The sequence below is a fragment of the Streptomyces sp. NPDC056373 genome (assembly GCF_042262425.1).
Taxonomy (GTDB): domain Bacteria; phylum Actinomycetota; class Actinomycetes; order Streptomycetales; family Streptomycetaceae; genus Streptomyces.
The window spans coordinates 16,263-71,603 of record NZ_JBHJPX010000007.1 but is presented as its reverse complement, the minus strand read 5'-3'; the positions used below and the strand labels follow the sequence as shown (position 1 = coordinate 71,603).

Below are 55,341 nucleotides of genomic sequence, written 5' to 3'. Positions count from 1 at the left end.
GTCCGGCGTCCGGGCCAGCCGGCGTGCCCGCAACCGGCCCGCCGCGGCCCGGAGCGCCGGCCCGTACAGAGGGTGGGCGAGACGGACGGCACCTTCGTCGTCGACCTCGATCAGGTCGTCGGACTCCAGCACTTCGAGGGCCCCGAGATCCGGCTCGCCCAGCTCGTCCAGGCCGGGCGGCAAGGGCTCGGCGAAGGCGAGGCGGTCGAGGACGTCGCGTTCGAACGGGTCGGCCCTGCCGAGGACGCAAGCGGTGCGTTCACGGACGGCCGGGGTCAGCGGGACCGGGCCCCGCCACGCCCGTTCGCCGGTGCCCGGTACGGGGGTCAGCAGCCCGCGCACCGACCCCAGCAGGCCTCGCAGCAGACGCAGGTCGCCCCGGCACAGGCGGCGCAGCCGGTTCGCGGTGAGCGCGTCGAGAGGGCCGGCACCGGAGTTGAGCAGGGCGGCGGTCTCCTCCTCCGGCAGCGGCTGCAGCACGAGACGCGGCAGGAGTTCCCCGGTCCACAGCCGGGAGATCGCGCCGGGCACCGGGGAGCCGTCCGTGGCGACGACCAGCAGCCGGGTGCGCCCGTGCACGGCGAGCTGATGGACCAGGGCGGCGGAGGCGCCGTCGAGGAGGTGCGCGTCGTCCACGAGCAGCGTGCGGACACCGGCCAGTACCTGGACCGCGCGGGGCAACGTGACCGATTCGGGCAGCAGATGGGCGAACGCCGCGAAGGGGATGCTGCGGCTCTCGGGCGTGCCGGCCGCCCGGGCGCAGTCGGTTCCGCGGATCGCCTCGGTGACGAGGCGGGTCTTGCCGAAGCCCGCCGGGCCCGTCACCACGATGCCGCGCCGGGCGCCGGTCGCGGACCGGCGGACCAGCTCCAGTTCGTCCTCCCGCCCGGTGAACGGCCAGGGCGGCTCCGGCGTCCTCGCGTCCCTCTCGTAAGTCGTCACACAGACATGAGCGCGGCTACTCACCTTTGATACAGGGTGACTTGAGTAGCCCCCGACTCAAGCGCCGTGGACGGGCCGCGGGGCAGGCTGTGGCCCATGACCGCCCGCTACCGCCCGCCGGCTCAGGGCCGTGCCGCCGGGGACGCCACTGCGCCCGGGGTTGCGGCGGGACGGCGGTGATGTGCCGGTGACGGCACGGATCCGCCGCGCGGGCACCTGAACCACAGTCCGGCGCCGGGGGAACGGTCGAGGACGTCGCCCATGGGGGTGGGTGACGTCCTCGGCCACGTCATGTGGGTGGGGCCACCGGCCGTGCTGCCCCGGAGCCCGACTCGTGGGTGCCCAGGGCCACCGGCTCGTGCACGCCGGGTGCGGCCGACCGGCGCGTGCGCCGCCATCCGCTCGTTCACGCCGATGTCCGGCCGGGGCCGGGGGCGCACGCTCCACGGAAGTGACGGCGCCCCGGGTCCCGCCGAGGGCGGCGGGGCGGACGCGGGGCGCACCGGCCGAGGCGCCGTGGATCCGCCCCAGGGGTGAAGAGCGTTCAGCGGCGGTCGTCACCGGGCATCGTGCAGAGGAACGGCCTGCAATGGTGTTACGCCGTCCGAGTGCTCACATCTACGCTTGATTGCTCTCGCGGTTGCACGTCCGTATCGATAAGCGCACGAGGTGCCAACGGCCCGACTACGCTCGCGGCGTGACACCGGGGGATGGGGGGAGCAGGTGGAGAGGTCCCGACGCGACCGTGGCCGGCGGCGGAAGCTGCCGGCGGTTCCGGCCGTTCTGCTCGGAGCGCTGGGCGCGCTGATGGTGGGGACGTCGATCGGCCTGGCGGCGGACCCGACGCGCCTCGCCTGCACCACCGGGTACGTGGTCGCCACCGGGCTGCTGCTGGCCGTGGGGCTGTACGGCAGCACGTACGGCATCGATCTCGCGGATCTGCGTCGTGACCTGCGGGGCGTGGTGGCGGCCGTGACGCTGGGCGTCGTCCTCAAAGCGGCGATGATCTCGGGCGTCATGGTCTGGGCCTTCGACCGCCCCGAGTACCTGGTCCTCGGCATCGTCGTCGCGCAGATCGACCCGCTGTCGGTGACCGCGCTCAGCAAAGACGGGTACATGTCGCAGCGCGCCCGCTCCCTGCTCACGGCGTGGGCCTCCTTCGACGACCCGATGACGGTGCTGCTGACGCTGTACGTCGCCGGGTACGCCTACACGGCGGCCGGGCACACGGGCGCCCCCTCGGTGGTGGGCGGCGGGGCCCAGGGCTACGCCCTCGGGCTGGCGCTGAACGCGCTGTTGCTGGGCGGCGCCCTGCTGGCGTGGTGGGCGGGCGGCAGGGTGTGGCCGGCCCGGGAGTCCGAGCAGCGGCTCGCGCGCCCCCGGAGGCCGGCGACTGTGCTCGCCGTCCTCATCGTCGTGGTCATGCTGGTGCTCGCCGCCGCGAACATGCTCATGCTGGCCGTGGCGGTGGCGGGACTGTTTCTGCGGACGCGGGCGTTCGCCCGGCCTCTCGCGCGTGCGGTGACCAGTGCCTTCCTGCTCGCCACCGTGCTGCTGGGCCTGTTCGTCGCCCAAGGGGTGTCGATCAAACCCGGGCTGCTGCTGGGGGGTTCGGCGTTCCTCGCGCAGGCGGTGGTGGCCGTGCTGCTGATGCCGCTCTTCGTCCGCGGCCTGTCCGGAAGGGACCGGGTGCTGCTCGGAATCGGCCAGCAGAACGGGCTCACGGCCGTGCTGCTCGCCCTCACCCTGGAACGCGACTTCCCCAAGACGGTCGGCATCGTCGCCCCGGCCGTGGTGACGGTGAATCTGCTGCACTACGGGGCGCAGATCGCGTTCGGCTGCTGGTCGCGCCATCGGGCCGGAAAGAGCCGGCAACCCGCGGCCGGACAGAAGCGTCTCCCCCGGCATCCGGCGCCCGGCGACGGCACGCCGGGCGGGGCACCGGCCGCGGCCGACGGACTGCGGTCCTCCGCATAACCGAAGGGTGTGCGGCGTCCCGAACGGGTCGCGGCCAGGGGAACGGGGAGGCCGGATGGGTGAGCGGGGAGTGAGCGGCGGGGGACGTCCCCGCCGCGGCGGACGCTTCCGCGGCGCCCCGAGCCGCGACGGCGCCCCGACCCGCTCTGGCGCCCCGTACCACTACGGCGTCCCGTACCGCCACGGCGTCGCGAGCGCCCTCAGCGACGTCCCGAAGCGCTGCGGCGTCCTGCGCCTCCTCCGCGGCTTTCCGGGCCGCCGCGACGGCTTCCCCGACCCTGACCGCTGCCCGAGTCGCTCCCGCGTGCTGAGCCCCCTGATCAGCCGCACTCTCCAGGGCTGCGCGCACCTCTCCCCTGGCCCGCGCAGCGAGGCCGTTGCCCGCGGGAAGGCCCCTTCGCGCTGGAAGCCGGTCCTGCTCGGCGTCCTGCTGCTCCTGTCCGTCACCGCCGGGCAGGCCGTCGCCGACACCGGCAGGGGTGATGTCCGCCTGGTGTACTGCCTGGCCGACGAGCACCGGGACGAACTCCGGGACGCCGCGCTACAACTGGATGTGGTGCGGCGCCCGTTGGGACCGGCGGGCGGTGGAGACGCCGTCCGGGTGCCCGGCCCCGAGGGCGGCGTGATGTCGCTCGACGACTGGGCCGACAAGCACCGGGGCGACTTCGAGCGGGTCTGCGACGCGGTCCTGGCCGCGGCGGGTGATCCGCCGGGGGCGTCCGCGGACAAGGGCGGCTCCGGCGGACTGGGCGCTTTCCTCGACGGGGTGTACCTGCTGGCGGCCGGCGCGGCCCTGACGCTGGTCGGACAAATGACGGAACGGATCTCGGCCGAGCGGCGCACGCGCGACCGGCAACTGGCGGCGGCCGTGCAGGAATTCCGGAGGATCGCATGGCTGTATCTCACGGCGTACGAACAGGATCCCGAGACGGACCACGCCGAGGCGTCACGGGCCCGGGAGGCGCTCTCCGGTCTCCTCGCCCAGGTGCCCGGTCCTGCCCCGCGCCGCGAGGCGGCCCGGCGGCTGGCCGATTCCCTTCCCCTGACGAACAGACTGCCGGGCAGCAGGGACGGGCAACCCCTGCTGCCGCGCCAGAGAAAGAGCGAGGCGGACGCCGTGCGCACGACCCTGGACCTGCAGACCCGCGAGGTGGCGGATCTGCGACGCCCGGCGCCCCTGTGGTGGCTGCCCGGAGCACGCGGCAGCGACCGTCCCACCAGCGCCGGAGGACCGCACGCATGACCGGCTCCGACTGGGCCAACCCCTACGGTGTGCGCAAACCGTACGGAGCGAACGGCGCGGACCCCGGCGGCCCCGAGGGCAAGGCCCGCGCGGCGCTCAGCGCGGACCATCCCCTCGTACCGTGGAAGCAACCGGACCACCTGCACCAGTGGGTGGACGTGGACCACTCACGCGAGGAACTGGACCGCTTCGGCAGCAGCTGGCCCCCTCTCGGCGAACTCCTCGACGGGAGCTCGGGGCACGGCCGCGTGGTGATCGTCAGCGGACCTCCCGGCATGGGCAAGACCAGTCTCATCCACCGGTGCATCCACGAGGTGAAGCAGCGGGTGGCAGCGGGGGCGGCCTGGGCGGGCGACCCGCTCCCCGTCTGCGTGCCGACCGCGGGTCTGGCGAACGACGGCCGTCGCATCAGCGTCGACCCGGACGGGGCATTCGCCCCGACCAGTCTGATCAACGCCCGCATACGGCGGGAGATCGCGAAGAGTCTTCGACTGCACGACTTCCCCGAAGCCCGTGTGCAGTCGATCGTCGCGGAAGAGGATCCCTTCCAGGCCTACAGCGACATGAGCGAACTGCTGGTGCAGCACAACGCGCTGCTCCTGGCGGTGATCCCGCACATACGGTGGAACGACGCCGATCTCCGGGCGAGGTTCCTGAGCACCTGCCTGAGCAATGCGCACACCCGGATCGTACTGTTCGTCGAAGTGAGCCACGGTGCGGCGGAGACGGCGAGGGAAGTGGCCGCCACGCTGAGCGACTCCGCGGCGGTCACCCATCTCGCGCTGCGCGAACTGAACTCCGAGGACATCTGGCGGTTCAGCCACAGCGCCCGGGCGTCGGACGACGGCGCGAACGGCCTGGTCGAGCCGGACAGGAGCTCCCTGATGGCGGCACACTCCGAATGGCGGCCGTCCGACGTACGCGAACTGCGGACGGTGTTCCACTCAGCGGCGGACGCGTTGCGCAGCGCGCCGCACCCCTGGCCGATCGACGCCGACGCGCTCAGACCCCACTGGCAGCGGCGGCGAGCCGGCCGCGACGCCCTGCTCCGTGCTCCCGTCCCGCCCCGCTCCGGCGGCTGACGCCCACCCCCGACCGCGCCCTCACAGGACCCGCAAGGAGTGCCATCGTGGCCGCAAGCAGCGCAGACACCTGGTACAGCAACCCCTTTCCCCTGGTGCCGGTCGTGCGGCTCGGCCCGTCGGCGGACCTCGGTGATGCCCCGGTCGAGGCCGCGGACTCGGGCAACGCCCATGTCCCGACGCGGATCCTCGACGAGCTCCAGGGCCTGGTGCGCGACTATCTCCGGGACCGGCCCCGGGGCGGGCGGCGCGGCCGGGCGATCGCCGTGGTGGGCGAGTTCGGTCTCGGCAAGTCCCATGCGGCCCGGGAGGTCTGCAACGCGCTGGCCCGCCCGGACGGCCCGGCCCTGTGGATCGTCGACGAGCCGGCGCAGGACTTCGGCCGGATGTACCGCGACCGGCTGCGGGGCCCGGCGGACAGCCCGGAGGGGCGTGCCGCGTTCGAGGAACTCGTCCGGGACTACTACGCGTATGTGACGGCGGTGCGGGTCGGCGAGCAGAGCTCCGATCCGCGCCCCGGCCGGCCGGACGACATCCCGCTGGGCGACATCGCCCTCGACGACATCGCCAGCGGGCTGCGCGACCGGGTCCTCGACCCGGACAAGGTGGTCTCCGCCCTGCGCTACGACCCCGAGGTGATGCACGCCGATCTGCGCGTCACCCTCGGCGAGGTGACGGAGCACCGGCGTTTCGCCACCGCGCTCGCCCTGCTCCAGGACCCCCGGTTCACCTCGATGGTGTGGGCGTGGCTGAGCGGCGACGAGCCCGCGCAGCAGTTGCGGGAACGCGGCATCAAGGACGCGGTCTCGGGCATCGACCCGGTCTTCGACGCGCTCGCCGTCCAGGGCTTCCTGCACGGCCGGGTGGGCAAACCGTACGTCCTGCTGATCGACTCCCTGGAGAAGGTCCTGGACTGGCCCGAGGATTCCCGGCGTACGTTCGTGGACGCCTTCGAACGGCTGGTCAACGTGTATGTGAGCCGGGGTGGTCTGCTGGTGTTCTGCACCTCGCCGCGCGGCCTGAACGCGTTCCGGCCGAGCCTGCACGAGCGGGTGGTGCAGCTGTGGCCGACCCGGTTCGGCGCGGAGCTGACCGCGCGGCTGGTCGCCGAGTACGCCGGTTCGGGTGCCCCGCCGGACGTGTCCGAGGGGGCGGACCCCATCGAGCGCTGGCCCGCGCCGTTCGGCTCCGAGTCGGTCGGGATCCTCCAGGAGCTCACCGGCGGGGTGCCCCGGGAGATCCTCAAGACCTGCCACCACGCCTGGCAGTTGAGCGAGGACAGCGGCGGCGCGGTCCGGGAGGTGAGTGCCGCGACGGTGCTGCGGGCCGTGCGGGAGCTGCACGACAACGTCTCCGAGGACCAGGTGGTGTCCACGGTCCACGACGCGCTGGCCGAGGGCCAGTGGCGCATCGCGTCGCACGACCCGGTCCCGGGGCGGGGCTCCGACGCCGACGGGCCGCTGGCGGTGGCGTACTGGCTGGAGCCGGTCCCGAACGCCTACATCGCCGTCGTGGTGACCCCGTCGGTGCTCGTCGCCGACGACGAGGAACGCATCACCGCGCGGGTCAGGGCGCTGCGCGGTGCCCTGCACCCGGCGCAGGCCGAGGTGCTGCTCGTGGTCAACGGCCTTGTGTCGCGGACCATGCGGGACCGGCTGGCGCGCTCGCTGGGCTCACAGCCCCTGGTGTACCGTCCGGGCGACTTCACGCAGGCCGTGAACCAGGCCCTGGACCGGCTGCGCGCCCGTCTCACGCAGCTGCGCCAGGAGGCCGATCTCGCCGAGCTGACCACCGAGTTGCGCAGTGCCCTCGGTGAGCACGGTGCCCAACTGGGTCAGCTGCGGCGGACGGTGAGCGATCTGGCCCGGCGTGACCTGGTCGCCGCGGCGCCCGGTCCGGCGCGTTCGGCGCTGCCGGAGCCCGTCGAGGGCCGGTTCGAGGAGGTGTTCGCGCTGCTGGACGCGTCCGTGGAGCGGCTGGCCGGGCGCCCGCCGGGCGGTGCCGCGGCCGGTGGCCCGGTCCTGCGGGCGGGTCCGTCCGATCTGGCGGCGCTGGGCTGCGCCACGTTGGTCCGGCAGTTGACGGAGACCTTCCGTACGGGGGCGGACACCTGGTTCCGCGCCGCCTCGGCCGGCGTACCGAGCGAGGAGCAGTGGGCGCGGCTGCGCGAGGTCTGCCGGGGGTACGAGACGGCGGTGGAGGTGCTGCCCGTGCAGGCCCTCGGCGGGGCGGGCCCGGTGCACCGGCCGACCGTCGCTCGCGCGGTGGAGGCACTCGCCGACGAGGTGTGGGGCGCCCTGGTCAGTGCGGTGCGGTCCGCATGACGGCGCCCACGGCGTCCGCGAGGCGGCGCAGCCGGCTCTCGGCGTGGGCGACCTGCCGCTGGTCCAGCGTCACCCCGAGGACGTAGTCCCGCGGCGACAGCCAGATCACGTACACGGCGCCCTCCTGGACGTCCAGGACGAGGCGGTCGGCGGGTGGTGACACGACCAGCCGCAACGCGTCGGTCAGCCGGGCGAGATGGCCGCGCAGGCTCTGGGCGAGATCGCGGTAGGACGTGCGGCGGGAGCGCACGCTGGTCTCCAGGAAGCGCGGGCCGAGTTCGGGACTCTCGAAGACGTCGCCCGCGCAGACGAGCTTCCAGTCCCGGTAGTAGGCGGCGTACTGCAGGTCCAGGGTGTTGACGTGCGCGCCCCACAGGGCCCGCAGCCGCATCTCGGAGGGGCCGTCGTGCTCGGCCGCCGCCGTCCCGAAGTCGATCCGCAGCCGCCCCTTGTCCTCCGGCAGGGGTTCCATCATGTCCGTGAGACCGCCGGGCAGCTCGTCGGGCAGGTGGTGCACCTGGGTGCGGATGGCGGAGACGAGGGCGTTCATGGCCTCGTCGACGGCGGGCATCCCGCCGTGCGTGTCGGTGTGTGCTGACAGGTATTCCCCCGCCTTGACGCGGCCGCCCCACAGACCGCCGTGCGGGTTGGCCACCACGACGCGCATCAGCTCACCCGTGCCCAGCGGCCGCATCAGCGCGCCCAGATCCTGGGTGCACAGCAGCAGCCGGCTGCCGGGCAGCGCCTCGTTGGCGATGTCCTCGCCGCCCACGGTGACCAGGCTGCTCAGCGGCGGGCAGTCGCCCCGGCGGACCACGAAGTCGATGATTCCGTTGCTGTAGTGGGACACCGATCTGAGGGCGGGGACACCTGCGAAGGCCCTCTGGCACAGCGCTGTTATCCGGCCGTGGCCCTCAGGGGACCAGTGGGACTCCGTGAAGAGCTCGGTCTCCGGGTGCGGGACTGTCGCCACCTGCGCTCACCTTCCGTCGGGGAACCGCCCGGGCGCGCGCCGGGCCTGGGGCCTGTCGTCCTGCGGCCTGATCCAAACGACAGGCCCTAGATGCCGGGCAGTTCCAGATCGATGTCGAAGTCCCTGGCCGGTACGGTGGCACCGGTGGCCCGGGAGGTGAGCCAGGCGTGGTGCGCCCCCACGCGCCGCCCGTCGGGGCGATGCCCCATGTCCAGGTCCCGCAAACGGCGCAGGGCGCTCTCGACGAGCCGGGTCGCCTCCCCCGGCCGTCCGGCCGCCGCGAGGGTGGCGGCGAGGGAGTTCTCGGCGGCGGACACCCAGGCGTGGCTGTCGCCGAGCCGGTCGGTCAGGAGGTTCAGCGCGGCCCGGCCGATCGCCTCCGCGTCCTCGACGGCACCGGAGGCCCGCAGGTACACCGCGTGCCGGACCCCGGCCAGGGCGGCGTAGGGGTGCCAGGCGCCGAGGGTGCTCTCCAGGGCCCGGCCGCACAGGCGGGCCTCGTGTTCGGCCTCGTCGTGCTTGCCGAGTGCGTGCAGGTCGGCGGCGAGGCTGAAGCGGCAGCGCAGGGTGTCCAGATGCCCGGCGCCGAACCGGCCGGTGGACTCGGCGAGCACCCGCCGGTCCCGTTCGAGGGCCTTCTCGTAGCCGTAGACCCTCTCGTGGGAGCGGGCGGAGTTGTAGGTGATGCGACGTTCGCTGACGGCCAGGCCGAGTTCGATGTTCAGCCGGGTGCCGGTGGCGATGTCGCCGTGCCGGTGCAGCCACTGCCGCAGCAGGTCCTGGGACTCGGCGTCGCGGCCCAGGGACCGGTAGACCCAGGCGAGCAGGTCGGCGGACCGCCAGACGGCCGGGTCGTCCTCGCCGCCGACGGACTGGCGGTAGCGGAACCGGGCGAGGAGCCGGGCGAGGGCGTCGGGGGCCCGGCCGCTCAGGGCCTCGGTGAAGGCCAGGTTGTGCTCGGCCTGCACGGTCGCGGCGTGCTGCGGACCGAGCAGCAGTGTCAGGCCCTCCAGGACCGGCCGGGCCTGGAACAACGCGTCGGAGAACCTGCCGAGGGAGCGCAGGTTGGCGCCGTAGGAGTCGGCGGACAGCAGGGTCCTCGGGTGCAGGGGGCCGAGCAGCCGGCGGTGGCCGCGCAGGGCCTGTTCGGACAGCCGACGGGCCGGTTCGTAGGCGCCGGTGAGGCGGTGGGCGCGGGCGGTGAGGTTGAGCAGGCGCAGGTACTCGGGTGACGGGTCGTCGTCGTCCGCCGGGGCCCAGTGGGCCTGCGCGCGCTCGGAGATGTCGAGCAGGCGGGCGAGGTCGGCGGTCTCGCCGCGCTGGCTGAGTGCGTTGAGGTGGCGCAGCAGTGAGCGCCGGACACGGGGGCGGGTGTCCTCCCACAGACGCAGGGAGTACACCTCGCGGGCCCAGTCGGCGCTCAGGCCGCGGTTCTCGTCCGGGGTGTACTCGGCGAGGGTGCCGCGCAGCACCTGCTCGATGTGGGCGCGCTCGTCCGGTTCCATGCCGGTGCGCAGGGCGTCCCGTACCGCATGGTGCTGGCCGAGGGGCTGGTCGGGCCGGTCGAAGTCGACCTCCAGGAGCCCGACCCGGGACAGGGCCCACAGGGCGACGCTCACCATGTGTTCGTCGGGCATCCGCGTGTCGGCGGGGATCCGGCGGACCGGCACACCGTCCGCGCTGTCGTCGCGGGCGAGCTCGGAGAGGATGCGCCGCGAGCGCAGCAGCTCCAGGCCCATGCCCCGGCCGGTGAGCAGGGATGCGGCGTTCAGCAGCCAGCCCAGGGCGTCGCTCGTGCGGCTCTCGGCACGCCAGGCGGCGGCGCCCGGGGTGTGCAGCACGGTCTGCCGGGCCACCCGCACCATGACCGTCACCGGCGGGGCGGTGCCCTGCTGTTCGAGCAGGGCCTGCTGGGCGGTGCGGTACTCGGCGAGGAGGTGGGCGACGGCGGCCCGGGCCGCTGCCTGGTCGCCCATGCTGTCGTCGCGCCGGTGGGCCGCGGCGCGCTCGGCGAGGCAGAGGGCGGCGATGCGCAGGGCGAGCGGGACGAAGCCCAGGACCTGGCCGACCCGCTGGGCCTGCTCCTCGTCGATCTCGGCGAGCCGTTCGCCGAGGACGGCCCGGCATTCGGCCGGTGACATGGGCGGCAGGGAGAAGGCTGCCATGCCGGGCGTGGCCGGGGCGCTGCGGCTGGTGATCAGCACATGCCCGCGGGAGTGCGGGGTGGGCAGCAACTCCTGCAGTCCGTCGGGTGAGTCGGCCCCGTCGTAGACGAGCAGCCAGCTCTGCGTGTCGGTGCGGGAGAGGTGCTCGAACAGGGCCGGGGAGGCGCCGTCGCCGGTCGTGACCAGGTCGAGCCGGCCGGCGAGCCGGGTCAGGCCCCGGCGGGCGCGCGGGATCTCCCAGGAGCGCACCCACCACACGACGTCGTAGGCGGAGCCGAAGCGGTGGCACAGTTCCCGGACGATCTCGCTCTTGCCCCAGCCGCTCGCGGCGTGCACGACCAGCGGGGTGCGGTCCCGGCCTGCCGCGTGCAGTTCCTCCAGGAGACCGCCGAGGACGTCGTCCCGGCCGACGAAACCGCTGTAGCGGGGGGCCACGTTGGTGACGGCGGGCAGCCGGGGGAAGCGGGCGCCGGGCGTGCCGTCCGTAGGGGGCGGCGCGCCGAGGCCGAGCCCGGCGTACAGCCGCCGCACGGCCTCGTCCTCGTCGGTGCCGCGCAGGTCGATGCGCTCGTGGTGGGCGGCGCCCGGGTCGGGGAAGGGCTCGTCGGCCAGGACGATCCGGACGTCGGGATGGGACAGCGCGGCGAGCTGGGCGAGGGCGGCGTGGTCCATGTCCGCCGGGGAGAGGAAGAGCAGTGCGGTGCCGGGGGCCGGCCGGTCACCGGAGTAGGCGTCCAGGGCGCGCAGTTCGGTGCGGATGCCGCCGCGCCGGAAGCGGTCCTCCAGCCAGGCCGCCCAGGGCGCGTGGCGCTGGGAGTGGACGAGGGTGACCCGGCTCAGCGGCAGCGGGCGCCGGTTGCGGAGCCAGTCGGCGAGCCGCTCGTAGTAGGGGCGCAGCCCGGTCACGGAGCCTTCCGGCTCGCTCTCGACGGCGAGTTGCCGGGTGTCGAGGTAGAGCGGGTGGTAGGGGACCTCCAGGAAGGCCACCTCGGAGGTGCGGGAGGCCCGCGAGAGGGGACCGAACTTGCGGCGTACCCGTTCACGCGCGCCGCGCAGCCGGTCGTGCGACTCGACGTTGCTCTTCAGGCCCAGGGCCAGCAGCCGCACGGGCCGGTCGGAGCGGCCGCCGCTCATCTGCTCGGCCAGGGCGGCGGCGCCGTCGATCGACCAGGCGGTCATGGCGAAGCAGAGCACGAGCGAGTCGGCCAGGGAGCCGAGCCTGCCCTCGGCCGGGGCGCCGATGGCGTCGGGCAGGGGGGCTTCGACGAGGACGTGGTCGTAGGCGAGGGCCCGCGGGTCGGAGGTGAGGGCGAGGAGGGAGGCGGCGTCCGGGCGGGCGGCGGAGTCGATGCGCCCGGGTTCCGGGCCGGGCAGCGGGGCACCGCCCGGCGTGCCGGTCGCCCGGCCGTCCACGATCAGGACGCTGCGGTTGCCGGCGGCCAGCAGGTCCGCGACGTTGCGCACCGTCGTGCTGACGCCGAGGTTCTCCGCGGTGGAGCAGAAGAGGGCGAACCGTCCCGAGCGGTCGGCTGCGTGGATGTCGGGCATGGCCACTCCGCTTCGGACGGCAGGTGCTGGACGGTGGGGCACGACAGTCAGGGACGGTCAGTATAGGACGGGTTGCCCCTGATCAGACGGTTTCGCGTGAGGGCCGCGTCGGCGCCGGGGCCCGGTCATTGGCTCTCGTTGTGGCCGGTGACGAAGGGTTCGTCCGGGTCGCCGCCGCTGCGCAGCCGGCGCAGGGTCTCGCCCAGCGCGGAGGGCGGCAGCGCGGCGAGGTCGTCGAGCGGCACACCGGTGAGGTCCAGCACGACGGACTCCAGTGCGGCCTGATCCCTCTCGGCACCCGCTTCCTCGAGCTCTGCCATGGCCCATCCTCCGCGGTGCCCGACGGACCGCCGTCGTGGCGGCTCTCCACGCCCGGCGCCTGCGTGTCCCGGGACTCGGTGTCCAGTGTTGACGTCCCCACGGGGTGCCGCGGGAAAACGGCGACTTTCGGGCGGTGGCGGCCCGGACGACGGATTCTCGATGTTGACGGTCTGTCACCGGCCCCGAATACTGGGCCCGATGGCGTGGACCGGCCGGGCGGGCACGGGCCGGTCGGCATGCGAACCGGGGGGTGCGTATGAATCGGCTGCGCCAGGTGGAGCCGCCGTGGCCGGTCGCGGCCGACGTCGTGGCCAGGGAGGCGGCCGGCTGGGTGCCCGCGCCGCTGCACTCCTTCGTCCTGAAGGTGCACAGCCGCTGTGACCTGGCCTGCAAGTACTGCTACATGTACCGCGCGCAGGACCAGAGTTGGCGCGAGCAGCCGCGCACCATGGCGCCGGAGACGGTGGAGCGCACGGCCGGGCGCATCGCCGAGCACCTCGCGGCGCACGGGCTGCGCGAGGCCGGTGTGGTCCTGCACGGAGGTGAGCCGCTGCTGGCGGGTGAGGCCGCTCTGGGGCGCGCGGCCTCGGTCCTGCGTGCCGCGGCCGGCCCCGGTGTACGGCTGCATCTCACGCTCCAGACCAACGGTGCACGGCTGACCGAGCGCTGGCTCGACCTGTGCGCCGAGCACGGCATCCGCGTCTCGGTGAGCCTGGACGGGGACCGCGCGGCACACGACCGGCACCGCCGTGGCGCGGACGGCCGCGGCAGCCACGCCCGGGTCGCCGAGGCGGTGCGCCGGCTGTCCGAGGGGCCCCGTCGCGAGCTGTTCGCGGGCCTGTTGTGCACCATCGACCTGCGCAACGATCCGGTGCGCGCTTACGAGCACCTGCTGACGTACCGCCCACCCGCCGTGGACTTCCTGCTGCCGCAGGGCAATTGGCAGACTCCCCCGCCCGGGCTGCGCCCGGGCACGCCGTACGCGGACTGGCTGTGGCGGGTGTTCGAGCGCTGGTACGGGGCGGGACGGCGGGAGACCCGGGTGCGGCTGCTCGAGGACATGATGGCGCTGCTGCTCGGTGGGGCCCCGGAGACGGAGGCGCTGGGCATGGCCCCGGTGCGGTACGCGGTGGTCGAGACGGACGGTTCGCTCGCCCAGGACGACACGCTGCGCACCGCCTACCACGGCGCCGCCCGGACGGGCCTGCACGTACGGCGCGACTCCTTCGACGCGCTGCTGCGCCATCCCGGCGTGGCGGCCCGGCAGTGGGGCGTCGACGGCCTGTCCGCGCAGTGCCGTGGCTGCCGGCTGCGGCGGGTGTGCGGGGGCGGGCACTACGCCCACCGCTACCGCGCGGCCACCGGGTTCGCGAACCCCAGTGTCTACTGCGCGGACCTGGCCGCTCTGATCACGCGGGTCAGGGGGCGGCTGGCCGTCGACCTGGACCGGTTGCGCACCGCCGCGGCGGAAGCGGCATGAGGGGGCCGGTGCCGCTGCGTGTGCCCGGCAGGCTCTTCACCGCGCTCGCGACGGGCGGCGGCGGGTCCGACGCCCTGCGTCTGCTGGCCCGCGCGGAGCACAGCCGACGGCTGGCCTGTGCCCTGGCCGTGACGCGGGCCGCCGATGAGTCGGGCGGGGAGGTGGCCGACGCGGCCACGCGGGCATGGGAACTGCTCGCGGCCGCCCATCGGGCCGATCCGGACGCCGTGGCCGTGGTGCTGTCCCACCCCTCGGCGGGTACCGCCCTGACGGGCCTGCTGGCCCGGCTGGACCGGTTCGCCGAGGCCGGGACGGGCGTCGCGTGCGCGCCACCGGTCCACTGGTTCAGTGCCCTGGCCGCGGCCGCCGCGGTCCGCGCGGGCGTGCCCGGGCGGGTGCGGTGGCCGATGACGACCGACCAGGTGTTCCTGCCCTCGCTCGGCGGGGCACGCTTCCCGGGTGCCCGGGCCGGTGACCTTGCCGAGGTGGTGGTCGACGCCGGGGGCGCGGCCCGCATCGGGGTGGCGGGGCCCGGTTCCCCGCCCGGTCCGGTCGAGGTTCCTCAGGTCCCGTCCGGGCCGTCCGGCCGGTGGCGGGCGGCGCACCGGCTCGTGGTGCCGGACACCGGCGCGCCGCTGCTGCTGGACGACGCCGACCCGCTGCGCTTCCCCGGCGTCCCGGAACGGCCGCTGGGATTGACCCCGGGTGACCTGCGCTGGTGGGAGGCCACGGCCCGGGAGGCCTGCCGCCTGCTGCGGGACCACCATCCGGGTACGTACGCCGAACTCGTCGCCGGTGCGCGCACGCTGGTCCCGGTCGACCGCCCGGGCAGCTTCAGCGGCAGCAGCGCGGAGGCGTTCGGCGCCATGGCACTGTCCCGGCCGCGCTCCGCGCGGGGTCTCGCCCTGTCCATGGCCCACGAGATGCAGCACGGCAAGTTCGCCGCGGTGCTGCATCTGTTCGACCTCTTCGAGCCGGGCGGCGAGGAGCTGTACTACGCGCCCTGGCGTCCCGATCCGCGGCCCCTGCTCGGCCTCTTCCACGGGGCGTACGCGCATCTGGGCGTGGCGGAGTTCTGGAACCGGCGCCGGGACGTGGAGCAGAGCCCCAAGGAACTCGCCCTGGCCGAGGCGCAGTTCGCCCGCTGGCGGACGGGCGCCCGGGAGGCCACGGAGGTCCTGCTGGCCTCCGGCCGTCTCACCGCCCTCGGTCAGCACTTCGCGCAGACGATGCTGGGCACGCTCGACGCCCTGTGCCGGCTCCCGGTGCCGGGCGAGGCCCGCCGCCGCGGCATGGCGCTGGCCGCCGAGCACCGCGCGGAGTGGGTCCGCAGGAACGGGGTGCCGGAGGCGCAGCTGATCTGACCCACTCCGGGCCCGCCCCTCGACACACCTGCGAACGCAAACGGGTGAGTGGCATGTGCCACTCACCCGGTTGCGTCGGGGCGCGCCCGCAGGACCTCTCAGGACTGCGGACGGCTGCCGTGGTTCGCGCCGTTCTTGCGGCGGGCCTTCTTCTTGCGACGTCGCTTCGAGGACATCGAACCTCCTCATTCCGGCTTTCGGTCACGGCCCACCGGACTGCCGCGTCCGGTGATACAGAGCCACTTTCCAGCCGACGCGAACGCAAACGCATACGACGCGGATGCAGGCAGGTGGCCTATGTCACGACTGCCGGAGCGGCGGCACTGTCCGGGCACCGGCTCAGGAAAATGGGCACGTGCACACGGAAATGAGCAAGGGCTGTTCCCGGATGCCTCCGAAAACAGCCCTGACCTGCGACTTCGTAAAGTCGGGACGACAGGATTTGAACCTGCGACCCCTTGACCCCCAGTCAAGTGCGCTACCAAGCTGCGCCACGTCCCGATGCGTCCCGCGCGGGTGAAACCGCGTGATCACGCAGGTCAACCCTACCGCATGGGAACCCGTACGCCGACCCGCTCCCCGGTCCGTACCCCGGCCCACTCCCCCGCCGATTCCGCGGCCGGTCTCCCGTCTCGGCCCCCGGCCCGTTCCCCGGCACACGCACCGACCCGCCCTCCTGCCCGTGCCGCCGGCCGGTCCGGGCGCCGGGTCCACCCCGCGAGACCCACCGTCGAGACGGCGACGGCGAGAACGGCCCACCAGGGGAGTCCCGCCGTGGTGGCAAGGCCCGCGAAGGCCGCGACGGCCAGGAGGGGCGTGACCACGCCTCCGGTCAGTTCGGCTCGCCGGGCGGATCGCCGCCGCACCTCGTCCACGTCCTGCTCCCCCTTCGCTCGCACGCCCGCACGCTCACACGCCCTGACCATCGCAACGGCAGGGCATATGCCGCAAACAATACGCGAATCGGCGGGAACTCCCGACCAGGGCATAGGGGTTGAGACGGACAGCGGGGACCGGGACGGGCGGGTCCGCCCGGTGACCCGTGGTGAGCCCCCGAAGGCGCGAGCCGGAGCGACGAAGTGTCCGCCCGGCCCGGTCGGCACCCCACACACTGTCGAGGCCGTTCCCCCGCTGATCGGGGCTAGGGTCGCCGCATGACGTACAGCTTCGCACTGCACATCCCCGACGCCGAGCTCGAACCCGAGCCCCTCGCGTCCGAACAGATCGTGTCCGGGACGCCCGAGGTGACCGGAAAGGTGGTCTGGGAGTCGGAGGACGGCCGTCAGGTGCGGGGCGTCTGGCAGATCACGCCCGGCGTGGTCACCGACACCGAGGCCGACGAACTGTTCGTCGTGATCAGCGGGTCGGCGACGATCGAGGTCGAGAACGGGCCGACGCTCACGGTCGGGCCGGGCGACATGGCCGTACTGCGCGAGGGCGACCGTACGACGTGGACGGTGCACGAGACCCTGCGCAAGGCGTACGCGATCAACCTGTGAGCCAGGTGCGCGATCAGGGCACCCGCGCCGTCGTCCCCCTGACCTCCAGGGTCGGTGTGGTGAGTCGGACCCGGCCCTCGCCGCCCGCGCCCTCGAAGCGCTCCAGGACGCAGCGGGCCGCGCGCCGGCCGATGTCGTGGCTCGTGTTGTCGACCGTCGTCAGCCACACGTGCCGCAGGCGGGCGATGCTCGTGTTGTCGTAGCCGGCGACGGACAGGTCGTGCGGGACGCGCAGGCCCAACTCCTCGGCCGCCGAGAGCGCGCCGATGGCGGCGATGTCGTTGACGGCGAAGACGGCCGTAGGGCGGTCGGGGCGGCTGAGCAGCCGGACGGTCGTGCGGTAGCCGCCCTCCTCGGTCATGTCGCTCGGCTCGACCACCGCCTCGTCCGCAAGGCCGTGCCGGCGCATCGTCGCCTCGAAGCTGCGGCGCCGCAGCTCGCCGACCGCGCCGTATCCGGCGATGTGCGCGATGCGGCGGTGCCCGAGGCCGACCAGGTGCTCGGCAGCCAGCCGGGCCCCTCGTTCGTCGTCTCCCGCCACGACGTCGACGCCCGCCGGCGCCGGTTCGCGGGAGCCGGCCATGACGACAGGAATCCGGCCGGCCACGTCGCCGAGGGCCGCCGGGTCGGGCAGCGTGCCCACCACGACCAGGCCGTCGACGCGCAGATCCAGCAGCGGGTCGGCCGGGTCCTGGCCGGTACGGCGGTTGAGACGGGCGTCGGCCAGCAGCATGCGCAGGCCGTTGGCGTGCAGCAGGGAGTTGAGGCCGTCCAGGAGGTCCACGAACCAGGGGTTGCGCAGGTCGTTGAGGAGGACACCGACGGTGCGGGTGCGCTGCTCGCTGAGGCTGCGGGCGGCGGCGTTGGGCCGGTAACCGAGCTCCTGGACGGCCCGGAGCACGGCGTCCCGCTTCTCCGGGCGGACCTGGTCCGAGCCGCGCAGCACGAGGGAGACCAGCGACTTGGAGACACCGGCCCGCTCGGCCACGTCCCGGATCGTCGGCGGTCTCATGGGATGGACCGTTCCATGAGGCGGCGCCACTTGTCAAAGGGTTGACACCGTCGCCAAACCCCGCTCAAGGTGACCTGGACATCTTCTGGAACGGTCCAAAGAGGGGCTCTCATGGTGGACACGCTCGGCGTCGCCGTCATCGGATTCGGCTGGATGGGGCGGGTTCACACCCAGGCGTACGCGCGCGTGCGGCACCACTATCCGCAGCTGCCTCTCGTCCCGCAGCTGGTCACGGTCGCGGAGGAGGTACCGGGCCGGGCGGAGGAGGCAGCCGCGCAGTTCGGGTTCGCCTCGACGACCCGGGACTGGCGCGAGGTGGCGGCCGATCCCCGGGTGCGGGCGGTCAGCATCACCGCGCCCAACTTCCTGCACCGCGAGATCGGCGTCGCCATGGCCGAGGCGGGCAAGCACATCTGGATCGAGAAGCCGGTGGGTCTGACCGCCGAGGACGCCGGCGCGGTGGCGGACGCGGTCGCCGGGGCGGGTGTACAGGGCACGGTGGGCTTCAACTACCGCAACGCGCCCGCCGTCGAAACGGCCCGCGAGCTGATCGCCGCCGGGGAGATCGGCGCGGTCACGCACGTGCGCATCCGGCTGTTCAGCGATTACGCGGCACACCCCGAAGGCGCGCTGACGTGGCGCTACGAGCGTGAGCGTGGCGGCAGCGGGGTGCTGGGCGACCTGGCCTCGCACGGCGTGGACCTGGCCCGGCATCTGCTCGGTGACATCACGTCCCTGACGGCCGACACGGCGATCTTCCTCCCGGAGCGGGCCCGCCCGTCCGCCGCCACGGCCGGCCACAGCCGCGCCGTGGGCGGTGAGGTCGGCCCGGTCGAGAACGAGGACTACGTCAGCTGTCTGCTGCGCTTCGCCTCGGGGGCGCGTGGTGTCCTGGAGGCCTGCCGCGTCTCGGTCGGCGAGCAGAACAACTACGGCTTCGAGGTGCACGGCACGAAGGGCGCGGTGTTCTGGGACTTCCGCCGCATGAACGAGCTGGGGGTCAGCCGCGGTACGACGTACCAGGACCAGTCGGTCACCACGGTGTACGCCGGCCCCGGCGACGGGGAGTTCGCGGCGTTCCAGCCGGGCGCGGCGAACGCCATGGGGTACGACGACCTGAAGGTCGTGGAGGCGTACCGCTTCCTGCGGTCGGTGGCCGAAGGCGTCCCGTACGGGGCGACGCTCACCGATGCCGTGCACAGTGCGGCGGCGCTGGACGCCATGGCGCGCTCGGCGCAGAGCGGGAGCTGGGCGGAGGTGGCCGGGCGGGCCTGACCCCCCGCCCGCGGAGGCGGCCCCGGGCGGGCCTGCCCCCGGCCCGCGGGACGGGCTGTGGCCGTCCGCAAGCCCCCCGGGCACGAGCTCGGGCCCCCGTAGGCCCTTCCCCCGGGGGCCGCCGTCCGGGCGCGAGGTCCACATGGGCCCGACGGCAGGGGCCGGGCGCGGCACCTACCGGACCCGCGCCCGGCGCCGCCCACGGATCACACGGCCGCCTGCGGGGGCATGTTGTACGGCGTCACCACCTGGATCGCCGAGGGCAGGGTCGGTCCCGCCGGGGGCAGCGCGTCCTGGGCGCGCATGACGGTGTGGCAGGCCTCGCGTACGTCCTGGCGCAGATCGTGGTGGAGCACGGCGGACAGGCGGTGCTCGCGCAGCAGACGCGTGTTGTCGTGGTCGAGGTCGTGCGCGACGAACACCGCGCAGTCGCGGCCGAGGTCGTCGAAGGCCCGCAGCGTGGCGATGTTGCCGCCGCCGATCGAGTACACCGCGCGGATGTCGGGGTCGCGTTCCAGGGCGGCCCGGACGAGGTCGTACTGGGTGGCGTCCAGCCCCTGCCCCTCGGCGATCTCGATCAGTGTGCGCTCGGGGTGCCGGGCGCGCATGGCACTGCGGAAGCCCATCTCGCGTTCCTCCTCGTTGCGGAAGAAGCCGCTGCTGAGGCTGGTGAGGATGTTGCCCGGGCGCTCCCCCAGCCACTGGCCCATCAGGTAGGCGGCCGTCGCGCCGGCCGCCCGGTCGTCTATGCCGACGTAGGCGAGGCGGGCGCTGGCGGGCAGGTCGGTCACGAGCGTGACGACCGGGACGCCGGCGGCTTCGAGCCGGCCGACCGCGGCGGTCACCTCGGGGACGTCCGGGGCCTTGAGGATCACGCCCTGAGAGCCGCGCCGGGCGATCCGGTCCAGGGTGCGCACCAGCTCCGCGGCCGGACCGGTCTCGCGGAAGTGGAAGCGGGAGCGCAGCACCGCCGGGCGCAGGGACGGCAGCTCGGCCTCCAGGGCGGCTCGGACCGCCGTGGTGAAGCGCTCGGGCGCCTGCATCACGATGTCGACCATGAACGTCCGGCCGACGAGCCGCACCTGGGTGCGCTGCCGGTCGAGATCGGCGATGGCCTGGCGGACCTCCCGGGCGGTGCTCTCGCGCACCCCGCCCCTGCCGTTCAGCACCCGGTCGACGGTCGCCTCGCTCAGGCCCGCCTGACGTGCGATCTCCCGGATCGGGAACGGGTGGCCCATGCGCCGGCTCCTTGAGGGGTTTTTGATGGCTTGCTGCTGGTTGTTCGAGGGGTTTGTACTGACAAGAATGACAGGGCTGCGTCGCTCCGTGACCCCGAAGGGACGACGATGTCCTTCACTTCCGTCCACCGCCGTGCCTGGCTGTCCGAACAGGACTGCGATCTCGACGCGTTCCGCGCGCTGGTCGAGCAGGCCACCGACCCCGCCGACTATCCGCACGCCTGCGCGATCGAGCACGACGTGCCCGTCTACGACTGCGGGCTGCTGGAAGGCGACCGGGTGGTGCAGGCCGAGCTGGTGCGGGCGCTCGCCGACGGGCCCGGCATCGTGGTCTTCCGCGGCGCCTTTCCCGACCCCCGGATCGTGGACCGGGTCACCGACGTGTTCGAGGCGCTGATCGCCGAGCAGCGGGCCTCGGGCGCGGCGGCCGGTGACCACTTCGCCGCGCCGGGGGCCAACGACCGGGTGTGGAACGCGCTGGAGAAGGCGGCCCTGTACGACCCGGAGGCGTTCGCCGACTACTACGCCAACGACATCCTGGCCCTGGTGGCCGGCGCCTGGCTCGGCCCCGGCTACCAGGTGACCTCCCAGCTCAACGTGGTCAACCCGGGTGGCGCCGCCCAGACCGCGCACCGGGACTACCACCTGGGCTTCCTGCCGAACGAGGTCGCCGCCGCCTATCCGGCGCACGTGCACCGCCTCTCCCCCGTGCTGACGCTGCAGGGCGCGGTCGCGCACTGCGACATGCCCGTGGAGTCCGGGCCGACGATGTACCTGCCGCACTCGCAGAAGTACGAACCGGGGTACCTCGCCTGGCGGCTGCCGGAATTCCGGGCGTACTTCGAGGCGCAGCAGGTGCAGCTGCCGCTAGCCAAGGGCGACGCGGTGTTCTTCAACCCGGCCCTCTTCCACGCGGCCGGCACCAACCGCTCCGCGGACATCCGGCGCATGGCCAACCTGCTCCAGGTGTCGTCCGCGTTCGGGCGTGCGATGGAGACGGTGGACCGGGAGGCGGTGGCCAACGCGGTGTACCCGGTGCTCCTCGCTCGGCAGGCCGAAGGCGCCGACCGGGCATGGCTGGACCAGGTGATCGCGGCGAGCGCCGAGGGCTACCCCTTCCCCACCGACCTCGACAGCGACCCTCCGGTCGACGGCCTGGCTCCGCCCTCGCAGGCGGACCTGGTGCGGCGGGCACTGCACGAGGCGTGGACACCCGAGGTGCTCCGGGCGCAGCTGCGGGCCGCTGCCGAACGGCGAGAGAGCTGAGGAACTCGATGGGACTTCTCGACGACAAGGTCGTCCTGGTCAACGGCGGCAGCCAGGGGGTCGGCGCGGCCATCGCGCGGGCCGCGGTGCGCGAGGGTGCGGTGGTGGCCGTCACCGGGCGGCGCCCGGAGCCCGGCGAGGCACTGGTGGAGGAGCTGACCGCCGCCGGTGGCAAGGCCCTGTACCTCCGGGCCGACCTGTCGGATGCCGGGCAGGCGAAGGCGTCCGTGATCCGGGTCGTGGAGACGTACGGCCGCGTGGACTGCCTCGTGAACTCCGCCGGTCTGACGTCCCGGGGGACGCTGCTGGACACCACGCCCGAGCTGTTCGACCAGCACATCGGGATCAACCTCAAGGGCCCGTTCTTCGCGATGCAGGCGGCGGTGGCGGACATGGTGGGGCGTGCGGCACCCGGCACGATCGTCAACATCATCACGTCGTCGGCGCACGGCGGGCAGCCGTTCCTCGCGCCGTACGTCGCCGCCAAGGCCGGGCTGATCGGGCTGACCCGCAACGCCGCGCACGCCCACCGCTGGGACCGGGTCCGGATCAACGGCCTGAACATCGGCTGGACGGCGACGGAGGGCGAGGACGCGACACAGAAGACCTTCCATGGCGCAGCGGACGACTGGCGCGAGGAGGCCGCCGCGAAGCTGCCGATGGGCAAGCTGGGGCAGCCGGACGAGATCGCCGACTTCGTCGTGTTCCTGCTGTCGGACCGGTCCGGGGTGGTGACCGGGTCGGTCATCGACTGGGATCAGAACGTGTTGGGGGGACTCGACTAGGGATTTGCCGCGCGTTGTTGTCCCGTCGTGTGCGGCGCCTTCGTGGCTTGTCGCGCAGTTCCCCGCGCCCCTGACCGGGCGCCTCCCCCACTCTGCAACAAGGAGCAACACCCCATGCGTATCGGAATCCTCGGCCTCGGCCGTATCGGCGCCTTCCACGCCGAGACCCTCTCCGGACTCGACGCCGTCGACTCCCTCGTCCTGACCGACCCGTTCGCGGAGGCCGCCAAGTCCGCCGCCGAGCGGTTCGGGGCCGATGTCGTGGACTCGCCGGAGGCGCTGCTGGCCGCCGGTGTGGACGGCATCGTCGTCGCCGCCGCGACGGACGCCCACCCGGCGCTGATCCTGGCCGGGGTCGAGGCGGGTGTCCCCGTCTTCTGCGAGAAGCCCGTCGCCAGGACCATGGCCGAGGGGGTCGAGGTGCTCAAGGCCGTGGCCGGCCGGGACGTGCCCATCCAGATCGGCTACAACCGGCGATTCGACACCGGGTTCGTCAACGCCCGCGCCGCCGTGCAGAGCGGTGAGCTCGGGAAGCTGCACACCGTCCGCTCGACGACGCTGGACCCGGCGCCCCCGCCGGCCGCGTACATCGCCGCCTCCGGCGGCATCTTCCGCGACTGCTCGGTGCACGACTTCGACATCATCCGCTGGGTGACGGGGCGCGAGGTGAGGGAGGTGTACGCCGTCGGCGGCAACCGGGGCGCCGAGTACATCAAGGGGGCCGGTGACGCCGACACCACCGGCGCGATCCTCACCCTCGACGACGGCACGATCGCGGTCGTGTCCAACTCCCGCCACAACGCCCGCGGTTACGACGTCCGCATGGAGATCCACGGCTTCGACGACTCCATCGCGGTCGGCCTGGAGGACAAGCTGCCGCTGCGCTCGGTCGAGCCCGGGGTGACCTTCCCCGCGGGCACGCCGCACGACTTCTTCATGGACCGCTTCACCGCGGCCTACCGCGCCGAACTGACCGCGTTCACCGAGGTCGTGGCGGGCACGCGCCCGTCGCCCTGCACGATCGAGGACGCTCTGGAGGCGGGCTGGATCGCCGACGCGTGCACGCTGTCGCTGCGCGAGCACCGCCCCGTGACCATCGAGGAGGTCCGGACGGCCTGACGTTCCGACCCGGACGGGCGGCCTGCCGGGCCGTCCCCGTCCTCGCCCCGGCGTGCCGGTGCTCAGCTCACGCACCGCGCCAGATGTTGGCGAACGCCGCGTCCTCGACGGCCCGACGGCGACGGACGGCGTCGAGTTCCGTCACGGCGCCGACCACGGCCGTCAGCACGGCCTGCGGCTCGTCGCCGGGCGCGGGAAGGTCGTCGGGCACCTCGTCGCGCGCACCGACGGCCGCCGCGAGCGTGGCCAGCAGCGGCTCGTCGGTCGCCCAGCGGTGCCTGGCCCGCTGCCGGGCCGGGGACTCGACCGGCGCCGGCCAGACGCGCCGCCGGGGGATCCAGGCGGAACGGGGCAGCGAGACGAGCCCCTCCTCCTCGAAGACGGTCAGGTACTCCCCGGCCAGTCCACGGCCCCTGCGCCACAGCCAGTCGTCGACCGACATGTACGGCTTGTCGCGCACAAGCGCCGTCGCGGCCTGCTCGAGCAGAGGATCCTCGAAGGGCGGCGCCAGGCGCGGCACGACAAGGTCGCCGTCCAGCGCCACCGCCTCGGCAGCGAGAAAGTCGATCATCTCGGCCCCGGCCAGTCCGAGTGACAGCTCGCCCTGCGGCACCGGCCGGCTCGACCCCAGGTCCAAGGCCGCGATCATCAGGTCGCGTGCTGTGCCCATCGCTGCTCCCCTCGAAGGCACTGGTCACGCTACGCCGCCACCGCCCGCGGGGCGACCAGAACAGAACCCTGTCGCCGAGGGATACCCGTCCCCGGGCGCCCGGCGCACAGTGTGACCGGACGCCGTCAGGAGTCGTACAGCGCGGGCCGCTCCACCAGATCGACCTCCACCCGGCCGCCGTTCTCCAGCGCCCGCACCCCCGCCTCGCACACCGCCGCCGCGGCGTAGCCGTCCCAGGTGCTCGGGCCGGTGACCTCGCCGCGGCGGGTGGCGTCGACCCAGGCCTGGATCTGCTGGTCGTAGGCCGTCTCGAAGCGTTCGGTGAAGTCCTGGGTGATGGTGCCGCCCCAGCGGCCGGCCATGTTGGTGACCAGGGCGTGGCCCTCGCCGATGCGCGCCGTGCCGCGTTCGCAGACCACCTCGGCCTGCACCTGGTAGCCGAACCCGCAGTTGACGAAGATCTCCACGTCGCTGAGGGCGCCGCCGTCGGTCTCGAGGACGACGAACTGGGGGTCCTGCAGGGCGTCCGGGGCGTTGGCCGAGGGGGTGGGGCGCAGCACCGTGACGGCGGTGATCTCGTGGCCCAGCAGCCAGCGGGTCGCGTCGGCCTCGTGGGCGACGGAGTCGCTGATGAGCATGGAGCTGGTGAAGAAGGGCGGGCTGGCCGCGTTGCGGTGCCGGTTGTGCAGCATGAGCGGACGGCCCAGCTGGCCCGTGGCCAGCAGGGCCTTCAGCTTCGCGTACTCGGGGTCGTAGCGGCGCATGAAGCCGACCTGGACCCGGCGGTGGCCGAGGCGCAGTTCGGCGTCGAGGACGCGCAGGGCGGAGGCCGCGTCGGGGGTGAGCGGCTTCTCGCACAGGACGGGCAGATCGTGCTCGAAGGCGGCGAGGAGGGTGGCTTCGTGGGCCGGGCCCGGGGAGGCGATCAGGACGGCGTCGACGTCGGACGCGGCCATCGCCGCGGCCGGATCGGTGTGGGCGGTGCAGCCGTCGACACGGGCGGCGACGGCCTTCGCTCGCTCCGCGTCGACGTCCACGACGGCGGTCACCCGTGCTCCGCTGGTGACGTCGTGGATGCGGCGCACATGGTCGGCGCCCATCCTTCCGGTACCGATGACTGCGATTCCCAGCGGGGCACGCTCCGTCATGGCCGTCCTTTCGGGTCGTCAGGCGCCGCAGGACCTCAGGAACTTGCGGGTCCGCACCGCGATCGGCAGCGGCTTGTCCGGCTCGCAGGGGTACATGTCCTGCTCGACGATGGCGAACAGGTCCACGCCCAGCTTCTGGGCGGCCGTGAGGACCGGACCCAGCTCGGGGACGCCCGCGGGCGGTTCGCACATCACACCGCGCGCGACGGCCGGGCCGAAGGGCACCTCGTTCTTCACCACGTCGGCCAGGATGTCCGGGTCGACCTGCTTGAGGTGGAGGTAGCCGATGCGCTCGCCGTACGTCTCGATCAGCTTGACGCTGTCGCCGCCGCAGTAGGCGTAGTGCCCGGTGTCCAGGCACAGGTTGACGGCATCGGAGTCGGTCGAGTCGAGGAACTGCTCGACGTGCTCCTCGGTGTCGATGTGGGTGTCGGCGTGCGGGTGGACGACGATGTCCAGGCCGTAACGGTCCTTCACCTCACGGCCGAGGCGCTCCATGCCCGTGGTGAGGTTGCGCCACTGCTCGGTGGTCAGCTCCGGCGCCTCCAGGATCTCGGCGGTCTTGTCGTCGCGCCAGAAGGAGGGGATGACGACCAGATGCCCCGCGTCCATGGCCTGGGTGAGGGCGGCGACCCGGCTGACCTGCTCCCAGGTGGAGTCCCACTCGGAGGGGCCGCGGTGCAGGCCGCAGAAGATGGTTCCGGCGGAGACCTTGAGGTTCCGCTTGGTCACCTCGTCGGTGAGCCGGGCCGGGTCGGTGGGCAGGTAGCCGTACGGGCCGAGTTCGATCCAGGAGTAGCCGGCCTCGGTGACCTCGTCGAGGAAGCGTTCCCAGGGCACCTGCTGGGGGTCGTCGGGGAACCAGACTCCCCAGGAGTCGGGGGCGGAGCCGACACGGATGCGGTCGAGCGCGAGGGCCATGTCAGGACTTTCCTTCCGAAGAGGCTGCTACGGGCGCGGTGAGGTCTCCCTCTTCGGGGAGCTCTTCGACGTCGACGCCGTGGACCTGGGACAACTCATGCTTGAGAGAGGCCAGTTCGGCGCCGCCGGCCATGTGGTTGGTCAGTTCCTCGAGGGAGACGTCGCTGCGGGAGGCGGACAGTTCCAGGGTCCCGAGGCGCAGCACGCTGAAGTGGTCGCCGACCATGTAGGCGTGGTGCGGGTTGTGGGTGATGAAGATGACGCCCAGGCCCTTCTCGCGGGCGGCGGCGATGTACTTCAGCACCACGCCGGACTGCTTGACGCCGAGGGCGGCGGTCGGCTCGTCCAGGATGAGGACGCGGGCGCCGAAGTAGACCGCGCGGGCGATGGCGACGCACTGGCGCTGGCCGCCGGAGAGCGTGCCGATGGGCTGCTCCAGGTCGTCCAGGACGATGCCCATGTTGCGCAGCTCTTCGTCCGCGGTCTTCTTCATCTTCTCGATGTCGAGACGGCGCAGCGGCCAGGGGCCCTTGGTCATCTCGGAGCCGAGGAAGAAGTTGCGCCACACCGGCATCAGCGGGACGACCGCGAGGTCCTGGTAGACCGTGGCGATGCCCTTGTCGAGGGCCTCACGCGGGGTGGAGAAGCGCACCGGTTCGCCGTCGACGAGGAACTCGCCCTCGGTGTGCTGGTGCAGCCCCGAGATGATCTTGATGAGGGTGGACTTGCCGGCGCCGTTGTCGCCGAGGACGCAGGTCACCCTGCCGGGGTGGACTTCGAGGCTCACGCCGTGCAGGGCGCGGACGTTGCCGTAGGACTTGCCGGCGCCGCGCAGTGCGACGAGGGGACGCTCGTCGGCGGGCGGGGTGTCCTTCAGGACGGCACCGTGGGTGCCCGTTTCTTTGCTGGTCATCGCGGTCACCTCCGGGTCGCCGTGCGCTGGACCCACAGATTGATGAGGACGGCGCCGAGGAGCATCACGCCGAGGAAGGCCTTGAACCAGTCGGGGTTCCAGCCGGCGTAGACGATGCCCTGCTGCACCATGCCGAACATGAAGGCGCCGAAGACCGGGCCGATCGCGGAGCCGGAACCGCCGGTGAGCAGACAGCCGCCGATCACGGCCGCGGCGATGTAGATGAGCTCTGGGCCCACGCCCTCGCCGGACTGCACGGTGTTGAAGGAGAACAGCTGGTGCATGCCGACGAACCAGGCGCCGAAGCCGACCAGCATGAACAGGGAGATCTTGGTGAAGGTCACCGGGACACCGACGGCCCGCGCCGACTCCTTGTTGCCGCCGACCGCGAAGATCCAGTTGCCGTACTTGGTGCGCAGCAGCACCCAGGTCGCCAGGGCCGCGAAGACCAGCCACCACACCACGGTGATCTTGACGTTGACCCCGCCGACCTCGAACGTCGAGGCGAAGAGCTTCTGTGCCTGGGTGAAGCCGTCCATGTCGCTGATGTCGTCGGTGGCGACATTGCCGGTGACCAGCTTGGTCACCGCGAGGTTCACACCTTGCAGGATCAGGAAGGTGCCCAGGGTGACCAGGAAGCTCGGCAGCCCGGTCTTCACCAGCAGCCAGCCGTTGAATGCGGCGATGCCGAGCGAGACCAGCAGAGCGACGATCACACCTACCCAGACGTTCAGCGTGAGCTGGTAGCTGAGCATCGACGCGGTCAGCGCCGAGGTGATCACGGCGACACCGGCCGAGAGGTCGAACTCGCCGCCGATCATCAGCAGGGCCACGGGCAGCGCCATGATCCCGATGGTCGACGACGCGTACAGGATGTTGGCCATCGAGCTGCCGTCGCGCACCGGCGGTGCCGCGAACAGGAAGAACACGAGCACGGCCACGGCACCGAGGAACACGCCGACCTCGGGCCGGGCGAGCAGCCGCAGCGCCAGGGGTCGCTGCCGGGTCCGGCCGTCGGTCTGCTTGGGGCCGGGGGCCGGCGGTGTGTCCACCGCCGGCTCAGCCTGCTGGGTCATGCTCATCACCGGGTGCCCTTCGCGGCGAACTCCCCGATCTTGTCGACGTTGGACTTGTCGACGAAGGCCGGACCGGTCAGCACGGGCTGCTCACCGCCGCCGCTGTAGTTGCCGTTGTTCTTGTAGAGCCACAGGCCGTCGACGGCCAGGTAGCCCTGCAGGTACGGCTGCTGGTCGACGGCGAACTGGATGTCACCGGCCTTGACGGCCTTGATGAGGTCCTTGTTGAGGTCGAAGGTGGCGACCTTCGCCTTGCTGCCGGCGTCCGAGACCGACTGCACAGCGGTCAGCGCGAAGGGGGCGCCGAGGGTCACGACGTAGTCGATGGAAGGGTCCTGCTTCAGCTTGGCCGTGATCGTCGACTTCACGGACGGCATGTCGGTGCCGTTGACGTTCTGCGGATCGACCTTGCCGTCGAAGGTCTTCGCGACACCGTCGCAGCGCTGGGTGAGACCGACGTTGCCCTGCTCCTGCATGACGCAGAGGACCTTCTTGGCGCCGACCTCGTTGAGCTTCTTGCCGAAGGCCTCGCCGGCGACGGACTCGTCCTGGCCGAAGAACTCCAGCATGTTGAGCTTCTTCCAGTCGCTCAGGCCGGAGTTGAGGCCGACGACGGGAATGCCGGACTTCTCGGCCTTGCCTATGACGCCCTTGAGCGCGTCGGGCTTGGCGAGCGTGACGGCGATCCCGTCGACCTTCTGGTCGATCGCGTTCTGGACCAGGTTGGCCTGGTTGCCCGCGTTCGGGTCGGCGGAGTAGACGAGCTTGATGTTGTCCTTGGCGGCCGCGGCCTCGGCGCCCTTGCGGACGGTGTCCCAGAAGGTGTCACCGGGAGCCTGGTGGGTGACGAGGGCGACGGTCATGCGCGGCGTGGTCGCCTTGCCGGCCGAGGCGCCGGCGGCACCTTCCTCGGACTTCTTGCCTCCGGAACTGCTGGAGCAGCCGGCGAGGGTCAGGGCCGCTGCCGCGGCCACGGCGACGACGGGCGCGAGCCTGCGAGAGCGGGGGTGGGAAGAGCGGTCCATCTTTCCTGGCACCTCACTGTGCTACTGCGGGGGAAAGGAAGGGATCACGAAGGGATCCGTGGTCCCGGAGCCTTACGGAGTCCGGATCATGATGCCGCAAGCGGACTGTCGTGATGCCACGGGATACAAGTCCCTGCCGCGCTCGCTGTCAATACTTTGTTAAGACATCATTTCACGAGCAGGTCCGAATGTAAGTACAAACTATTGACAGTGGCGCCCTCCGGGACCTACACCTGGGGGGCAGCAGGTCCCGTGGATCCCCGCCCCACCGTGCCAGGACGCCCCAGGACCCGCATCCCCAGCTCCCCGAGGAGGTCGCGCATGGCCGAGCCAGCCCAGTATTTCGATGTGATCACGATGGGCCGCATCGGGGTCGACCTCTACCCCCTGCAGACCGGCGTCCCCTTGGAGAAAGTGGAGACGTTCGGGAAGTTCCTGGGAGGTTCCGCGGCCAATGTGGCGGTCGCCGCCGCCCGTCTCGGACGCCGTACGGCGGTGATCACGCGCACCGGCGACGACCCGTTCGGCACGTATCTGCACGAGGAGCTGAAGGGTTTCGGCGTCGACGACCGCTGGGTCACCCCGGTCGCGGCGTACCCGACGCCGGTCACGTTCTGCGAGATCTTCCCGCCGGACGACTTCCCGCTGTACTTCTACCGCCGCCCCAAGGCGCCGGACCTGGAGATCCACACCGACGAGCTGGACTTCTTCGCCGTCCGCGACGCCCGCATCTTCTGGATCACCGGCACCGGCCTGAGCGAGGAGCCGAGCCGCTCCGCGACGCTCGCCGCCCTCAAGGCCCGCGACAAGGCCGGCACCACCGTCTTCGACCTCGACTGGCGCCCGATGTTCTGGCGCGACCCCGAGGAGGCCCGCCCCTACTACCGCGAGGCCCTGCGGCACGCCACCGTCGCGGTCGGCAACCTCGACGAGTGCGAGATCGCCACCGGCGTGCGCGAGCCGCAGGCCTGCGCGGACGCGCTGCTGGAGGCGGGCGTGGAGCTGGCCGTCGTCAAGCAGGGGCCCAAGGGCGTCCTGGCCGTGCACCGCGACGGCACCCGGGCCGAGGTCCCGCCGGTGCCGGTCGAGGTGGTCAACGGCCTGGGAGCGGGTGACGCCTTCGGCGGCTCGCTCTGTCACGGTCTGCTCGCCGGCTGGGACCTGGAGCGGACCATGCGCCACGCCAACGCCGCCGGCGCCCTCGTCGCCTCCCGCCTCGCCTGCTCCTCGGCGATGCCCACCGAGTCCGAGGTCGCCGACCTCCTCGCCGGGGTGCCGTCGCCGGGCACGAGCCACTGAAACGGAGCCTTCCTTGAACATCGGCATCCCCGACCTCACCACGGTCAGAGCCCGCAACCCCGAGGCGGTCGCGGAAGCGGCCGCCCGCCGGGTGCGCCGCCCGCTGCTCGGTACGAGCGGTCGCCTGATGATCGTGGCCGCCGACCACCCGGCCCGCGGCGCCCTCGGGGTCGGAGACCGGCGCCTGGCCATGGCCAACCGCGCGGACCTGCTGCGGCGGCTGTGCACCGCGCTGTCGCGGCCCGGCGTCGACGGGGTGCTCGCCACCGCCGACATCCTGGAGGACCTGCTGCTCCTCGGCGTCCTCGACGACAAGGTTGTCATGGGCTCCATGAACCGCGGCGGCCTGGCCGGAGCCTCGTTCGAGATGGACGACCGCTTCACCGGCCACCGCGCCGAGGACATCGCCCGGCTCCGCTTCGACGCGGGCAAGCTGCTGGTCCGCATCGACTACGACGACCCGGGCTCGCTGACCACCCTGGAGTCGACCGCGCGGGCGATCGACGCCATGGCGGCTGAACGCCTCCCTCTGTTCGTCGAGCCGTTCATGTCCCGGCGGGTCGACGGCAGGGTCCGCAACGACCTGTCCGCCGAAGCCGTCACCAGGTCGATCGCCATCGCCTCGGGACTGGGCGGCACTTCGGCCTACACCTGGCTGAAGCTGCCCGTCACCGACGACCCGGACGACATGGCCGAGGTCCTGGAGACCTCCACCCTGCCGGTCGTGCTGCTCGGCGGCGAGGTGGGCGAGGACCAGGAAGGGGCCTACGAACGCTGGCGCAAGGCCCTGCGGCTGCCCACCGTCCAGGGCATGGTGGTCGGACGGTCGCTGCTCTACCCGGCCGGGGGCAGCGTGGAAGAGGCCGTGGACACGGCCGTCGGTCTGCTGTGATCCGGAGGATGCAATGACGTACCACCTTCCCGCCGGCAAGGCCCTCGGCGGCCCCTACGCCGTCGACGTCACGCCCGAGAAGGCCGGCTGGGGCCACTCCAGCCTGCGGGTCCTGGAACTGCCGCCCGGCGGCACGCACTCCTTCGACACCGGTGACAGCGAGTGGATCGTCGTCCCGCTGAGCGGCGGCTGCACGGTCGCCGCGGCGGACGACTTCGGCCAGGACACCTTCGAACTCCAGGGCCGCGCCGACGTGTTCAGCGGAGTCAGCGACTTCGCGTACGTGCCGCGCGACGCCCGTGCGACCGTGACGTCCGCGGGCGGCGGCCGGTTCGCGCTGACCGGCGCGCGCTGCACCCGCCGGCTGCCCGCCCGCTACGGCCCGGCCTCCGAGGTGCCCGTGGAGCTGCGGGGCACCGGGAACTGCTCCCGGCAGGTGAACAACTTCGGCACGGCCGGGGTCTTCGAGTGCGACAAGCTCATCGCGGTCGAGGTGATCACCCCGGGCGGCAACTGGTCGTCGTTCCCGCCGCACAAGCACGACGAGCACCGGCCCGGCGAGGAGTCCGTGCTGGAGGAGATCTACTACTTCGAGTTCGCCGGGCACGACGGCATCCCCGGCCTCGGCTACCAGCGTGTCTCCCCGTCCGGCCCGGGCCGGGACACCGACGTGCTGGCCGAGGTCCGTGACGGCGACGTCGTCCTCATCCCGGACGGCTGGCACGGGCCGTCGATGGCCACGCCCGGCCACCACATGTACTACCTGAACGTCATGGCGGGCCCGGAGGCCGAGCGCGCCTGGCTGATCTGCGACCACCCCGACCACGCCTGGGTCCGCGACACCTGGCCGGCCCAGCCGGTCGACCCCCGGCTCCCCCTCTACACCGCCCCGGAGACCTCCGTATGAGCGCCCCCACCCGCCGACTGACGACCGCCCAGGCGCTGGTGCGGTTCCTGTCCGCCCAGTACACCGAGCGGGACGGCGTGCGCCGCCGGCTGATCGCCGGGACCTGGGGCATCTTCGGCCATGGCAACGTTGCCGGCATCGGCCAGGCGCTGGTCGAGTACGCCGATGTGATGCCCTACCACCAGGGCCGCAACGAACAGTCCATGGTGCACGCGGCGGTCGGATACGCCCGGCAGCTGGACCGTCTGTCCGCGCAGGCGGTGACCACCTCGATCGGCCCGGGCGCCACCAACCTGGTCACGGGCGCGGCCCTGGCGACGATCAACCGGCTGCCGGTGCTGCTCCTGCCCGGTGACTACTTCGCCTCGCACGCCCCCGACCCGCTGCTCCAGCAGCTGGAGCACCCCGTCGAGGCCGACGTGTCGGTCAACGACACGCTGCGCCCGGTGTCGAGGTACTTCGACCGGATCACCCGCCCCGAGGCGCTGATCCCCTCGGCGCTGCAGGCGATGCGCGTGCTCGCCGACCCGGTCGAGACCGGCGCCGTCACCCTCGCCCTGCCCCAGGACGTGCAGGCGGAGGCGTACGACTGGCCGGAGGAGTTCTTCGCCGAGCGTGTCTGGTACGTACGGCGTCCCGCGCCGGACCCGGTGGAACTCACGGCTGCCGTCGAGGCGATCCGGTCGGCCGGGCGGCCGCTGATCGTGGCGGGCGGCGGCGTGCACCACAGTGAGGCGGAAGCGGCACTGAAGGCGTTCGTGGAGGCCACCGGTATCCCCGTCGCCTCCACCCAGGCAGGCAAGGGCTCGCTGCGCCACGACCACCCCGCCGACCTCGGCGGCATCGGCCACACCGGCACCGCCGTCAGCGACGAACTCGCCCGCACCGCCGACCTGGTGATCGGCGTCGGCACCCGCTACACCGACTTCACCACCGCCTCGGGCACCCTGTTCCAGAACCCGGACGTACGGTTCCTCAACCTCAACATCACCGGCTTCGACGCGCACAAGCTGGCCGCGCGGACGCTGGTGTGCGACGCGCGGTCGGGCCTGGAGAGGCTGGCCGAGGGGCTGGCCGGGCACCGGGTGCCGGAGGCGTACGAGGCGGAGTACCGCGCCGGCAAGGAGCGGTGGGACGAGGTCGTCGAGGCCGCCTACCGGGCCGACGACGACAGCGCGGTGCCGACCCAGACGCAGGTGCTCGGCGCTCTGGACGCGACCGTCGGCGACGACGACGTGGTGATCAACGCAGCCGGTTCGCTCCCCGGCGACCTGCACAAGCTGTGGCGCTCGCGCAGCCCGCGCCAGTACCACCTGGAATACGGCTACTCCTGCATGGGCTACGAGATCCCGGCCGGCATCGGCGTCCAGCAGGCCGCCCCGGGCACCCCGGTCTGGGCGCTGGTCGGCGACGGAACCTACCTGATGATGCCGACGGAGATCGTCACCGCCGTCCAGGAGGGCCTGCCGGTCAACATCGTCCTGCTCCAGAACCACGGCTACGCCTCCATCGGCGGACTGTCGCAGGAGACGGGCGGCGAGCGGTTCGGCACCGCCTACCGCTTCCGGGCCGCCGACGGCACCTTCACCGGCGCACCGCTGCCCGTCGACCTCGCCGCCAACGCGGCCAGCCTCGGCATGGACGTGCTGCGCGCCAAGACGGTGCGCGAGCTGCGCGAGGCACTGGCCGCGGCCCGCGTCTCCGACCGCCCGACGTGTGTGTACGTCGAGACCGACCCGACCCCGACAGCTCCCCCGGCCGAGGCCTGGTGGGACGTGCCGGTGGCCGAGACCGCCTCCCGCGAGGCGGCCGTCGAGGCCCGCGAGCGCTACGACCGCCAGGTCGCGGACCGCCGCCGTCACCTCTGAAAACCTCTGAACCCAGGCTCCACGAAAGGCCCTTGCGCACCATGAAGACCATCACCCACTGGATCGACGGCAAGCCCGTCGAGGGCACCTCCGGCCGGTTCGGCCCCGTCTACAACCCGGCGACCGGCGCCCAGGAGAAGCAGGTCGCGTTCGCGTCCGTCGACGAGGTCGACGCCGCGGTCGCCTCCGCCAAGGCCGCCTTCACGAGCTGGGGTGAGTCCTCCCTGGCCAAGCGCACGGCGATCCTCTTCAAGTACCGCGAGCTGCTCGACGCCCACCGCGACGAGATCGCCCGGCTGATCACCGCCGAGCACGGCAAGGTGCACTCCGACGCGCTCGGCGAGGTCGCGCGCGGCATGGAGATCGTGGAGCTGGCGTGCGGGATCTCCGTCCAGCTCAAGGGCGAGCTGTCCACCCAGGTCTCCACCCGGGTCGACGTCGCCTCGATCCGCCAGCCGCTGGGCGTGGTCGCCGGCATCACGCCGTTCAACTTCCCGGCGATGGTGCCGATGTGGATGTTCCCGCTGGCGATCGCCTGCGGCAACACCTTCGTGCTGAAGCCTTCGGAGAAGGACCCGTCGGCGTCCCTCAGGCTGGCCGAGCTGGCCACCGAGGCGGGGCTGCCGGAGGGTGTCCTGAACGTCGTGCAGGGCGACAAGACGGCCGTGGACCGCATCCTGGAGCACCCGGACGTCGAGGCGGTGTCCTTCGTCGGCTCGACGCCGATCGCCAAGTACATCCAGCGAGCGGCCGTCGAGCACGGCAAGCGGGTGCAGGCCCTGGGCGGCGCCAAGAACCACATGCTGGTGCTGCCCGACGCCGATCTGGAACTGGCCGCCGACCAGGCGATCAACGCCGCTTACGGCTCGGCGGGCGAGCGCTGCATGGCCGTGTCGGTGGTCGTGGCCGTGGGCGACATCGGTGACGAGCTGGTCGGCAAGATCGCCGAGCGGGCGAAGAAGCTGAGGATCGGCCCCGGCGACGACCCGGCGTCCGAGATGGGTCCGCTCATCACGCGCGAGCACCGCGACAAGGTGGCGTCGTACGTGGCGTCGGCCGCCGAGCAGGGCGCCGAGGTCGTCGTCGACGGCACGGGCTTCTCGGTCGACGGCCATGAGGACGGCTTCTTCCTCGGTGTCTCCCTGCTGGACCGGGTGCCGCTGACGGCGGACGCGTACAAGGACGAGATCTTCGGCCCGGTGCTGGCGGTCGTCCGGGCGGAGACGTACGAAGAGGCCATCCAGCTGATCAACTCCTCGCGCTGGGGCAACGGCACCGCGATCTTCACCCGGGACGGCGGCGCGGCCCGCCGCTTCCAGCTGGAGGTCAAGGCGGGCATGGTCGGCGTCAACGTGCCGATCCCGGTCCCCGTCGGCTACCACTCCTTCGGCGGCTGGAAGGACTCCCTCTTCGGCGACCTGCACATCTACGGCAACGACGGCATCGCCTTCTACACCCAGGGCAAGGTCATCACCACCCGCTGGCCCGACCCGTCCGACGGCGGCATCAACCTCGGCTTCCCGAGCAACTCCTGACACCCGTAAGGGGGTTCGTCCATGGCGAAGTCCGGTGACCGGGCCCGCACCACGGCCGCTGAGGCACTCGGCGCACTGGACTTCGCCCTGGACCGGAGCAGCCCCGTACCGCTCTACCACCAGCTCGCGCAGCAGTTGGAGGCGGCGATCGAGCGCGGGATCCTCGCCCCGGGGAACCTCCTGGGCAACGAGGTGGACCTGTCGGTCCGCCTCGGCCTGTCCCGCCCCACCGTCCGCCAGGCCATCCAGTCCCTCGTCGACAAGGGACTGCTGGTCCGGCGACGAGGCGTGGGCACGCAGGTGGTGCACAGCCAGGTCAGACGCCCGCTGGAGCTGAGCAGCCTCTACGACGACCTGGAGGCGGCCGGGCAGGGGCCGACCACCGAGGTGGTGCGCAACGAGATCGTCCCGGCCGCCTGCGACGTGGCCGCAGCCCTCGGTGTGCCGGAGGGCGGCGAGGTGACCGTCCTGGACCGGCTGCGCCGCACCCACGGCCGGCCGGTGGCACTGCTGCGCAACTACCTTCCGGCGTCCCTGCTGGACCTCGACGGCGCCCGCCTGGAGTCGACCGGCCTGTACCGCGTGATGCGCTCGGCGGGCATCACCCTGCACAGCGCCCGCCAGACCGTCGGCGCCCGCGCGGCCACGGCGGACGAGGCGTCCCGTCTGGACGAGGAGGAGGGGGCGGCGCTGCTCACGATGCAGCGCACGGCGTACGACGACACCGGGCGCCCGGTCGAGTACGGGACGCACATCTACCGGGCCTCGCACTACTCGTTCGACTTCCAGTTGCTGGTGCGGCCCTGACCCGGCCCCGAAGCCGGGTGCGGGGCGTCGCGGCCGGGCTGGATGCCCTGCTCGACAACTTCACGAGCGGCGCCCCCTGCGCAGCATCCGGCTGAACGGTGTGTCCGGCCGCTCCAGGCGCTCGCCGTCCACCGTGATGTCGACGACCTCGTTGAAGAAGGCGACGCGCCCCCGGATCGCCGCCACGGCGGGCAGCGGCTCGGGATAGGTCCACACGAGGTCGGGCGGCACGTCGGCCCCGCCGCGCCAGGACCAGTAGGAGGCGGTGCCCTTGTAGGGGCATCCGGTGTGGTGGTCGGTGGCGTCGAACAGGTCGAGGCGGACGTCCTCGCGAGGGAGGTAGTACCGGGTCGGCAGGGACGTCTCGAAGAGCAGGACGGGGGCGTGGCTGTCGGCGACGGCCTGCCCGTCGATCTCGACCTGCACGTGCCGGCTGCTCGGCAGTGCGTCGACCCGTTTGTGCGGGTCACGGGGGTGGATGAAGATCTCCTCGTCCTCCTCGTACCAGTGGTCGAGGCCCGTGTCGGTGCGCAGGAACCATTCGAAGGCGATGTGGCCGGCCAGGTCGTCGACGGGGAACGTCCAGGCCGCGTTCTCGCGCACCTCGCCGCCCGCGTCGAGGTCGTAGAAGACCCGGGAGCCGGTGTGGGCGCCCGTGGGCGGGCTCACGGCCGGGCGGAGCAGGTCGGTGCGGACGTCCTCCTTCGGGAAGGCGTACTGCGGCACGGGCAGGTGGGGCTCCCAGACGAGCACCGGGTGCCGGCTGTCGACGACGGTGACGTCGCCCTTGCGGCCGCGCACCCAGCGCTCGCTGGGCTCCCACATGAGGCCTTCCGGGGTGGTCCTGATCGAGCGGGCGGCGGGGTGGGCCGGGTGGGTGGTCATGGCCGGTGCTCCTTCCGGAGGTCCGGATGCCGTTCCCCTCCACGGTCCCACGGTGCCGGTGCACCGCGTCCGGCCGGGCGCGGTGCCCGCCCCTTCCCGCAGCGCAGCGAGCCGTCCCATCCCGGGCCGGGCAAGGCCAGGCCGGGATGGTCATACACGCGGTGAAGGGCCCCGCAGGCTTCGGCCTGCGAGACCCTTCGCGCTCAGCGCCTTCGTGGATCAGGCCGGGTCGAGGTAGGGGATGCTGACCCATCCCCATGTGCCGGCGTTGGCACCGGTGAGGACCTTGCCGTAGAGCCAACTCCCATCGGTGCACTCGGGGTCGATTTTCGTCCCCTTCCCGAGGAACCCCAGGATGGCGTAGCTCGTGCTCGGACCGTTACGCAGGTTGATACCGGTCGTGGTCTTCGCCGTTCCGAGCCCCGAGCCGTCGCCAGTGCACGCGGACGACCCCACGGCGGCGGCGGGACCGGCGACAGCCACCGTGGTGGCTATGCCTCCGGCCACCACGAGACCAGCGGTGGTGATGCCCACCGCTACTTTCTTGAGCTTTCTCACCGCACTGTTTCCTGCGGACGTCATAAGAGTCTCTCCGTTAAGTTCCAGGCTGCTGTGCAGCCTTGCTGCGTGACCGTCAGCGGCCGGGCACCTCACCCGGTCGGGCAGGCGAAGTGCGGCGAAGAGCGCCAGGAACGCAAGCGGCGGTACGCCGATCACCGGTTCAGGTCGGAGTCCGTCCCGAATTCCTGAGCGGGGCCAGCTGCGTGACGAGATCAAACCATGCGCAGTGTTTGCTTTCAACCTCAAGCATGACGGGCGTTGACTGCACAGAACGGCACCATTCGGTTCAGTGTGGACTGAGCTGTCCGACGCCGGAGTTGGGCCGCTCCGAGCAGGGCATGGCGGACAGGCCGGACGTGACGGCCGCCCGGACTCGGGCGGCGGTCATCGGGGGAGGCGGAAGGAGACCCTCATCTCAGGGGCCCGGCAGCTCGCCCAGGCCGGCCAACTCGGAGTCGCGGAAGAGCGAGAGGCCGCGCTCCACGGAGACGTCCAGCCGCATCATCGTCTCCGGCGTGGCAACTGCCCGGACCATCAGCCGGTTCAGCTTGGCGATCTCCCCCGGCAACTGCTCGTAGTCGTGGCGGCAGCGGGCGTCGGCACCCGTGTACCCGTCGACCCAGACGGTGGCCACCTCCTGCGGCACGACACCCGGCAGGAGCTCCCCGAGCTCGCCCGCCTCCGTCAGCCAGCCGTCGACCACGGGGATGTACCCCTTCCACAGAAAGCCGTAGAGCGGGTGCCCCTGCTCCAGGGCGATCCGCAGGGCGGCCCGGACCACCGTCACCCGGGGTGACGCCACCGCGAGGAGCATCGAGGCGTCGATCACGGCCTGGAGGCGGGGCAGGACCGCCTGCGGCAGGAAGTCCATGACGAAGGACTCGCTGACCACCGCGTGCGCGACGCGTTCCTTCGCGCTGGCGCCGTCGCCGGTCCGGAAGTGGTGGTAGAAGGCGCCCCTTCCCACCCCCGACTCCTTCACGATGTCCTGGACATCGGTGCCGAGGTAACCACGCTCCGCGAAGAGGCGGGCACCCGCATCGAGGATCTTGCCCCTCGTCTCCTTACCGCGCGACGTGACCGGTTGTCTCAGCACCTGAGCTCCTCCTGTTCGTCTCTTCGGGCCGGCACCTGGCGCAGCGTACGGCCCGTGCGGGTGATCAGCGACGTCAGCCGGACCGGCCGCCCACCCACCAGCCCGCCGATGACCTTCCGATCATCCTGTCAAGCCCTTGCCCGGAAACCTGCACAAAGTTTGCTCATGGGGCCATCCTTGCAGGCCCGGAGTCGGAGCAGCCAGTCAGAGGTCAGGGTTCGTCTTCAGGCATGGGTCATGTTTGCTACTGAGCCGATCGTCAGCCACCTCAGGAGCCCCGATCAGCCGATCGATGAGCTCAGCCGGACGAAGCCCACCCGGCCCGCCCGGCCCACGGCCAGCGCGTCGTCGAGCCCGGACAACCCGCTGTAGGCACACGTCCGCGCCGCCCGATCCGGTAGCAGCTTGGCGCTCGACGTCGCAGTCAGCGTGTGGGGACTCGTGAGAAAGCGGTCCGAAATCAGTCGTGGCCTCGTCCCATTCAATGGAACGAGGCCACGACCTGGACATTTCCATGTCCCGCACCGTCGGGACGACAGGATTTGAACCTGCGACCCCTTGACCCCCAGTCAAGTGCGCTACCAAGCTGCGCCACGTCCCGGTGCGCGCCACCCGCGGTGAGCCGCGTGATCGCGCGAACAGCACCTTACCCCACACCCCTGGCCACGCCGAAAACGGGCCGGGCGGGACAATCGACGTATGGGCAGCACAGGAGAGACCGGCTCGGGCCGGCCGAGCGGCACACGGGACCGTGACGGTGAGGGGCGGGCGCGCAACGCCCGGCCCCGGGACGGGCTCGGACGGCCCCTGCCGTACGGCGCGGACGGTGTGCCCCGGCAGCCGGAGGGCGTCGTCCGCACCCCCGAGGAGACCGTCGCGCAGGCGCAGCGGCTGCTGGACGAGGGCAAGCCGTTCCACGCGCACGAGGTCTTCGAGGACGCCTGGAAGTCGGGGCCCGACCGGGAGCGCGAGCTGTGGCGGGGGCTCGCCCAGCTCGCCGTGGGACTCACGCACGCCGCCCGGGGAAATCTGACGGGCGGGGCCCGGCTCCTGAGGCGCGGGGCCGGAGCGGCCGAGGCCTGGGTGTCCGAGGCCGGGCAGGCACTGCCGCACGGGATCGACGTCGTAGGCGTGGCGTCGTGGGCGCGGGAGCTGGCCGAGGAGGTGGAGCGGGACGGCCGGGCGGTGGACGCGGGAGCGCGGGCGCCCCGGCTGCGGGCCGGGGGAGCCGGGCGCCGATCCGGGGGCCGGTGATCCGACCGCGGTGAACCTTGCCCCATCCCCGTGCGGCAGACTCGGGGCGTGCGAAAGATTCATGTCATCGGTATCGGCGCGGGCGACCCCGACCAGCTCACTCTCCAGGCGGTCAGGGCGCTGCGGAGCACGGACGTGTTCTTCATCCTGGAGAAGGGCGAGGTGAAGGCGGATCTCACCGGGCTCCGCCGGGACATGCTCGACGCGCACGTACCCGAGGGGACGTACCGCGTCGTCGAGGCGCGTGACCCGGAGCGGGACCGCAGCGCCGGCGGCGCGGCCTACTCCCCCGCCGTCGGGGACTGGCGCACCGCCCGCGCCGACATCTACGAGCGGCTGATCTCCGAGGAGCTCGGCGAGGAGCAGACGGGCGCGTTCCTGGTGTGGGGCGACCCGTCGCTGTACGACAGCACGCTGGGGATCCTGGAGGAGGTGCTTCAGCGGGGCAACGTGACGTTCGAATACGACGTGGTGCCCGGGATCAGCAGCGTCTCTGCCCTGGTCGCCCGTCACCGCACGGGTCTCAACCGCGTCGCCGGCCCGGTGCAGATCACCACCGGCCGGCGGTTGGCGGAGGGTTTCCCGGAGGGCGTGGACGACGTGGTGGTCATGCTCGACGCGCACCAGACCTTCCGGCAGTACGTGGCGGAGGACGTCGACATCTACTGGGGCGCCTACATCGGCACCCCGGACGAGATCCTCGTCACCGGCCCGATCGCCGAGGCCGCCCCGCGCATCGAGCGGTTGCGGGCCGAGGCCCGTGAGCGCAAGGGCTGGATCATGGACACGTACCTGCTGCGCCGGCATCCCCGCGGCTGACGGGGCTTACGGGGCTGACGGGGCTGACGGGCCATCACCGAGCCTCCGTGCGGACGTTCCGGCATGCGCACGAAGCCCGATCCGGAACCCCGTACTCGTTCGTGCGAGGCAGCGGCACGGGCCTGTGCACGCAGGCGCTGACGATGGATGAGCAGACCGCGGAGAAGTCCTTCGCGGCCGGCTCGGTGTGATGGCCTATCCGAGCCCCAGCCGTTCCAGCACGCCCTCCACATCGGGTACGGCCGTCACGCCGTCCGGCAGCGGCGGCCGCCCCACGACCACGACCGGCAGCCCGAGGTCCCGGGCCGCCGTCAGTTTGGCCGCCGTGGCCGCTCCCCCGCTGTCCTTGGTCACCAGGACGTCGATGCGGTGCTCGCGCAGCAGGGCCGTCTCCCCGGGGACGGTGAACGGGCCGCGGGCGAGCAGCACATGGGTGTCGGGCGGCATCGGCGGCCCGGGGGGATCCACCGACCGCACGACGAAGTACAGGCGCGAAAGGTGGGCGAAGGAGGCCAGGCCGAGGCGCCCGGTGGTGAGGAGCACCCGGCGGCCCAGGGTCGGGAGCAGGTCCGCTGCGGCGTCCAGTGAGGGGACGGGGTGCCACTGGTCTCCGGGGCCGGGGCGCCATCCGGGGCGGCGGAGCACCACGGCGGGGACGCCGATCTCGGCAGCGGCGCGGGACGCGTTGGCCGTGATCGACTCGGCGAAGGGGTGTGTGGCGTCGACGAGCGCGTCCACGCCCTCCTCCCGCAGCCATCCGGCCAGTCCCCCGGCCCCGCCGAAACCTCCGACGCGTACCTCCCCGTCGAGCGCTCCCGGCTTGGCGACGCGCCCGGCGAGGGAGGTCGTGACGCGGACGCCGGGACGGCTGGACAGCGCCGCGGCCAGGGTACGGGCCTCGGTCGTGCCGCCGAGGATCAGGACGTGAGGGGACACGGCGTCGAGCCTACGAGGTGCGGTGCGGCGGAGGGTGGGGCGGGGACCCACCGACAGCGGCAGTGGTGCCGAGCGGCGAAGGCCGCTGGGCGTGGCTATCGTCCTGCCATGGAGTCCGTGCGTGCCGTGCTCGTGGACATCGACGGGGTGCTCACCGTCTCGTGGCGGCCGCTGCCCGGGGCCGTCGAGGCGTTGCGGGAGATCCGGGAGGCCGGGCTCGGCGTCCTGCTGGTCACCAACACCACCTCGCGTACCAGGGCGTCGATCGCCGGGACGCTGGCCGGGGCGGGGTTCCCGGTGTCCGCCGAGGACATCCTGACGGCGCCGGCCGCCACCGCCGCGTATCTGGCCGAGCACTGTCCCGGTGCCCGGTGCGCGTTGCTGAACAGCGGCGACATCGCGGAGGACCTGGACGGTGTCACCGTCGTCGAGCCGGGCGACACCGGCAGTGTGCCGGATGTCGTCCTGGTCGGCGGTGCCGGTCCCGAGTTCGGCTACGCGGCGCTGGACCGGGCCTTCGGGCATCTGCAGCGCGGGGCCCGGCTGGTGGCGATGCACCGCAACCTGTACTGGCGTACGGCCGAGGGTCTGCGGCTGGACTCCGGAGCGTTCCTGGCCGGGCTGGAGCGGGCCGCGCGGGTGGAGGCCGAGGTCACCGGCAAGCCGGCCCGGGCGTTCTTCGCGTCGGCGCTCGCCCGGCTGGGCGTCGGCGCGGACGAGGCGGTGATGGTCGGCGACGACGTCGAGTCCGACGTGCTGGCGGCGCAGCGGGCCGGCCTCACCGGGGTGCTCGTGCGGACCGGGAAGTTCCAGGAGGAGACGCTCCGGGCTGCCGACGGCACGCCCGGCCACGTCATCGGCTCCTTCGCGGACCTTCCGGCACTGCTGCGGGACTCAGCGCAGCAGTAGCTGCAGACCGCCGACGATCGTCGCCGCGATGACGAGCCGCTCGAACAGCCGCTGGTTGATCCGGTGCACGGCCCACTTGCCGAACAGCGCGCCGGGCACGACGAACGCCACGAGCGCCAGGTCGAGAAGGAGCGAGTGGCCGTCGATCAGGCCGAGGCCCGCGCTGAAGGGCAGCTTGGAGACGTTGACGATCAGGAAGAAGAAGGCGGAGGTGCCGAGGAAGCCGAGCTTGCGGAAGCCCGCGGAGAGCAGGTACATCGACATCACGGGCCCGCCCGCGTTGGCCACCATGGTGGTGAAGCCGCCGAGGACACCGTAGGAGCGGGCCTTGAGGCGGCCCGAGCGGGTGGTGACCGGCTCCGGTTCCTCCTCCTTGTCGGCTGTACGCCGGCGCCACACCGTCACGGCCGCCATCAGCAGCAGGATCGCGCCGATGGAGGTCCGTACGATCGCGTCGTCCGCCCAGAGCAGGAACACCGTGCCGACGACCACGCCCGCGGCGACCGCGGGGAACAGTCGCCACAGCGTGGGCCAGTGGGCGTGCCGCCGGTAGGTGGCGACGGCCAGGAGATCGCCGGCGATCAGGATGGGCAGCAGCACGCCGGTGGAGGCGCGGGCGGGGAGCACCGCCGCGAAGACGGCGAGGCTGACCGTGTTGGCCCCGCTCACGGCGGTCTTCGAGAAGCCGACGAGCAGGGCCGCGAAGGCGAGGGCGGCGAACTCCCAGCCGGTGATGTGCCAGAGCGTCGTGGTGTTCATGCGAACACTGATGCTATGTGCAACGAACGGGTGCTCGTAAGCGCTGTCTCGCCTGATGGGCCCCGCGGGTGCCGCCGGGGGCGTTCGACCGCCACGAGGAAGGTACGACCGCCGCAAGGAGCGGTGCGACTCCCGCGAGGTGCGTTCGCCTGCCGCTGGGAACGTTCGCCGCCGCTAGGGCCGCTCGACGAGGATCGCGCTCCCCTGGCCCACCCCGACGCACATCGTGGCCAGTCCCCGCCCCGCTCCCGTTCGCCGCATCCGGTGCAGCAGCGTCGTCAGGATGCGGGCTCCGGAGCAGCCCAGCGGGTGGCCCAGCGCGATGGCGCCGCCGCTCGGATTGACCAGCTCCGGGTCGATGCCCAGCTGGTCGACGCAGGCCAGTGCCTGTGCGGCGAAGGCCTCGTTGAACTCGGCCTCCTCCAGGTCGCCGACGCTCCAGCCGGCGCGGGCCAGCACCTTGCGGGTGGCGGGGACGGGACCGATGCCCATGACGTCGGGATGGACACCGGCGGAGGCACCGGCGACATAGCGGCCCAGGGATGTGAGGCCCAGCTCGTTCAGGGCGTCCTCGCTGACCAGGAGGAGACCGGCGGCGCCGTCGTTCATCGGCGAGGCGTTGCCCGCGGTGACCGTGCCGCCGTCACGGAAGACCGGCTTGAGCCGGGACAGCTTCTCGTACGAGGTGTCCTCGCGGACGCATTCGTCGGTGTCGACGACCACGCCGTCGGGGCGCTCCACGGGGAGGAGTTCGTCGTCGAAGTGGCCGTATCTGCGGGCCAGGGCGGCGCGCTGGTGGCTGCGCAGGGCGAAGTCGTCCTGGCGTTCGCGCGGGATGCCGTACCGCGCTGCGACCTCCTCGGCCGTCTCCCCCATGGCCAGCAGGCCGTGCAGTTCACGCATCGCCGGGTTGACCAGGCGCCAGCCGAGGCGGGTGTCGACGGTCTCCATACGGTGCGGCAGTGCCTCGTCGGGGCGGGGCAGGACGAACGGGGCGCGGCTCATCGACTCGGAGCCGCCGGCGATCACGATGTCGGCCTCCCCCGCGGCGATGGTGCGGGCGGCCGTGGTGACGGCTTCCAGGCCCGACGCGCAGAGGCGGTTGACGGTGGCGCCGGGCACGGAGTCGGGGAGGCCGGCGAGCAGCGCGGCCATGCGGGCGACGTTGCGGTTGTCCTCGCCGGCCTGGTTGGCGGCGCCCCAGTAGACGTCGTCGATCCGGATCGGGTCGAGCGCGGGCACGCCGGTGACCAGGGCGCGCACCACGGTCGCGGCGAGGTCGTCGGGGCGGACCGAGGAGAGGGAGCCCCGTAGCTTGCCGATGGGGGTGCGGCGGGCGGCCGCGAAGTGGACGGGACGCACGTAGGGCTCCTCACGCCGCGCATCAACGCGCTTAATTAGCACTGCTAGTTTCGGACTATAGACCCTCGGCCGATCCCTGTGAAGATTCCGCGCCTCCCACGGCTCCCCCGCAGCCGTATCGCAGGTCGGGCGACGCACATGCGTGGCGTTTGCATGGATGCGTCCGGGGCACCCGCGCGTTCATGGAGTGGTTGCGGAGCGCCGCCTGCGTGGACGAGGACCCCGAGCTGTTCTTTCCCGTCGGCACCGCCGGCCCCGCCCTGCGCGACGTGAGCGCCGCGAAGCGGGTCTGCGCGCGCTGCCCCGTGACCGACCAGTGCCTGCACTTCGCGCTGAGCAGCGGCCAGGCCGCGGGCGTGTGGGGCGGCACCGGTGAGGAGGAGCGCGACGCACTGCTCCGGACGACAAGGAACGACGCGAAGAGGAGAAGCGCCCTATGACGACTGTGAGGAGCACCCTGCCCGACGACGCCCGAAAGGTCGCCTGCGAGGCACTCCAGGACACCTTGGTGGATCTGCTCGGGCTCTCGCTGGTCGGGAAGCAGGCGCACTGGAACATCGTCGGACCGCGGTTCCGGTCCATCCACCTCCAGCTCGACGAGGTGGTCACGGCGGCCCGGGACTTCGCCGACACCGTCGCGGAGCGGTCCGCGGCACTGGGCGTTCCGCCGGACGGCCGCCCGGAGACCGTCGCCAAGGCCTTCACGCTGCCCGCCCCGCAGGAGGGCTGGGTGCGCGACTCGGACGCCGTGCAGGTGATGGTGGAGGCGCTGCAGGACGCGGTCGCCCGGCTGCGCGAGCGCATCGACGCGACCGAGAAGGCGGACCCGGTCACCCAGGACCTGCTGATCGGCATCACCGCGGAGCTGGAGAAGCAGCGGTGGATGTTCGACGCCGAGAACTTCCCCCGCTGACGCGCGGGCGGACCGGCACAGAACACTCACGTACGGAAAGGGGCAGGCGATGACCGACGCCCTCGAACTCGACGCGCTGTGGGAGGACTTCCACCGCGTGGTGAACATGACCTCGCAGGAACTCGCGGCGTGGCTGCGGGTCCGTGACGCCGACGAGGCCACCGAGCCGCTGCCGGACCAGGCGGGCCCGGCCACCGGGCAGCACGTCCTGGCCATCCTCCAGAAGCGGCGCACCGATCTGACCGAGGACGACCTGCGCGTGATGCGGAAGGTCGTGGAGAAGGTCACCGACGAGGTGGACCTCGAGAACGAGCCCGAGCCCGAGGTGACGGCCGAGGACACCCGCCGCAGGCACCGGCTGATGACCGTCGGGCACGATCCGCTGAAGGGCTGAGGTCTGTTGCGAAAGTGGCGTCTGCCGTGCGACGCCCGGCACGCACTCTCGCCGCACCGCCCAACAGCCCGAGTACGCCGCGGAGGCGGGCATCGGGCCGCAGGACAGTCCCAGCCGCTGTACCGGCTGCTGGAGCCGTCCCGTCGGCCCGGTGCCCGCCTCCGCGGTTCGATGCCGTCGGCCACCCCCCGTGCGCTGTACGAGGCCAGGCTGCGCGATCCGAGACGTTCGGCACCGGCCTCCTGGCAGGAACCGGTCGACGCGCCGGGCCGGGGCGGTTACCGTCGCTGCACACGCGGCCACCCGGCTCGGCGCCTTCCCCCTTGCCGTCGGCTCACCCCAGCAACCACCCCCCGTCCACGGTCAGTTCGACCGCGTTGACCGACCGGTTGCGCAGCAGGAAATCCACCGCGTCCACCACGTCCGCCATCGCGGCGAGCCGCCCCGTGGGGGTCTCGGTGCGCAGCGTGGCCAGCACCTTCTCCGGTTTGGCCTGCCAGTACGGGCTGTCTCCCACGACACCGGGATGCACGGCGTTGACCCGGACGGGAGCGAGCTCGACGGCGAGGGAGTTCATCAGGCCCCGCACCCCGGCGTTGACCGTCGCCACCGTCGTCGCCCCCGGATAGGGGCGTTCCTTGGCCTGGCCGCCGAACAGCACGATGGCGCTGTCGTCGTGCAGGCGGCCGCGCAGCGTGTGCACCACCTCCGTGTACCCGACGAGTTTGAGGGTCACCAGAGTCATGGCGGCGTCGATGTCGTAGTCGGTCACCTTGTTGTCGTCCCGGGAGACGCCCGCGATCACCAGATGGTCGACGCGCCCCATACCGGCCAGCGCCGCCGCGATCTCCAGCGGCCGTGCCAGGTCGAGGGCGAGGCCGCGGGCGCCGAACTCCTTCGCGACCGCTTCGGCCCGCTGGGTGTCGCGGCCGGTGAGAACGACGTCGTCTCCGTTTCCGGCGCGCGACCGGGCGAACTCGAGCCCGATCCCGGACGTGCCGCCGACGACGAGCACACTGCTCATGATTTCTCCTCCAGTGCCGCGCGCAGGTAGTCCCAGTCCCGCGTGAACCGGTACGAGTGCCGTGACGGCGGTTGCGGCGCCTGTGTCTCCAGCCAGCGCAGCGGGCCGTGCCCGGCGTTGACGAACCCGTGCACGCAACCGGCGCCTGCCCAGGCGACGTCACCGGGCTCCAGCCGGTGCCGCTCGCCGTCGAGGGTGGCCTCCGCGACGCCCTCCAGGATCAGATACGTCTCCTCGAAGGGGTGGTCGTGGGTGCCGATGACCCCGTCGGACGCGTACTGCACCATGAACATGGTCGAGGCGACCGCGCCCAGATCGCCGTCGATCATCATCTTCACCGTGATCCCGCTGTAGACCAGCAGCGCGGTCCGCATGCTCGCCGTGACGGCCAGCAGGTCCTGGGACTGCCTGCCGGGATCCATGTGGGCGGGCTCGAACCGGCCGAAGCCGCGGGTGCGCGGGTCGCGCACGTCCACCCGGGCCGGCTCGCGCGCGGGCAGGTCCGGCACGGCCTGGGTGTCGTGCCCGTAGCGGGCGCGCGGCACCGGGGCCAGCATGTCCGCCCAGCGGCCGCCGGACCCCCCGGCCCCGCGCCAGGCGTGCGGGACGCCGGTCGGCAACAGGCCGTAGTCACCCTTCTCCAGCAGGTACGAACCCTCGGGCAGCTCGAGGATCGCGGCGCCGTCGAGGAGGTGGAAGCTCTCCTCGTACGAGTGCACATGCGCGGGCAGCCGGCCGCCCGGGAGCAGTTCGCACAGCCCGAAGCCGGTGTGGACGCTGCCGTCGTCCTCGCCGACCAGTGCCTGGCGCCGGTACCCGTGACCGTCGAAGGGCGTCTCGGGCAGGTCGGCGGCGTGGCGCACCAGGTGACCGGTCATGCCGGAGCCTTCGCCCCCTTGGTCTCCTTCGCCGCGAGGAGCCGGTCGCGGGACTCGCCGACGAGCCGAAGGGCGCGGGCGGCGTCTCCGAGGAGCCGGCCGTCGCGCTTGTGGATCACGCCGTCGACGATGACGGTGTCCACGTTGGAGACGTCGGCGCACAGGGTCACCGCGGCCACCGCGTCGTGCACCGGGGCGACGTTGGGGGCGGTGGCGTCGATCGCGACGACGTCGGCGCGCTTGCCGGGCGTCAGGGAGCCGGCCCGGTGCTCGAGACCGGCTACGTGGGCGCCGTTCACGGTGGCGATCTCCAGCATCTGACGTGCTGTCAGCATGGTTCTGGGCACGGGCATGTTGGCCTGCCAGCAGTCGGCGTTGACGCGGGCGCGTTCGGCGGCGAAGGCCGCGCGGATCTGGGTGAACATGTCGCCCGGCACGGTGGTGACGACGTCGATGCTGAGCGCGGGCCGCAGGCCGTACTCGACGGCCTGCATCACGGGCGGCCAGCCGTGCCCCATCTGGAGCTCCACCTGCGGCGCGACCGACACCGTGCCGCCGCTGTCGGCGACCATCTGCCACTCCTCCCCGCTGAGGTGGCAGCTGTGGACGTAGGTGGTGTCCGGGCCGAGCAGCCCCAGGCCGTGGAGCTGCTTCACCATGCCGAAGCGGCCGGCCAGCCGCCCCATGGCCACGTGCACGGTGATCGGCAGGCCCAGCTCGCGCGCCAGGGCCCACTCGGCGGTGACGACCTCGTCGACGCAGAATCCGGGGCCGCGGGTGGCGAGGCCCATGGTCAGCAGACCGTCGTCGGACGCGAAGTGCGTCGACCGGATCCGCCGTACGTCGTCCGCGGGGATCGCGATCGTGCTCTCGAACCAGTACTCGGCGAGGGAGGTGTTGGCGCTGCCGTACGCGTACTGCGCCCGGATGCCGGACTCCCTCAGGCCCTGGATCGCCGCGTCCGGGTGCTCGGGGGTGTTGTTGATGTGCGACCAGTCGACGAGGGTGGTGATGCCGGCGTTCAGGCACTCCAGCGCGCCCGCGAGGTTGCCGGCGTACACGTCCTGCGGGGTGTAGAGGGGCGCGAAGGTGTCGAGGATGTCGACGAAGTAGTCGTCGAGGGTGGCGTCGGGGGCGACGCCCCGGATGGGGGCCTCCCAGGTGTGGCGGTGGGTGTCGACGAAGCCGGGGATCACGATGTGGCCGGTCATGTCGAGGACTTCGGCGTCGGCGCTGATCTCGGGTTCGACGGCCGCGATCGTGCCGTCCTCGACGAGGACGTCCCCCTGGGGCAGGTCGCCGATGCCCGGGTCCATCGAGATCACATGACCGGAGCGCAGCAGTGTCCTGGTGGTCATCGCGCTTCCTCCCATGGGGTGTGCGGTGGTGGGTGGGCGGCTCAGTAGGCGGCGAGTCGGCGGACCTCGGCGACGATCTTGTCGACGGTGGGGATGACCCGTTCCTCCAGCGCGTCGGCGAACGGCAGCGGGACGCACTCCCCCGCCACCCGCCGCACCGGCGCGTCGAGGAGGCCGAATCCCTCGTCGGCGACGACCGAGACGACGGTGGCGCCCCAGCCGCCCTGGTACGGGTTCTCCTCGACGGTGACGAGCCGGGAGGTCCTGCGCAGCGAGGTGAGAACGGTCGCGGCGTCGAGCGGGACGAGGCAGCGCAGGTCGACCACGTCGGCCTCGATGCCCTCCCCTGCCAGGATGCCGGGGGCCCGCAGGGCCAGGGGGACCGTGGAGGCGAGCGCGACGAGCGTGATGTCGCCGCCCTCGCGGACGACCGCGGCCCGGCCCAGCTCGACGACGTGACCGGGCGGGGGCGGGGGGCCCTTGGCCGCGAACAGCCCCTTGTGTTCGAAGAAGACCACCGGGTCGTCGCTGCGGATCGCCGCGGCCAGCATGCCGATGACGTCGGCGGGTGTGGCCGGCGCCGCGATCTTCAGCCCGGGAACGGTCAGGGCCCAGTTCTCGGTGGCCTGGGAGTGCTGGGCGCCGAAGCCGAGTCCGCCGCCGTTGGCGGTGCGCACGACGAGGGGCACGGTCACCTGGCCGCCGGTCATGTAGCGGACCTTGGGGATCTCGTTGGCGAGGTAGTCCCAGCAGCAGGCCAGGAAGTCGGAGAACATGATCTCCGCGACGGGCCGCATCCCGGTCATGGCAGCGCCCATCGCCGCGCCCACGATGGCCTGTTCGGAGATGGGCGTGTCCCACACGCGCTCGGGCCCGAACTCCTCCAGCAGCCCCGCGGTCGTCCTGAACACGCCTCCGGCCGCGCCGATGTCCTCCCCGAGGCACACCACCGACGCGTCCCGCCGCATCTCACGGGCGATGCCCTCGGCGACGGCGCCCCGGTAGGTGATCACGTCCGCCATGCGGCACCCCCGTCCGCCCACACATCGGTCAGTGCCTCACGCGGATCGGGCGGCGGCGCGGCCTTCGCCGCCTCCACGGCCCGCTCCACCACGGCCCGGGCCCGCCCGTCGGCCCCGGCGAGCGTCTCCTCGTCCACTCCGAGCTCGGCCAGACGCCCCCGCGCGAGGTCCAGCGGGTCGTGCTTCAGCCAGCGTTCGACCTCCTCGGCCGGACGATAGGCCGCCGGGTCGGCGCGGCTGTGTCCGAAGTGGCGGTAGGTCTCGGCCTCCAGCACGGCGGGTCCCTCTCCGGCCCGGGCGCGCCGGGCGAGCCGCCCCACCGCCTCCTCGACCGCGACGACGTCGTTGCCGTCGACGACCTCGCCCGGGATGCCGTGGGCGGGGGCACGGTCGGCGGCGGGGCGGGCCACGGCGGTGACGTCGGCGATCGGCGTGTACTCCATGTAGAGGTTGTTCTCGCACACGAACAGCACCGGCAGCTTCCACACGGCGGCCAGGTTGAGCGACTCGTGGAAGGCGCCGATGTTGGTCGCGCCGTCTCCGAAGAAGGCGACCGCGAGCTGCTCGGTGCCGCGCAGCCGGGCCGACCAGGCGGCTCCCACCGCCATCGGGAGGTGCGCGCCGACGACGGCGTACGAGCCGAGCATGCCGGTGGCCGCCTTGGTCAGGTGCATGGAGCCGCCCTTGGCCCGGCACAGCCCGGTCGCCCGGCTCATGAGCTCGGCGAGGCATTCCTCGGGGGTGGCGCCCCGGGCGAGGGCATGGTGGTGGCCTCTGTAGGTGGCGAACACGTAGTCGTCCGGGCGCAGGGCGGCGCTCGCGCCCACGGCGATCGCCTCCTGCCCGGCGGCGAGGTGGGTGGTGCCCTTCACCAGCCCCTGCAGGAACAGGTCGTGGGCGGCCTTCTCCGTGCGGCGGACGACGTTCATCCGCTCGTACCGGTCGAGGAGGACGGTGGCGTCCATCAGTGGTCCCGGTGGCTCGTCGGCCGACGGTCCGCGGTGTCCGCGGCGTCCGCGTGCGAGCGCTCTCCGGTGACCGCGTGCGAGCGGTCCCGGTCGCCCACCCGCGCAGGGGCTCCGGCGGCCTTGCGTGAGCGGTTCCCGGCGGCCTCGCGTGAGCGGTTCCCGGCTTCCGCGCGTGAGCGGTTCCCGGCTTCCGCGCGTGAGCGGTCCCCGGGGTCCGGCTGCGAGCGGTCCCGGGTGTCCTCCCGCGCGCGGTCCGCGGTGTTGAGGTGGGACTGCGCCTCGCGGCGGGTGTTCAGTTCGCCGCCCACCGTCCAGTACTTGCGCCCGGCCACCAGCAGTTCCTCGGCGGGGAACTTGGTGATGACCTCGCAGCCCTCGGCGGTGACGACCAGTTCCTCCTCGATCCGGGCGGCGGACCAGCCGTCGGCGGCCGGCCAGTACGTCTCCAGGGCGAACACCATGCCCTCTTCGAGGACTTCTGGGTGGTCCAGTGAGACCAGCCGGCTGAAGATCGGCTTCTCCCAGATCGACAGGCCGACGCCGTGGCCGTACTGGAGGGCGAAGGCGGCGGTCTCGTCGGCGAAGCCGAACTCCTCGGCGCGCGGCCAGGCCCGCACGATGTCGGCGGTGGTGGCACCGGGCCGGACCAGGGCGATCGCCTCGTCCATGTACTCCCGGCAGCGCACGTACGCGTCCCGCTGCGCCGGCGACGCGCTGCCCACGGCGAACGTGCGGTAGTAGCAGGTGCGGTAGCCGAGGTGGCTGTGCAGGATGTCGAAGAAGGCCGGGTCGCCGGGGCGGATCAGACGGTCGCTGTAGACGTGCGGATGCGGCGAACAGCGTTCGCCCGAGATCGCGTTGACGCCCTCGACGTACTCGCTGCCGAGGTCGTACAGCACTTTGCTGACCACGCCGACGCACTCGTTCTCGCGCACCCCCGGGCGCAGGTACCCGTACAGCTCCTCGTACGCCGCGTCGACCATGGCGCACGCCTGGGTGAGCAGGGCGATCTCGTCGCCCGTCTTGGTGCGGCGGGCCTCCAGGAACACCTGCTGCCCGTCGACGACGTCGATGCCCTCGGCGCGCAGCGCGGCGAGGACCGGCATCTCGGCGACGTCGACGCCGAGCGGCTCGCCCGCCAGGCCATGGGCGCGCAGCTCGGCGGCTATCTCGGCCGCCACGTCCTCGGCGATCCCGGCGTCCGGGTGGAAGGCGCCGCGCAGGGTGGAGATGCCCGCCCGGGCACCGGTGGGCGGGCCGCCCTTGCCGTCGCTGTGGTCGAGCCACGGGTTGTACAGCTGGTGGTGGCGGGCCGCGGAGCCGAAGTCCCAGACGACCGGCCGGCCGTCGCGCACCAGCAGGGCGAAGCGGATCAGCTTGTCCATCGCCCAGGTGCCGATGTGGGTGGCGGTCATGTAGCGGATGTTGGCGAAGTCGAAGCTGAGCACCGCGCCGAGCTCGGAGCGGTTCAGTGAGGCGTGCAGCCGGGCCAGCCGCTGTCCACGCAGCCGGTCCAGGTCGATGCGCTCTTCCCAGTCGACGGCGTTGGGGCCGTATGTGCGGATCGCCATGGCGACCACCCCCACTTCGGAGTGAACGCCCGTGCGCGAGGGGTGTCAAGTGTCACTGAACATCACCGGACACGAACCAGACGCCCACCGCGGGTACCTCTCCATCGTTGCGGTAGCGGTGGGGGGTCGTCGACTCGAAGCAGACGGAATCGCCCGGGCGCAGTGTGTACTCCTCGAAGGCGAGGGTGAGGACCAGCTCGCCGGAGGTCAGATAGCCGTACTCGGTGCCGGGGTGCCGCATCAACGCTCCCGAGCCGGAGGACGAACCCCCGGGCCGGTACGTCACCAGCAGGAAGTCGGTCTCCGCGTCCGGGACCCGCCCGAGCCGCTCCCACACCACACCCGAGTCCAGCTCCAGCCTCTCGCGCCCGCCCGCGGCGACCAGCGGCCCGATCCGCCGCCCCGGCTCGGCGGCGAGGGCAGCGAGGGCGAGCGGCACGGTGGCGGGGGACGCGGCAGGCGGGACCGCGGGACGGAGCGCGGCGGGCGGGACCGCGGGGCGGAGCGCTGTGGGCGGGGTGGCGGGACGGAGCGCGGCGGGCCGGGTGGCGGGACGGAGCGCGGCGGATGGGGCCGCCGGACGTACGGCAGTGGGCGGGATCGACGCAGCCTCCTCCCGGGCGTCGAAGAGCGACTCCACGGAGATCCCCAGCGTCGTGGTGATCGCGTACAGCGTGCTGACGGACGGCTGGCTCTTGCCGGTCTCGATCTGCGACACCAGACTCGCCGACACCCCGATCTCCCGGGCCAGCGCGCGCAGGCTCGTCCCGCGCTCCAGGCGCGCCTGCCGGATGCGCGCGCCGACCGGCGGCACGACGGCGGGGGACACGGGCGGCTCCTCTGCTCGGGACGACGGTGCACACTGTGCAGCTTCATTGAACAGCGCGCCCGTGCCCGGACGCCAGGGCCCGGCAGGTGGGCCCCGGGTGGCGGCCGGTGCTCACCCGAACGGTCCGGCGCCGGTGGTGGGCCACCGGGAGCGGTGGTGCGCTGAGGGCACGCGTCACGTTCTCAGGAGGCACTCCCGATGACCCGTCGTCCGTCCAGGCTCGTCCGTGTTCTCTCCTCGTCCCTGGCGGCGGGCACGCTGCTCTCCACCGCCGCCTGCTCGGACGAGGGCGGGGCGGACGGTTCGCGTGTCTCCGGCGTCACCGCGTCCCAGGTCGCCGAGGTGCGGCAGACCCCCTCCCCCACCGCCACCCTCTCCACGGACGGCGCGCGCACCGCGCTGATCACCGAGGCGGACATCGAGGACGACTGGACACAGGTCGAGGACACGGAGGCGGAGAACTGGCACGACAGCCTCCTCGTCGGCACGGTCGACGTGTCGGACTTCGTGTCCGGCAAGGCCGAGGCGTCCGACTGCCAGCGGCTCATCGACTCCCTGTACGGCGACGACCTGCTGGGCCGGCCGTCGGGCGCGTCCGCGCTGCGCGGCTTCGAGCAGGGCGACTCCCGCCTCCTGTACCAGGTTGCCTCCTATGACCGGACCGACCCGCAGGACTCCCTGAACTGGATGGCGACCCTGCCGGAGAAGTGCGCCCAGTTCACCGTGACCGACGGCAAGGACAAGCGCACCGTCCAGGTCATCGAGACCTCGGTGCCCAAGGTGGGCGACGCCCGGCAGGGCCTGCGCGTGACGGTGCAGGGCTCGGTGGACGGCAACGACGCCACCCTGACCCTGAACGTCGCCGCCGTACGGGTCGGCGACGACGCGATCACCGTCACGGCGGGCGGGCTCGACGGGGGCGAGGACGACTCCATGCAGCAGGCGGCCCGACAGGGCACCCAGCGACTCGATGACGTCCTGGCCGGCGAGTCGCCCGCCGCGAGCCCCACCACCTAGGTCGTGTCCGCAAAGTCCCGCCTGCCCCCCGGGCGGACGACGGGACTTCGCGGTCACCCCCCCCGCCGTCCCGCACACCCCCCAGGGGCATTAAAGCGCCAGGGTAATATAA

The 55,341-nt window shown here is 72.5% G+C and carries 50 protein-coding genes, 2 tRNA genes and 1 pseudogene (1 of these 53 cut by a window edge); 24 read left to right on the top strand and 29 right to left on the bottom strand.

Annotation, left to right across the window (positions count from 1 at the left end; all coding sequences use genetic code 11):
* On the bottom strand, nt 1-942 hold the 5' portion of the coding sequence (locus ACFCXS_RS16185; RefSeq protein ID WP_376643913.1) for a LuxR C-terminal-related transcriptional regulator. Its footprint begins 798 nt before the window's first position; only the first 942 of its 1,740 coding nucleotides appear in the window; the start codon lies at nt 940-942; the stop codon falls past the left edge of the window.
* Nucleotides 943-1,665: 723 nt separating this feature from the next.
* On the opposite strand from ACFCXS_RS16185, the gene ACFCXS_RS16180 reads away from it, so the two are divergent.
* Genes ACFCXS_RS16180 through ACFCXS_RS16165 form a run of 4 tightly spaced genes read left to right on the top strand, consistent with a single transcriptional unit; the run spans nt 1,666 to nt 7,568 of the window.
* Nucleotides 1,666-2,919 (top strand): hypothetical protein, encoded by a 1,254-nt coding sequence (locus ACFCXS_RS16180; RefSeq protein WP_376643912.1) that lies wholly within the window; start codon nt 1,666-1,668, stop codon nt 2,917-2,919.
* A 55-nt stretch (nt 2,920-2,974) separates the two neighbouring features.
* Nucleotides 2,975-4,162 carry a hypothetical protein gene (locus ACFCXS_RS16175; protein WP_376643910.1) on the top strand — a complete coding sequence of 396 codons (1,188 nt, stop codon included), beginning with the start codon at nt 2,975-2,977 and terminating at the stop codon, nt 4,160-4,162.
* Complete coding sequence (locus ACFCXS_RS16170) at nt 4,159-5,244, top strand: ATP-binding protein (protein WP_376643909.1); 1,086 nt, start codon at nt 4,159-4,161, stop codon at nt 5,242-5,244. The genes ACFCXS_RS16175 and ACFCXS_RS16170 overlap by 4 nt, the downstream gene beginning before the upstream one ends.
* Before the next feature lie 47 nt (nt 5,245-5,291).
* Nucleotides 5,292-7,568 (top strand): hypothetical protein, encoded by a 2,277-nt coding sequence (locus tag ACFCXS_RS16165; protein ID WP_376643908.1) that lies wholly within the window; start codon nt 5,292-5,294, stop codon nt 7,566-7,568.
* Here the strand turns inward: ACFCXS_RS16165 and ACFCXS_RS16160 are convergent.
* From ACFCXS_RS16160 to fxsA, 3 genes are all read right to left on the bottom strand, one after another.
* Nucleotides 7,546-8,418, bottom strand: coding sequence for a hypothetical protein (locus ACFCXS_RS16160; protein WP_376643907.1), 873 nt, complete (start codon nt 8,416-8,418; stop codon nt 7,546-7,548). The genes ACFCXS_RS16165 and ACFCXS_RS16160 overlap by 23 nt on opposite strands.
* A 209-nt stretch (nt 8,419-8,627) precedes the next feature.
* On the bottom strand, nt 8,628-12,254 hold the full coding sequence (gene fxsT / locus ACFCXS_RS16155; RefSeq protein WP_376643906.1) for an FxSxx-COOH system tetratricopeptide repeat protein: 3,627 nt from the start codon (nt 12,252-12,254) through the stop codon (nt 8,628-8,630).
* Between the two features lie 125 nt (nt 12,255-12,379).
* The gene (fxsA, locus tag ACFCXS_RS16150; protein ID WP_376643904.1) at nt 12,380-12,574 is read right to left on the bottom strand and encodes an FxSxx-COOH cyclophane-containing RiPP peptide; all 195 of its coding nucleotides are present in this window, start codon (nt 12,572-12,574) and stop codon (nt 12,380-12,382) included.
* A gap of 257 nt (nt 12,575-12,831) precedes the next feature.
* On the opposite strand from fxsA, the gene ACFCXS_RS16145 reads away from it, so the two are divergent.
* Nucleotides 12,832-14,055 carry an FxsB family cyclophane-forming radical SAM/SPASM peptide maturase gene (locus tag ACFCXS_RS16145; RefSeq protein ID WP_376643903.1) on the top strand — a complete coding sequence of 408 codons (1,224 nt, stop codon included), beginning with the start codon at nt 12,832-12,834 and terminating at the stop codon, nt 14,053-14,055.
* Entirely contained in the window at nt 14,052-15,419 is a 1,368-nt protein-coding gene (locus ACFCXS_RS16140; RefSeq protein WP_376643901.1) for an HEXXH motif domain-containing protein, read from the top strand. The genes ACFCXS_RS16145 and ACFCXS_RS16140 overlap by 4 nt, the downstream gene beginning before the upstream one ends.
* A gap of 98 nt (nt 15,420-15,517) precedes the next feature.
* Here ACFCXS_RS16140 and ACFCXS_RS16135 read toward each other — a convergent pair whose 3' ends face one another.
* The 3 genes from ACFCXS_RS16135 to ACFCXS_RS16125 form a co-directional block, all read right to left on the bottom strand.
* A complete protein-coding gene (locus ACFCXS_RS16135) occupies nt 15,518-15,595 on the bottom strand; it encodes a 50S ribosomal protein bL37 (protein WP_370443954.1) in 78 nt (25 codons plus the stop codon).
* A gap of 251 nt (nt 15,596-15,846) precedes the next feature.
* A tRNA-Pro gene (locus ACFCXS_RS16130) sits at nt 15,847-15,920 on the bottom strand.
* 44 nt (nt 15,921-15,964) lie between these two features.
* On the bottom strand, nt 15,965-16,318 hold the full coding sequence (locus ACFCXS_RS16125) for a hypothetical protein (RefSeq protein ID WP_376643900.1): 354 nt from the start codon (nt 16,316-16,318) through the stop codon (nt 15,965-15,967).
* A gap of 255 nt (nt 16,319-16,573) precedes the next feature.
* Between ACFCXS_RS16125 and ACFCXS_RS16120 the strand changes: the two genes are divergently transcribed.
* The gene (locus ACFCXS_RS16120) at nt 16,574-16,918 is read left to right on the top strand and encodes a cupin domain-containing protein (protein ID WP_376643899.1); all 345 of its coding nucleotides are present in this window, start codon (nt 16,574-16,576) and stop codon (nt 16,916-16,918) included.
* A gap of 13 nt (nt 16,919-16,931) precedes the next feature.
* Here the strand turns inward: ACFCXS_RS16120 and ACFCXS_RS16115 are convergent, their stop codons facing one another.
* Nucleotides 16,932-17,930, bottom strand: coding sequence for a LacI family DNA-binding transcriptional regulator (locus ACFCXS_RS16115; RefSeq protein WP_376643897.1), 999 nt, complete (start codon nt 17,928-17,930; stop codon nt 16,932-16,934).
* A 111-nt stretch (nt 17,931-18,041) separates the two neighbouring features.
* Between ACFCXS_RS16115 and ACFCXS_RS16110 the strand changes: the two genes are divergently transcribed.
* Entirely contained in the window at nt 18,042-19,205 is a 1,164-nt protein-coding gene (locus tag ACFCXS_RS16110) for a Gfo/Idh/MocA family protein (protein WP_376643895.1), read from the top strand.
* A gap of 206 nt (nt 19,206-19,411) precedes the next feature.
* On the opposite strand, the gene ACFCXS_RS16105 is transcribed toward ACFCXS_RS16110, so the two are convergent.
* Nucleotides 19,412-20,443, bottom strand: coding sequence for a LacI family DNA-binding transcriptional regulator (locus ACFCXS_RS16105; protein WP_376643894.1), 1,032 nt, complete (start codon nt 20,441-20,443; stop codon nt 19,412-19,414).
* Between the two features lie 108 nt (nt 20,444-20,551).
* On the opposite strand from ACFCXS_RS16105, the gene ACFCXS_RS16100 reads away from it, so the two are divergent.
* From ACFCXS_RS16100 to ACFCXS_RS16090, 3 genes are all read left to right on the top strand, one after another.
* The gene (locus ACFCXS_RS16100) at nt 20,552-21,709 is read left to right on the top strand and encodes a phytanoyl-CoA dioxygenase family protein (protein ID WP_376643893.1); all 1,158 of its coding nucleotides are present in this window, start codon (nt 20,552-20,554) and stop codon (nt 21,707-21,709) included.
* 8 nt (nt 21,710-21,717) lie between these two features.
* Entirely contained in the window at nt 21,718-22,494 is a 777-nt protein-coding gene (locus tag ACFCXS_RS16095; RefSeq protein ID WP_376643892.1) for an SDR family oxidoreductase, read from the top strand.
* Between the two features lie 114 nt (nt 22,495-22,608).
* The gene (locus ACFCXS_RS16090) at nt 22,609-23,613 is read left to right on the top strand and encodes a Gfo/Idh/MocA family oxidoreductase (protein WP_376643891.1); all 1,005 of its coding nucleotides are present in this window, start codon (nt 22,609-22,611) and stop codon (nt 23,611-23,613) included.
* 67 nt (nt 23,614-23,680) lie between these two features.
* On the opposite strand, the gene ACFCXS_RS16085 is transcribed toward ACFCXS_RS16090, so the two are convergent.
* From ACFCXS_RS16085 to ACFCXS_RS16060, 6 genes are all read right to left on the bottom strand, one after another.
* Nucleotides 23,681-24,283 (bottom strand): GPP34 family phosphoprotein, encoded by a 603-nt coding sequence (locus ACFCXS_RS16085; RefSeq protein ID WP_376643890.1) that lies wholly within the window; start codon nt 24,281-24,283, stop codon nt 23,681-23,683.
* 125 nt (nt 24,284-24,408) lie between these two features.
* Complete coding sequence (locus ACFCXS_RS16080) at nt 24,409-25,431, bottom strand: Gfo/Idh/MocA family protein (RefSeq protein ID WP_376643889.1); 1,023 nt, start codon at nt 25,429-25,431, stop codon at nt 24,409-24,411.
* Between the two features lie 18 nt (nt 25,432-25,449).
* Nucleotides 25,450-26,352 (bottom strand): sugar phosphate isomerase/epimerase family protein, encoded by a 903-nt coding sequence (locus ACFCXS_RS16075; RefSeq protein WP_376643887.1) that lies wholly within the window; start codon nt 26,350-26,352, stop codon nt 25,450-25,452.
* Between the two features lies 1 nt (nt 26,353).
* Nucleotides 26,354-27,265 carry an ATP-binding cassette domain-containing protein gene (locus ACFCXS_RS16070; RefSeq protein ID WP_376643886.1) on the bottom strand — a complete coding sequence of 304 codons (912 nt, stop codon included), beginning with the start codon at nt 27,263-27,265 and terminating at the stop codon, nt 26,354-26,356.
* A gap of 5 nt (nt 27,266-27,270) precedes the next feature.
* Complete coding sequence (locus tag ACFCXS_RS16065; RefSeq protein ID WP_376643885.1) at nt 27,271-28,347, bottom strand: ABC transporter permease; 1,077 nt, start codon at nt 28,345-28,347, stop codon at nt 27,271-27,273.
* The gene (locus tag ACFCXS_RS16060) at nt 28,347-29,366 is read right to left on the bottom strand and encodes a sugar ABC transporter substrate-binding protein (RefSeq protein ID WP_376643884.1); all 1,020 of its coding nucleotides are present in this window, start codon (nt 29,364-29,366) and stop codon (nt 28,347-28,349) included. Before ACFCXS_RS16060 ends, ACFCXS_RS16065 begins: the two co-directional genes overlap by 1 nt.
* A gap of 321 nt (nt 29,367-29,687) precedes the next feature.
* Between ACFCXS_RS16060 and iolC the strand changes: the two genes are divergently transcribed.
* Genes iolC through ACFCXS_RS16030 form a run of 6 tightly spaced genes read left to right on the top strand, consistent with a single transcriptional unit; the run spans nt 29,688 to nt 36,674 of the window.
* The gene (gene iolC / locus ACFCXS_RS16055; RefSeq protein WP_376643883.1) at nt 29,688-30,665 is read left to right on the top strand and encodes a 5-dehydro-2-deoxygluconokinase; all 978 of its coding nucleotides are present in this window, start codon (nt 29,688-29,690) and stop codon (nt 30,663-30,665) included.
* Between the two features lie 13 nt (nt 30,666-30,678).
* Nucleotides 30,679-31,557: a deoxyribose-phosphate aldolase gene (locus tag ACFCXS_RS16050; RefSeq protein WP_376643882.1), complete on the top strand. Its 879-nt coding sequence runs from the start codon at nt 30,679-30,681 to the stop codon at nt 31,555-31,557.
* 13 nt (nt 31,558-31,570) lie between these two features.
* Nucleotides 31,571-32,464, top strand: a complete 894-nt coding sequence (iolB, locus tag ACFCXS_RS16045) for a 5-deoxy-glucuronate isomerase (RefSeq protein WP_376643881.1) — start codon at nt 31,571-31,573, stop codon at nt 32,462-32,464.
* A complete protein-coding gene (gene iolD / locus ACFCXS_RS16040) occupies nt 32,461-34,332 on the top strand; it encodes a 3D-(3,5/4)-trihydroxycyclohexane-1,2-dione acylhydrolase (decyclizing) (RefSeq protein WP_376643879.1) in 1,872 nt (623 codons plus the stop codon). Before iolB ends, iolD begins: the two co-directional genes overlap by 4 nt.
* 41 nt (nt 34,333-34,373) lie before the next feature.
* Nucleotides 34,374-35,867, top strand: coding sequence for a CoA-acylating methylmalonate-semialdehyde dehydrogenase (locus tag ACFCXS_RS16035; protein ID WP_376643878.1), 1,494 nt, complete (start codon nt 34,374-34,376; stop codon nt 35,865-35,867).
* Between the two features lie 21 nt (nt 35,868-35,888).
* Nucleotides 35,889-36,674 carry a GntR family transcriptional regulator gene (locus tag ACFCXS_RS16030; RefSeq protein WP_376643877.1) on the top strand — a complete coding sequence of 262 codons (786 nt, stop codon included), beginning with the start codon at nt 35,889-35,891 and terminating at the stop codon, nt 36,672-36,674.
* Between the two features lie 60 nt (nt 36,675-36,734).
* On the opposite strand, the gene ACFCXS_RS16025 is transcribed toward ACFCXS_RS16030, so the two are convergent.
* The 4 genes from ACFCXS_RS16025 to ACFCXS_RS16010 form a co-directional block, all read right to left on the bottom strand.
* Nucleotides 36,735-37,559, bottom strand: coding sequence for a DUF427 domain-containing protein (locus tag ACFCXS_RS16025; protein WP_376643876.1), 825 nt, complete (start codon nt 37,557-37,559; stop codon nt 36,735-36,737).
* 219 nt (nt 37,560-37,778) lie between these two features.
* Entirely contained in the window at nt 37,779-38,117 is a 339-nt protein-coding gene (locus tag ACFCXS_RS16020) for an SH3 domain-containing protein (protein ID WP_376643875.1), read from the bottom strand.
* A 418-nt stretch (nt 38,118-38,535) separates the two neighbouring features.
* Nucleotides 38,536-39,216, bottom strand: coding sequence for a TetR family transcriptional regulator (locus ACFCXS_RS16015; protein WP_376643874.1), 681 nt, complete (start codon nt 39,214-39,216; stop codon nt 38,536-38,538).
* A gap of 527 nt (nt 39,217-39,743) precedes the next feature.
* Nucleotides 39,744-39,817, bottom strand: a tRNA-Pro gene (locus ACFCXS_RS16010).
* Nucleotides 39,818-39,915: 98 nt separating this feature from the next.
* Between ACFCXS_RS16010 and ACFCXS_RS16005 the strand changes: the two genes are divergently transcribed.
* Together ACFCXS_RS16005 and cobF are read left to right on the top strand one after the other, a co-directional pair.
* Entirely contained in the window at nt 39,916-40,470 is a 555-nt protein-coding gene (locus ACFCXS_RS16005) for a DUF309 domain-containing protein (protein ID WP_376643873.1), read from the top strand.
* 48 nt (nt 40,471-40,518) lie between these two features.
* Nucleotides 40,519-41,289, top strand: coding sequence for a precorrin-6A synthase (deacetylating) (gene cobF / locus ACFCXS_RS16000; RefSeq protein WP_376643871.1), 771 nt, complete (start codon nt 40,519-40,521; stop codon nt 41,287-41,289).
* A 195-nt stretch (nt 41,290-41,484) separates the two neighbouring features.
* Here cobF and ACFCXS_RS15995 read toward each other — a convergent pair whose 3' ends face one another.
* Nucleotides 41,485-42,225 carry a cobalt-precorrin-6A reductase gene (locus tag ACFCXS_RS15995; RefSeq protein ID WP_376643870.1) on the bottom strand — a complete coding sequence of 247 codons (741 nt, stop codon included), beginning with the start codon at nt 42,223-42,225 and terminating at the stop codon, nt 41,485-41,487.
* On the opposite strand from ACFCXS_RS15995, the gene ACFCXS_RS15990 reads away from it, so the two are divergent.
* Complete coding sequence (locus ACFCXS_RS15990; protein WP_376643869.1) at nt 42,214-43,134, top strand: HAD-IIA family hydrolase; 921 nt, start codon at nt 42,214-42,216, stop codon at nt 43,132-43,134. The genes ACFCXS_RS15995 and ACFCXS_RS15990 overlap by 12 nt on opposite strands.
* On the opposite strand, the gene ACFCXS_RS15985 is transcribed toward ACFCXS_RS15990, so the two are convergent.
* A complete protein-coding gene (locus ACFCXS_RS15985; protein WP_376643868.1) occupies nt 43,120-43,893 on the bottom strand; it encodes a sulfite exporter TauE/SafE family protein in 774 nt (257 codons plus the stop codon). The two genes, ACFCXS_RS15990 and ACFCXS_RS15985, sit on opposite strands and share 15 nt — an antisense overlap.
* A 174-nt stretch (nt 43,894-44,067) precedes the next feature.
* Entirely contained in the window at nt 44,068-45,255 is a 1,188-nt protein-coding gene (locus tag ACFCXS_RS15980; protein ID WP_376643867.1) for a thiolase family protein, read from the bottom strand.
* A gap of 182 nt (nt 45,256-45,437) precedes the next feature.
* On the opposite strand from ACFCXS_RS15980, the gene ACFCXS_RS15975 reads away from it, so the two are divergent.
* From ACFCXS_RS15975 to ACFCXS_RS15965, 3 genes are read left to right on the top strand one after another with little or no spacing between them, the layout of a single operon-like run.
* Nucleotides 45,438-45,695, top strand: a complete 258-nt coding sequence (locus ACFCXS_RS15975; RefSeq protein WP_376643866.1) for a WhiB family transcriptional regulator — start codon at nt 45,438-45,440, stop codon at nt 45,693-45,695.
* Nucleotides 45,692-46,168: a Dps family protein gene (locus ACFCXS_RS15970; protein WP_376643865.1), complete on the top strand. Its 477-nt coding sequence runs from the start codon at nt 45,692-45,694 to the stop codon at nt 46,166-46,168. Before ACFCXS_RS15975 ends, ACFCXS_RS15970 begins: the two co-directional genes overlap by 4 nt.
* Before the next feature lie 49 nt (nt 46,169-46,217).
* Nucleotides 46,218-46,562, top strand: a complete 345-nt coding sequence (locus tag ACFCXS_RS15965) for a DUF3140 domain-containing protein (RefSeq protein ID WP_376643864.1) — start codon at nt 46,218-46,220, stop codon at nt 46,560-46,562.
* A 334-nt stretch (nt 46,563-46,896) separates the two neighbouring features.
* On the opposite strand, the gene ACFCXS_RS15960 is transcribed toward ACFCXS_RS15965, so the two are convergent.
* From ACFCXS_RS15960 to ACFCXS_RS15930, 7 genes and pseudogenes are all read right to left on the bottom strand, one after another.
* The gene (locus ACFCXS_RS15960; protein ID WP_376643863.1) at nt 46,897-47,586 is read right to left on the bottom strand and encodes an SDR family oxidoreductase; all 690 of its coding nucleotides are present in this window, start codon (nt 47,584-47,586) and stop codon (nt 46,897-46,899) included.
* Nucleotides 47,583-48,464: a cupin domain-containing protein gene (locus tag ACFCXS_RS15955; protein WP_376643862.1), complete on the bottom strand. Its 882-nt coding sequence runs from the start codon at nt 48,462-48,464 to the stop codon at nt 47,583-47,585. The genes ACFCXS_RS15960 and ACFCXS_RS15955 overlap by 4 nt, the downstream gene beginning before the upstream one ends.
* Nucleotides 48,461-49,822: an amidohydrolase family protein gene (locus ACFCXS_RS15950; protein ID WP_376643861.1), complete on the bottom strand. Its 1,362-nt coding sequence runs from the start codon at nt 49,820-49,822 to the stop codon at nt 48,461-48,463. Before ACFCXS_RS15950 ends, ACFCXS_RS15955 begins: the two co-directional genes overlap by 4 nt.
* A gap of 41 nt (nt 49,823-49,863) precedes the next feature.
* Nucleotides 49,864-50,844 (bottom strand): alpha-ketoacid dehydrogenase subunit beta, encoded by a 981-nt coding sequence (locus ACFCXS_RS15945; protein WP_376643859.1) that lies wholly within the window; start codon nt 50,842-50,844, stop codon nt 49,864-49,866.
* Entirely contained in the window at nt 50,832-51,809 is a 978-nt protein-coding gene (locus ACFCXS_RS15940) for a thiamine pyrophosphate-dependent dehydrogenase E1 component subunit alpha (RefSeq protein ID WP_376643858.1), read from the bottom strand. The genes ACFCXS_RS15945 and ACFCXS_RS15940 overlap by 13 nt, the downstream gene beginning before the upstream one ends.
* Before the next feature lie 257 nt (nt 51,810-52,066).
* Nucleotides 52,067-53,383, bottom strand: a pseudogene (locus tag ACFCXS_RS15935) (M24 family metallopeptidase); the annotation flags it as partial.
* Between the two features lie 52 nt (nt 53,384-53,435).
* Nucleotides 53,436-54,212, bottom strand: coding sequence for a helix-turn-helix domain-containing protein (locus tag ACFCXS_RS15930; RefSeq protein WP_376643857.1), 777 nt, complete (start codon nt 54,210-54,212; stop codon nt 53,436-53,438).
* Between the two features lie 198 nt (nt 54,213-54,410).
* Here ACFCXS_RS15930 and ACFCXS_RS15925 point away from each other — a divergent pair, with 198 nt between their 5' ends.
* On the top strand, nt 54,411-55,229 hold the full coding sequence (locus ACFCXS_RS15925) for a hypothetical protein (protein WP_376643856.1): 819 nt from the start codon (nt 54,411-54,413) through the stop codon (nt 55,227-55,229).
* Nucleotides 55,230-55,341 lie beyond the last annotated feature (112 nt).

What these genes read in the sequence shown, in the direction of transcription:
- iolB (WP_376643881.1), top strand. Translation starts at nt 31,571, where the DNA reads ATGACGTACCACCTTCCCGCCGGCAAGGCCCTCGGCGGCCCCTACGCC.
- ACFCXS_RS16090 (WP_376643891.1), top strand. Translation starts at nt 22,609, where the DNA reads ATGCGTATCGGAATCCTCGGCCTCGGCCGTATCGGCGCCTTCCACGCC.
- ACFCXS_RS16135 (WP_370443954.1), bottom strand. Translation starts at nt 15,595, where the DNA reads ATGTCCTCGAAGCGACGTCGCAAGAAGAAGGCCCGCCGCAAGAACGGC.
- ACFCXS_RS15955 (WP_376643862.1), bottom strand. Translation starts at nt 48,464, where the DNA reads ATGACCGGTCACCTGGTGCGCCACGCCGCCGACCTGCCCGAGACGCCC.
- ACFCXS_RS16145 (WP_376643903.1), top strand. Translation starts at nt 12,832, where the DNA reads ATGAATCGGCTGCGCCAGGTGGAGCCGCCGTGGCCGGTCGCGGCCGAC.
- ACFCXS_RS16025 (WP_376643876.1), bottom strand. Translation starts at nt 37,559, where the DNA reads ATGACCACCCACCCGGCCCACCCCGCCGCCCGCTCGATCAGGACCACC.
- ACFCXS_RS15965 (WP_376643864.1), top strand. Translation starts at nt 46,218, where the DNA reads ATGACCGACGCCCTCGAACTCGACGCGCTGTGGGAGGACTTCCACCGC.
- ACFCXS_RS16080 (WP_376643889.1), bottom strand. Translation starts at nt 25,431, where the DNA reads ATGACGGAGCGTGCCCCGCTGGGAATCGCAGTCATCGGTACCGGAAGG.
- ACFCXS_RS15985 (WP_376643868.1), bottom strand. Translation starts at nt 43,893, where the DNA reads ATGAACACCACGACGCTCTGGCACATCACCGGCTGGGAGTTCGCCGCC.
- ACFCXS_RS16035 (WP_376643878.1), top strand. Translation starts at nt 34,374, where the DNA reads ATGAAGACCATCACCCACTGGATCGACGGCAAGCCCGTCGAGGGCACC.
- ACFCXS_RS16060 (WP_376643884.1), bottom strand. Translation starts at nt 29,366, where the DNA reads ATGGACCGCTCTTCCCACCCCCGCTCTCGCAGGCTCGCGCCCGTCGTC.
- ACFCXS_RS16065 (WP_376643885.1), bottom strand. Translation starts at nt 28,347, where the DNA reads ATGAGCATGACCCAGCAGGCTGAGCCGGCGGTGGACACACCGCCGGCC.
- fxsT (WP_376643906.1), bottom strand. Translation starts at nt 12,254, where the DNA reads ATGCCCGACATCCACGCAGCCGACCGCTCGGGACGGTTCGCCCTCTTC.
- ACFCXS_RS16085 (WP_376643890.1), bottom strand. Translation starts at nt 24,283, where the DNA reads ATGGGCACAGCACGCGACCTGATGATCGCGGCCTTGGACCTGGGGTCG.
- ACFCXS_RS15975 (WP_376643866.1), top strand. Translation starts at nt 45,438, where the DNA reads ATGGAGTGGTTGCGGAGCGCCGCCTGCGTGGACGAGGACCCCGAGCTG.
- ACFCXS_RS16175 (WP_376643910.1), top strand. Translation starts at nt 2,975, where the DNA reads ATGGGTGAGCGGGGAGTGAGCGGCGGGGGACGTCCCCGCCGCGGCGGA.
- ACFCXS_RS16120 (WP_376643899.1), top strand. Translation starts at nt 16,574, where the DNA reads ATGACGTACAGCTTCGCACTGCACATCCCCGACGCCGAGCTCGAACCC.
- ACFCXS_RS15925 (WP_376643856.1), top strand. Translation starts at nt 54,411, where the DNA reads ATGACCCGTCGTCCGTCCAGGCTCGTCCGTGTTCTCTCCTCGTCCCTG.
- ACFCXS_RS16115 (WP_376643897.1), bottom strand. Translation starts at nt 17,930, where the DNA reads ATGAGACCGCCGACGATCCGGGACGTGGCCGAGCGGGCCGGTGTCTCC.
- ACFCXS_RS16110 (WP_376643895.1), top strand. Translation starts at nt 18,042, where the DNA reads ATGGTGGACACGCTCGGCGTCGCCGTCATCGGATTCGGCTGGATGGGG.
- ACFCXS_RS15950 (WP_376643861.1), bottom strand. Translation starts at nt 49,822, where the DNA reads ATGACCACCAGGACACTGCTGCGCTCCGGTCATGTGATCTCGATGGAC.
- ACFCXS_RS16095 (WP_376643892.1), top strand. Translation starts at nt 21,718, where the DNA reads ATGGGACTTCTCGACGACAAGGTCGTCCTGGTCAACGGCGGCAGCCAG.
- ACFCXS_RS16070 (WP_376643886.1), bottom strand. Translation starts at nt 27,265, where the DNA reads ATGACCAGCAAAGAAACGGGCACCCACGGTGCCGTCCTGAAGGACACC.
- iolD (WP_376643879.1), top strand. Translation starts at nt 32,461, where the DNA reads ATGAGCGCCCCCACCCGCCGACTGACGACCGCCCAGGCGCTGGTGCGG.
- iolC (WP_376643883.1), top strand. Translation starts at nt 29,688, where the DNA reads ATGGCCGAGCCAGCCCAGTATTTCGATGTGATCACGATGGGCCGCATC.
- fxsA (WP_376643904.1), bottom strand. Translation starts at nt 12,574, where the DNA reads ATGGCAGAGCTCGAGGAAGCGGGTGCCGAGAGGGATCAGGCCGCACTG.
- ACFCXS_RS15970 (WP_376643865.1), top strand. Translation starts at nt 45,692, where the DNA reads ATGACGACTGTGAGGAGCACCCTGCCCGACGACGCCCGAAAGGTCGCC.
- ACFCXS_RS16170 (WP_376643909.1), top strand. Translation starts at nt 4,159, where the DNA reads ATGACCGGCTCCGACTGGGCCAACCCCTACGGTGTGCGCAAACCGTAC.
- ACFCXS_RS16140 (WP_376643901.1), top strand. Translation starts at nt 14,052, where the DNA reads ATGAGGGGGCCGGTGCCGCTGCGTGTGCCCGGCAGGCTCTTCACCGCG.
- ACFCXS_RS15940 (WP_376643858.1), bottom strand. Translation starts at nt 51,809, where the DNA reads ATGGACGCCACCGTCCTCCTCGACCGGTACGAGCGGATGAACGTCGTC.
- ACFCXS_RS16105 (WP_376643894.1), bottom strand. Translation starts at nt 20,443, where the DNA reads ATGGGCCACCCGTTCCCGATCCGGGAGATCGCACGTCAGGCGGGCCTG.
- ACFCXS_RS16100 (WP_376643893.1), top strand. Translation starts at nt 20,552, where the DNA reads ATGTCCTTCACTTCCGTCCACCGCCGTGCCTGGCTGTCCGAACAGGAC.
- ACFCXS_RS15960 (WP_376643863.1), bottom strand. Translation starts at nt 47,586, where the DNA reads ATGAGCAGTGTGCTCGTCGTCGGCGGCACGTCCGGGATCGGGCTCGAG.
- ACFCXS_RS16075 (WP_376643887.1), bottom strand. Translation starts at nt 26,352, where the DNA reads ATGGCCCTCGCGCTCGACCGCATCCGTGTCGGCTCCGCCCCCGACTCC.
- ACFCXS_RS16005 (WP_376643873.1), top strand. Translation starts at nt 39,916, where the DNA reads ATGGGCAGCACAGGAGAGACCGGCTCGGGCCGGCCGAGCGGCACACGG.
- ACFCXS_RS16030 (WP_376643877.1), top strand. Translation starts at nt 35,889, where the DNA reads ATGGCGAAGTCCGGTGACCGGGCCCGCACCACGGCCGCTGAGGCACTC.
- ACFCXS_RS15945 (WP_376643859.1), bottom strand. Translation starts at nt 50,844, where the DNA reads ATGGCGGACGTGATCACCTACCGGGGCGCCGTCGCCGAGGGCATCGCC.